Origin of the sequence: Streptantibioticus parmotrematis (assembly GCF_019890615.1) — a bacterium.
GTDB classification, from domain to species: Bacteria; Actinomycetota; Actinomycetes; order Streptomycetales; family Streptomycetaceae; genus Streptantibioticus_D; species Streptantibioticus_D parmotrematis.
This window is the reverse complement of record NZ_JAINVZ010000035.1, coordinates 1-48,676: the sequence shown is the minus strand read 5'-3', so window position 1 is coordinate 48,676 and position 48,676 is coordinate 1. Positions and strand designations below refer to the sequence as shown.

Annotated in this window: 51 protein-coding genes; 32 read left to right on the top strand and 19 right to left on the bottom strand. The window is 69.4% G+C overall.

Annotated features, from left to right (window positions below):
• Positions 1 to 621, top strand: a 621-nt coding sequence (locus tag K7472_RS30410; protein WP_222982180.1) for a hypothetical protein, incomplete at its 5' end; no start/stop codon positions are given.
• Positions 622 to 717: 96 nt separating this feature from the next.
• Here the strand turns inward: K7472_RS30410 and K7472_RS30405 are convergent.
• Positions 718 to 1,530 carry a M48 family metalloprotease gene (locus K7472_RS30405; protein ID WP_222982178.1) on the bottom strand — a complete coding sequence of 271 codons (813 nt, stop codon included), beginning with the start codon at positions 1,528 to 1,530 and terminating at the stop codon, positions 718 to 720.
• Positions 1,531 to 1,573: 43 nt separating this feature from the next.
• On the opposite strand from K7472_RS30405, the gene K7472_RS30400 reads away from it, so the two are divergent.
• Together K7472_RS30400 and K7472_RS30395 are read left to right on the top strand one after the other, a co-directional pair.
• Positions 1,574 to 1,840 carry a hypothetical protein gene (locus K7472_RS30400; protein ID WP_222982194.1) on the top strand — a complete coding sequence of 89 codons (267 nt, stop codon included), beginning with the start codon at positions 1,574 to 1,576 and terminating at the stop codon, positions 1,838 to 1,840.
• A gap of 88 nt (positions 1,841 to 1,928) precedes the next feature.
• A complete protein-coding gene (locus tag K7472_RS30395; RefSeq protein WP_252396490.1) occupies positions 1,929 to 2,303 on the top strand; it encodes a hypothetical protein in 375 nt (124 codons plus the stop codon).
• A 164-nt stretch (positions 2,304 to 2,467) separates the two neighbouring features.
• Here K7472_RS30395 and K7472_RS30390 read toward each other — a convergent pair whose 3' ends face one another.
• From K7472_RS30390 to K7472_RS30325, 15 genes are all read right to left on the bottom strand, one after another.
• Positions 2,468 to 3,721, bottom strand: a complete 1,254-nt coding sequence (locus K7472_RS30390) for a hypothetical protein (protein ID WP_222982176.1) — start codon at positions 3,719 to 3,721, stop codon at positions 2,468 to 2,470.
• A complete protein-coding gene (locus K7472_RS30385; RefSeq protein WP_222982174.1) occupies positions 3,718 to 7,935 on the bottom strand; it encodes an SNF2-related protein in 4,218 nt (1,405 codons plus the stop codon). Before K7472_RS30385 ends, K7472_RS30390 begins: the two co-directional genes overlap by 4 nt.
• Before the next feature lie 166 nt (positions 7,936 to 8,101).
• Positions 8,102 to 8,596 (bottom strand): ComF family protein, encoded by a 495-nt coding sequence (locus tag K7472_RS33060; RefSeq protein WP_252396489.1) that lies wholly within the window; start codon positions 8,594 to 8,596, stop codon positions 8,102 to 8,104.
• 245 nt (positions 8,597 to 8,841) lie between these two features.
• Entirely contained in the window at positions 8,842 to 9,807 is a 966-nt protein-coding gene (locus K7472_RS30375) for a DNA-processing protein DprA (protein WP_222982172.1), read from the bottom strand.
• A 296-nt stretch (positions 9,808 to 10,103) separates the two neighbouring features.
• Positions 10,104 to 11,435, bottom strand: a complete 1,332-nt coding sequence (locus K7472_RS30370) for a replicative DNA helicase (RefSeq protein ID WP_222982170.1) — start codon at positions 11,433 to 11,435, stop codon at positions 10,104 to 10,106.
• Positions 11,436 to 11,503: 68 nt separating this feature from the next.
• Positions 11,504 to 12,112 (bottom strand): DciA family protein, encoded by a 609-nt coding sequence (locus K7472_RS30365; RefSeq protein ID WP_222982168.1) that lies wholly within the window; start codon positions 12,110 to 12,112, stop codon positions 11,504 to 11,506.
• A gap of 61 nt (positions 12,113 to 12,173) precedes the next feature.
• Positions 12,174 to 12,902, bottom strand: a complete 729-nt coding sequence (locus K7472_RS30360) for a hypothetical protein (RefSeq protein ID WP_222982166.1) — start codon at positions 12,900 to 12,902, stop codon at positions 12,174 to 12,176.
• Between the two features lie 732 nt (positions 12,903 to 13,634).
• Positions 13,635 to 13,955 carry a hypothetical protein gene (locus K7472_RS33055; protein WP_308014157.1) on the bottom strand — a complete coding sequence of 107 codons (321 nt, stop codon included), beginning with the start codon at positions 13,953 to 13,955 and terminating at the stop codon, positions 13,635 to 13,637.
• The gene (locus tag K7472_RS30355) at positions 13,928 to 14,587 is read right to left on the bottom strand and encodes a hypothetical protein (RefSeq protein ID WP_252396488.1); all 660 of its coding nucleotides are present in this window, start codon (positions 14,585 to 14,587) and stop codon (positions 13,928 to 13,930) included. Before K7472_RS30355 ends, K7472_RS33055 begins: the two co-directional genes overlap by 28 nt.
• 103 nt (positions 14,588 to 14,690) lie before the next feature.
• Positions 14,691 to 15,200, bottom strand: coding sequence for a hypothetical protein (locus tag K7472_RS30350; protein WP_222982164.1), 510 nt, complete (start codon positions 15,198 to 15,200; stop codon positions 14,691 to 14,693).
• 581 nt (positions 15,201 to 15,781) lie between these two features.
• Positions 15,782 to 16,525, bottom strand: a complete 744-nt coding sequence (locus K7472_RS30345; protein WP_252396487.1) for a hypothetical protein — start codon at positions 16,523 to 16,525, stop codon at positions 15,782 to 15,784.
• 79 nt (positions 16,526 to 16,604) lie between these two features.
• A complete protein-coding gene (locus K7472_RS30340; protein WP_222982162.1) occupies positions 16,605 to 17,558 on the bottom strand; it encodes a hypothetical protein in 954 nt (317 codons plus the stop codon).
• Complete coding sequence (locus tag K7472_RS30335; RefSeq protein WP_222982160.1) at positions 17,552 to 18,154, bottom strand: hypothetical protein; 603 nt, start codon at positions 18,152 to 18,154, stop codon at positions 17,552 to 17,554. Before K7472_RS30335 ends, K7472_RS30340 begins: the two co-directional genes overlap by 7 nt.
• 86 nt (positions 18,155 to 18,240) lie before the next feature.
• Positions 18,241 to 20,478: a hypothetical protein gene (locus K7472_RS30330; protein WP_222982158.1), complete on the bottom strand. Its 2,238-nt coding sequence runs from the start codon at positions 20,476 to 20,478 to the stop codon at positions 18,241 to 18,243.
• Positions 20,479 to 21,661: 1,183 nt separating this feature from the next.
• Complete coding sequence (locus K7472_RS30325) at positions 21,662 to 22,450, bottom strand: GntR family transcriptional regulator (protein ID WP_222982156.1); 789 nt, start codon at positions 22,448 to 22,450, stop codon at positions 21,662 to 21,664.
• A 368-nt stretch (positions 22,451 to 22,818) separates the two neighbouring features.
• Between K7472_RS30325 and K7472_RS30320 the strand changes: the two genes are divergently transcribed.
• The 26 genes from K7472_RS30320 to K7472_RS33570 all read left to right on the top strand — a co-directional run bounded on the left by K7472_RS30320 (position 22,819) and on the right by K7472_RS33570 (position 44,102).
• Positions 22,819 to 23,607: a hypothetical protein gene (locus K7472_RS30320; RefSeq protein ID WP_222982154.1), complete on the top strand. Its 789-nt coding sequence runs from the start codon at positions 22,819 to 22,821 to the stop codon at positions 23,605 to 23,607.
• 124 nt (positions 23,608 to 23,731) lie between these two features.
• A complete protein-coding gene (locus K7472_RS30315) occupies positions 23,732 to 24,031 on the top strand; it encodes a hypothetical protein (RefSeq protein WP_222982152.1) in 300 nt (99 codons plus the stop codon).
• A gap of 139 nt (positions 24,032 to 24,170) precedes the next feature.
• The gene (locus tag K7472_RS30310; RefSeq protein WP_252396486.1) at positions 24,171 to 24,497 is read left to right on the top strand and encodes a hypothetical protein; all 327 of its coding nucleotides are present in this window, start codon (positions 24,171 to 24,173) and stop codon (positions 24,495 to 24,497) included.
• A gap of 208 nt (positions 24,498 to 24,705) precedes the next feature.
• The gene (locus tag K7472_RS33050) at positions 24,706 to 25,002 is read left to right on the top strand and encodes a WhiB family transcriptional regulator (RefSeq protein WP_308014158.1); all 297 of its coding nucleotides are present in this window, start codon (positions 24,706 to 24,708) and stop codon (positions 25,000 to 25,002) included.
• Between the two features lie 105 nt (positions 25,003 to 25,107).
• The gene (locus K7472_RS30300) at positions 25,108 to 25,299 is read left to right on the top strand and encodes a DUF5999 family protein (RefSeq protein WP_289679315.1); all 192 of its coding nucleotides are present in this window, start codon (positions 25,108 to 25,110) and stop codon (positions 25,297 to 25,299) included.
• A gap of 109 nt (positions 25,300 to 25,408) precedes the next feature.
• The gene (locus K7472_RS30295; RefSeq protein WP_222982143.1) at positions 25,409 to 25,606 is read left to right on the top strand and encodes a hypothetical protein; all 198 of its coding nucleotides are present in this window, start codon (positions 25,409 to 25,411) and stop codon (positions 25,604 to 25,606) included.
• Between the two features lie 9 nt (positions 25,607 to 25,615).
• Positions 25,616 to 26,125 (top strand): hypothetical protein, encoded by a 510-nt coding sequence (locus K7472_RS30290; protein ID WP_222982141.1) that lies wholly within the window; start codon positions 25,616 to 25,618, stop codon positions 26,123 to 26,125.
• 329 nt (positions 26,126 to 26,454) lie between these two features.
• Entirely contained in the window at positions 26,455 to 27,984 is a 1,530-nt protein-coding gene (locus tag K7472_RS33300) for a DUF2637 domain-containing protein (RefSeq protein WP_308014156.1), read from the top strand.
• Between the two features lie 119 nt (positions 27,985 to 28,103).
• Positions 28,104 to 28,586, top strand: coding sequence for a hypothetical protein (locus tag K7472_RS30280; protein ID WP_222982139.1), 483 nt, complete (start codon positions 28,104 to 28,106; stop codon positions 28,584 to 28,586).
• Positions 28,583 to 28,813 carry a hypothetical protein gene (locus K7472_RS30275; RefSeq protein WP_222982138.1) on the top strand — a complete coding sequence of 77 codons (231 nt, stop codon included), beginning with the start codon at positions 28,583 to 28,585 and terminating at the stop codon, positions 28,811 to 28,813. Before K7472_RS30280 ends, K7472_RS30275 begins: the two co-directional genes overlap by 4 nt.
• A gap of 151 nt (positions 28,814 to 28,964) precedes the next feature.
• Positions 28,965 to 31,160: an ATP/GTP-binding protein gene (locus tag K7472_RS30270; RefSeq protein ID WP_222982137.1), complete on the top strand. Its 2,196-nt coding sequence runs from the start codon at positions 28,965 to 28,967 to the stop codon at positions 31,158 to 31,160.
• A 10-nt stretch (positions 31,161 to 31,170) separates the two neighbouring features.
• The gene (locus K7472_RS30265) at positions 31,171 to 31,581 is read left to right on the top strand and encodes a conjugal transfer protein TraB (RefSeq protein ID WP_222982136.1); all 411 of its coding nucleotides are present in this window, start codon (positions 31,171 to 31,173) and stop codon (positions 31,579 to 31,581) included.
• Between the two features lie 97 nt (positions 31,582 to 31,678).
• A complete protein-coding gene (locus K7472_RS30260; protein WP_222982135.1) occupies positions 31,679 to 33,799 on the top strand; it encodes a chromosome segregation protein ParM in 2,121 nt (706 codons plus the stop codon).
• 90 nt (positions 33,800 to 33,889) lie between these two features.
• Positions 33,890 to 34,423, top strand: coding sequence for a DUF6197 family protein (locus tag K7472_RS30255; protein ID WP_222982134.1), 534 nt, complete (start codon positions 33,890 to 33,892; stop codon positions 34,421 to 34,423).
• A gap of 277 nt (positions 34,424 to 34,700) precedes the next feature.
• Positions 34,701 to 35,456, top strand: coding sequence for a Pycsar system effector family protein (locus tag K7472_RS33575; protein ID WP_308014155.1), 756 nt, complete (start codon positions 34,701 to 34,703; stop codon positions 35,454 to 35,456).
• Between the two features lie 575 nt (positions 35,457 to 36,031).
• The gene (locus K7472_RS30245; RefSeq protein ID WP_222982133.1) at positions 36,032 to 36,427 is read left to right on the top strand and encodes an RRQRL motif-containing zinc-binding protein; all 396 of its coding nucleotides are present in this window, start codon (positions 36,032 to 36,034) and stop codon (positions 36,425 to 36,427) included.
• Positions 36,428 to 36,503: 76 nt separating this feature from the next.
• On the top strand, positions 36,504 to 37,142 hold the full coding sequence (locus tag K7472_RS30240; RefSeq protein ID WP_222982131.1) for a hypothetical protein: 639 nt from the start codon (positions 36,504 to 36,506) through the stop codon (positions 37,140 to 37,142).
• A gap of 120 nt (positions 37,143 to 37,262) precedes the next feature.
• Positions 37,263 to 37,682 carry a hypothetical protein gene (locus tag K7472_RS30235; RefSeq protein ID WP_222982129.1) on the top strand — a complete coding sequence of 140 codons (420 nt, stop codon included), beginning with the start codon at positions 37,263 to 37,265 and terminating at the stop codon, positions 37,680 to 37,682.
• 148 nt (positions 37,683 to 37,830) lie between these two features.
• Positions 37,831 to 38,808: an ATP-binding protein gene (locus K7472_RS30230; protein ID WP_222982128.1), complete on the top strand. Its 978-nt coding sequence runs from the start codon at positions 37,831 to 37,833 to the stop codon at positions 38,806 to 38,808.
• Positions 38,805 to 39,071: a hypothetical protein gene (locus K7472_RS30225; protein ID WP_222982126.1), complete on the top strand. Its 267-nt coding sequence runs from the start codon at positions 38,805 to 38,807 to the stop codon at positions 39,069 to 39,071. Before K7472_RS30230 ends, K7472_RS30225 begins: the two co-directional genes overlap by 4 nt.
• On the top strand, positions 39,068 to 39,277 hold the full coding sequence (locus K7472_RS30220; protein WP_222982124.1) for a hypothetical protein: 210 nt from the start codon (positions 39,068 to 39,070) through the stop codon (positions 39,275 to 39,277). The genes K7472_RS30225 and K7472_RS30220 overlap by 4 nt, the downstream gene beginning before the upstream one ends.
• Positions 39,278 to 39,290: 13 nt before the next feature.
• Positions 39,291 to 39,596 carry a hypothetical protein gene (locus K7472_RS30215; RefSeq protein WP_222982122.1) on the top strand — a complete coding sequence of 102 codons (306 nt, stop codon included), beginning with the start codon at positions 39,291 to 39,293 and terminating at the stop codon, positions 39,594 to 39,596.
• A gap of 108 nt (positions 39,597 to 39,704) precedes the next feature.
• Positions 39,705 to 40,010, top strand: a complete 306-nt coding sequence (locus K7472_RS30210; RefSeq protein WP_222982121.1) for a hypothetical protein — start codon at positions 39,705 to 39,707, stop codon at positions 40,008 to 40,010.
• Between the two features lie 92 nt (positions 40,011 to 40,102).
• Positions 40,103 to 40,366 carry a hypothetical protein gene (locus tag K7472_RS30205; protein WP_222982120.1) on the top strand — a complete coding sequence of 88 codons (264 nt, stop codon included), beginning with the start codon at positions 40,103 to 40,105 and terminating at the stop codon, positions 40,364 to 40,366.
• 71 nt (positions 40,367 to 40,437) lie between these two features.
• Positions 40,438 to 41,691 (top strand): tyrosine-type recombinase/integrase, encoded by a 1,254-nt coding sequence (locus tag K7472_RS30200; RefSeq protein WP_222982118.1) that lies wholly within the window; start codon positions 40,438 to 40,440, stop codon positions 41,689 to 41,691.
• Positions 41,688 to 44,102: a tyrosine-type recombinase/integrase gene (locus K7472_RS33570; RefSeq protein WP_308014154.1), complete on the top strand. Its 2,415-nt coding sequence runs from the start codon at positions 41,688 to 41,690 to the stop codon at positions 44,100 to 44,102. The genes K7472_RS30200 and K7472_RS33570 overlap by 4 nt, the downstream gene beginning before the upstream one ends.
• 37 nt (positions 44,103 to 44,139) lie before the next feature.
• Here the strand turns inward: K7472_RS33570 and K7472_RS30190 are convergent, their stop codons facing one another.
• Positions 44,140 to 45,015, bottom strand: a complete 876-nt coding sequence (locus K7472_RS30190; protein WP_222982115.1) for an acyl-CoA thioester hydrolase/BAAT C-terminal domain-containing protein — start codon at positions 45,013 to 45,015, stop codon at positions 44,140 to 44,142.
• Between the two features lie 154 nt (positions 45,016 to 45,169).
• Between K7472_RS30190 and K7472_RS30185 the strand changes: the two genes are divergently transcribed.
• Both K7472_RS30185 and K7472_RS33295 read left to right on the top strand, forming a co-directional pair.
• The gene (locus K7472_RS30185) at positions 45,170 to 45,514 is read left to right on the top strand and encodes a hypothetical protein (protein WP_222982113.1); all 345 of its coding nucleotides are present in this window, start codon (positions 45,170 to 45,172) and stop codon (positions 45,512 to 45,514) included.
• Positions 45,511 to 45,633: a hypothetical protein gene (locus K7472_RS33295; RefSeq protein ID WP_289679309.1), complete on the top strand. Its 123-nt coding sequence runs from the start codon at positions 45,511 to 45,513 to the stop codon at positions 45,631 to 45,633. Before K7472_RS30185 ends, K7472_RS33295 begins: the two co-directional genes overlap by 4 nt.
• A gap of 108 nt (positions 45,634 to 45,741) precedes the next feature.
• Here K7472_RS33295 and K7472_RS30180 read toward each other — a convergent pair whose 3' ends face one another.
• Complete coding sequence (locus tag K7472_RS30180; RefSeq protein ID WP_222982111.1) at positions 45,742 to 46,749, bottom strand: ParB/RepB/Spo0J family partition protein; 1,008 nt, start codon at positions 46,747 to 46,749, stop codon at positions 45,742 to 45,744.
• Positions 46,746 to 47,978: a ParA family protein gene (locus K7472_RS30175; protein ID WP_222982109.1), complete on the bottom strand. Its 1,233-nt coding sequence runs from the start codon at positions 47,976 to 47,978 to the stop codon at positions 46,746 to 46,748. Before K7472_RS30175 ends, K7472_RS30180 begins: the two co-directional genes overlap by 4 nt.
• Positions 47,979 to 48,475: 497 nt before the next feature.
• Here K7472_RS30175 and K7472_RS30170 point away from each other — a divergent pair.
• Positions 48,476 to 48,676: DUF2637 domain-containing protein (locus tag K7472_RS30170; RefSeq protein WP_222982182.1), on the top strand; the 201-nt coding region annotated here is incomplete at its 3' end.

Sequence of the window (48,676 nt, the reverse complement as noted above, 5' to 3'; positions counted from 1 at the left end):
ACCACCGGGCTCGCACTCGCGGGCGCCTCGGTCCTGCTGGCCATCACCGGTATCGCCACGATCACCGAGGCGCTTCGCGCCCCTGTCGCGCCCGTACCGGCGACTCGCCCTGCAGCGGCAACTGCGCGGGTACCGCCCCAGCCGTCACCGAGTTCGATCCCGCACACGGTCCCCTCCGGCTCGTCAACCGTCCCACAGCCGACGGTATCCGCCGCGGCGGCCGCGGCGGCATCCGGTTCCAGCTCCGGTCCGGGACGGACGCTCCTGGACGACGGGCCCGCCGGTGACCCGGCGATCCAACGGGTCCTCGAAGCCAGCAGCCCACGCAACCTTCCCACGAGGCTCGAACAGCAGCTCACTGCGCTAGCCCGCGCCGTGTGGCTCGCCCAGACCACCGGCACCGGACGAAGCACCTGGCCCGCCTACTTCCAGGGCGCCGACACCCACTGGCTCTACACCCACGTCCGTATCCAGGCCGCCATCGCCCGCGCCACCGCACCCAGACAGGCCGAGGTCCATCTCGTGTGGACCGGCACCGACCCCACGGGCACCGAACACGACGACCAACCCGCCACCCTCCACTTCCAGGAGCTCTCGGGCTACTGGCAACCGACACGATGACGTCGGGCAAGGCTTTCCGTGAGCTTCCATTCGCCTGGGGCGCCGTCGGACCTCACGCACGGGGCTAAGACGTGCTTTGTGGGTGTGGGTCAACTCTCATGACGCAGAAATCGGCAGGTCAGGGGATTTGCGGGCCCACCACAGGCGCACGGCCGCCGGAGGGTGGGTGCACATCGCCACTGCCGAAGAGAACGCCCGCCTTAACAGCGGGAGTTGGCGCATCTGGTTCAAGTCAAGCTTCCACGCGCCGACTGCGACGTCACGGCCGCACCGCACCGCGGCCGCACGGTCACATGCCAGCTCGGTCCACCACGCGTGACCGAGGATTGACACGGCGAGGAGCCCCACAACGAGGAGCGCCGGAAGGATCGGGAGAAGGCCGAGGCACAGCACGATGCAACCGGCGCGGATCGAGGTGAGGAGCAGGTGCACTCGCGAGTCGTTTCGGCGCAGGTGCGCCAGTTCGTGTTCCACGATGTACGGCAAAGCAGCGCTGTGTTCGGGACACAGCCAGAAGTAGCCCAGAGCCACATGCCCGTTGCGGCCGGAACGCATCGAGCCCGCTTCGTGCCAGGAGCCGATCCGTCCCCCCGTGACAGCCAGCGAGACGTGCTCGAGGTCCGTCTCTCGCACGAAGCTCTCCACACGCTCTTCGACCCGGCGCATCGACCGGGCGAGGAATTGAGCGTCCTGGACCACTGGGCCACCCTCGGCCAGCTCCGCAAGCCGCAGATACGCGGACCAGGTCATCTGCCGCCCCACCAGGCCGGCCCAGACAGCGCCCTGCAAGGCCGCCACGTTCAACCCCGCCACGACCACGGCCGTGATGACCGCCGCTGCCCACACGCCCGAAGCTGGACCGTGACGCAATCGAGCGACCTCCACCGCGCACGCCATCAGCGGCACCACGGTCCGTGGCACCCACCAACCCCACGGCACTGGCTTCCCCTTCATGACCGGCGACCTTACCGGCACGGCTCCGCATCAGCCCGCGAACCACCAATCCCACACACCTGGTAACCCGCCCTGGCCGGTACGAATCTGGAGCCTGGATGCTTCACACCTGGCCAAGCGCTGCACCCCGACTGGACAAGGTCGCCGTGCTCGAGGGCAGGGCACCTTCACCCCCGTCGAGCTGGACCACCCCGATCTGTTCGGCGTCATGCTGATGGACGAGGACGGCTACCGCACCAGCCTGACGGGAGCGCTCGCCCGCTGACCCCGCAGCACAGTAATGACGACATGCCCCGCCGTATCCAGAGCACGAACGAACTGGTTCTCGCCCGCCGGCGGGGCGCCGCGCCTGGATGTCCTTGCTGGTGGAGCACACCTGGTTCGATCCTGAGCAGCGCACCGGCACCTCCGCCCAGGTCGAAGCCGGCCGCTGCCTGCGCCTGTACCCGCGCAACCGCACCCTCGCGGCCATCGCCGCCACCACCTGGCTCCCCTACGGCGACCTCCACCACTACGCCCACTCCGCCCACCCTTCCGTGCGCTGGAACTACCTCCCCGCCCTCGAAAGGCACCTCGCACCACGGCACTTCGCCCCTGACGGGCTCCTCATCGGGACAGCCACCGTCGCCCGCCGTCACCACCGGGCGCTCAACCCCACCTCCGCGGCAAAGGCACCCAGCGACCGTGTGAGCGGTGAGGGTTGTAGCGGGCGATCCGTCGTTTCCTAGTCGGCGGGTCGCCCGCACCTCGTGTCAGCGAGGTTGATCGCGCTGCTGCCACAGCTGGGATCAGTGCGTCCGCTCCTGTAATCAGCAGAAGCGGCAGCAGTGTGGCGCGCGACCTTGGCAGCGGGCGCGTGGCCACCTGGCCTGAGCTACAGGCCGCTTGGAGCTTATCGGGCAGTTCGGCCTTTTCTGGCGAGGTTGTTGCGGGCGGCGGTGCGCGCGGCGCGGTAGGCCTGGGCGGGATCGGACGAGGGGCCCGGGACGGGCCGCCAGGGGCCGTAGGGGGCGCGGTAGGGGTGCCAGCGTCCGTCGGGTCCGTAGCGCAGCTGGACGCCGGCCGCGCGGTCGGTGAGGCGGTTCTCGGCGTATTCGATGGGGGCGGTTGGGGCGGGGCGGTGCGGTTGGATGGCTGTCTGGGCGTCGGCGAGGGCGTCGTGCTCGAGGTGGAACGGTTCGAGGTAGGCGGCAGTGCCGCCGGGGCCGCCATAGGTGTAGGCGAGTTGGAGGTGGCCCATGTCGATGGCGGCCAGGCCGAGGTGGTCCATGGCCGTCTGCCGGTAATCGGCCCCGTGCGGGAGCGACGTGAAGCGGGCGAGGTCGCCGGCGGGGTCCTCGCACAATGGTGGCTCGCCCTGGTCCAGGAGTCGAGCGGCTCGGTGGGCGGTGTCAGCTGCGAGCAGGGTGAGTTGATCCAGATGCGGCAGTGGTGCAGGGGGCGGTGTGAGTTTCGCGGGCTGCAGTGCTGGCTGAGCGCTGGTCAGGTCGAGGTCGACCGGCTCGGGAATCGCAACGGTGGGCAGGGCTTCCGGTTCTGGTGGCGTGGAGGCGTGTGGGTGGCGTGTCGCCGGGATGACCGGTGCGGCGCTGTGCAGGGTGCCGGGGCCTGGTGGAGGAGGGCTGTTGCGGAGTCGATTCTTCAGGTTCTGGTGGGGGCGGCCGCGGAGGGTGAACAGGGGTGCGGGTGCGGTGCGGATCCGGTCCGCGAGGAGGAGTCCGACGGCGAGGCTGTGCGGGCAGGGCGAGGCCGCTGCAGTGGGGGTGCAGTCGCAGGTGTGGGAGATGTCGTGCGCGGTGGGGAGGATGGGGATGCCGCCGGTGGCGGCCGGGTCGGCGAATTGGTCGCTGATGGCATTGGTGCCGGCGAGTTCGGCGGCGTCGGGGCGGGCGGTGATCGCTGCTTCGACGCGGTCCCAGTCCGTGTCGGTCAGTTCGGTGACGACCAGGCGCGGGCGGCAGTGGCGGCCGTCGGGCAGGAAGAACTTCACGGTGGCGGAGCCCTTGTTGATGTTCAGTGGTCCTGCTGTGCCGTCGGCGGCCAGGTGACGTGCGGTTGTCCAGAGCGTGGTGTCGTGCACGGCCTGGCTGAGGAGGGTGGCGGCCAGGCCGTGGGCCCATCCGGCGGTGGAGGGTCGGAGGGTCATAGGCGGGCTCCCAGGGTGACAAGGTCGGCGAGTTCGCGGTCTGTCAGCTGAGTGAGGGCTCGGTCGCCGCCGGTCAGGACGGCGTCGGCGAGGGCGCGTTTGCGGGTGAGGAGTTCGTCGATGCGGTCTTCGACGGTGTGCTCGGTGATCAGGCGGTGGACGGTGACGGTGCGGTGTTGTCCGATGCGGTGCGCGCGGTCGGTCGCCTGGTCCTCGACTGCGGCGTTCCAGCTGCGGTCGTAGTGGATGACGTGGGTGGCGCGGGTGAGGGTGAGGCCGGTGCCGGCCGCTTTGAGGGAGAGGATCATCGCCGGGTGGCGACCGGTCTGGAAGGCGTCGACCATGCGCTGGCGCTCTGTCAGGGTCGTGGTGCCGTGGAGGAAAAGCGGCTGGTATCCGAGATGGGCCAGGTGTGTGGTCAACAGGTGGCCCATGGCGACGTAGCTGGTGAAGACCAGCGCGCACTCGCCGCGTTCGCGGATGATCTCCAGCAGCTCGGTGAGAGCGGTGGTTTTGGCGGATCGTGCGGTGAACGCGGGCACTTCGTCGACGGTGGGAGGTGCTTCGCGTAGGTAATGGGCTGGGTGGTTGGTGATCTGCTTGAGGGCGGTCAGCAGTTTGAACACCAGGCCGGAGCGCTCGATCCCGGCGGTTGTCCGGATCTGTTCCAGGGTCTCGCGCACCAGGGCCTCGTACAGGCCCGCTTGTTCCTTCGTCAGCTGCACGGGCCGCGGTTGGTCGATCTTCGCCGGCAGTTCGGGGGCGATACCCGGGTCGGTCTTGCGGCGGCGCAGCAGGAACGGGGCGATGAGTCGGGTGAGCTGGGCGGCCTTCTCGCCGTGCGGGTCCTTCTCCACTGCGGTGGCCCAGCGCGCCCGGAATTCCTTCTCGGTGCCGAGCAGTCCGGGGTTGGCCCAGTCCAGCAGTGCGCGCAGCTCGGACAGGTTGTTTTCTACCGGGGTGCCGGTGATCGCCAGGCGGCTGGTGGAGGACAGGGCGCGCAAAGACCGGGCCGTCGCGGACGTGCAGTTCTTCGCGTGCTGGGCCTCGTCCGCGATGACCAGGGCCCAGTGCTGATCGGCGAGCCGCTGGTGGTCGCGTCGCAGCAGGCCGTAAGTGGTGACCACCACGCTGGTGTCGTCGAGGTTGTCCAGGACACGGTGGCGTTCAGGGCCGTGGTAGGCGACGACGGGCAGGCCGGACGTGAAGCGGGTAGCCTCGCGGCACCAGGTGGCGACCAGCGAGGCGGGGCAGATCACGAGGGTGGGTCCGGGTGTGTGCTGCTGGTGGTGGCAGGTGAACGCGAGCGCGGTCAGGGTCTTGCCCAGGCCCATGTCGTCGGCCAGGAGCGCGCCGAAGCCGCAGCCGGTGGTGTGTGCCAGCCAGGTCAGGGCCCGGCGCTGGTAGTCGCGCAACGTCGCGGTGACCTGGGTTGGCACGGGTACGGGCTGCGGGTGGTGTTCGCCGTGGCGCAGCATGCTGACGAGGTCCGCGAGGGTGCCGTCGGGTCGGCAGGGCACGTCGGTGCCGTCGAGGGTGACGGTGCCGGTCAGCGCGGCGGCCAACGCCTGGGTGCCGGGCAGCTGTCCGAGCAGGCGGTGGCGAGCCCGGCGTCGCAGGACGGGATCGGCCAGCACCCATCGGCCGCGCACGCGTACCAGGGGGCGGGCGGCTTCGGCGAGCGCGTCCATCTCCTGCTCGGTCAGCTCGACGCCGTCCAGGGCGATCTGCCACCGGAAGTCCAGTAGGTCCGTCACGCTGAACCGCGGCCGCTCCCCCGGCCCGGGTGTCGTGCCGGAGGCGGTGTCGATGACCGCGGACGCTGACAACGCGGTGCGCAGGCCCTCGGGCCACACCAGTGCCACCCCGGCTTGGAGCAGGTTGTCTTCCTGCTCCAGCAGTGCCTCCACGGCTGTGGGGTGAAAGGTGCACGAGCAGGGTCGCTCTTGTTCGGCCAGCCCGGCCAGGGCCGGGCAGGTTCGGGCTGCACGCCGCAGGGCCCGGCGCACTCGTGGCCTGACCACGGCCTTCCCTTCGCCACCCAGCAACGCGCGGCCGGACCACACCTCATCGGCCGCCTTGACCGCGGACTCGTCTGCCGGGTCGGTGCCGACGGGGGCCAGGTGGAGGTGGGCGGTCAGTCGGCCGACGGCGGCCAGGTCGTCGGCCGGTGTCTGGATCCAGACGACCAGCAGAGGGGTCGGGCCGCCGTCGACGTGGTCCTCGACCTCATCAAGCCAGTCGGCAACGGACCGTTGGAGCTTCGTTGTCAGCCTGGTCGGTGCCTGCTCGGTCCAGGGTCCGGGGCCGAGCAGGAGGTCGCCAGCGGGGGTGCGCGTGAGAGCGTCGGCGATCGCGTCGCCGCATGCCACGAGAACCTCTCGGGCGTCGGCACCCGGTGGCACAGCATCCTTCGGGGCGGCGTTCGCGAGTGCTTCGAGCGCGGCTTCGGCGGCCGCGGGGACCGGGCCGAGGCGCCACACCGGAAGGTTGTCCGCGTCGAGCGCGGGGTAGAGCAGCCTGGCGCGCAGGAGCTGCAGGACCAGGTGCACGGCGCGCTGCCAGAACACCGCGGCAGGGCTGGCGCCTGCGGCCGTGCGGTGGATCGCCGGCAGAGCGACGGCCACCGGTACCCGCCACTTAGCGCCGCTGCCCGGTTCGGCGTCGGCTTCGATCGGTGGCGGCAGGTCGGCCTGGGGCAGCACGACGCGGCTGCTGCCGTGTACCGACCATCCGGCCGGCTCCTGGCGCGCTGGGGGCCGGAAGGTGACCACGGCCCCTGCCGCGATCGCTTCCCGCAGCAGCGCCTCCGCTGTCGTGCCGTGCGGTGACAGCCGCACGGGCGCCGACACCCGGGCCGGGGGCGCAAGCGGGGCCGGTGGATTGGTCGGCGCGGTGGCCGGCCGGGGCAGCGGGGGCGGCACTGCGACGGTCTGGGTGGGCACCCGCCCGGTCGGCGTCGGGCTCGGCGGCACTGCCGCGCGGAGCGCAGTACATTCGACGTCCGCGAGTTTGCGCAGCAGCTTCATGGCCGCCGCCTGGCGGGCGGTGGCCTTGTCCGCCGCGACGGCGGTCGCGCTGACCTGTGGTCCAGACTCCCGATGCTGGCAGGAGTAGGTGCACTCCACGCGCGTGCCGAGGTTGCGCATCTGCGCCTCCGGCTTGGTGATCACCTCCTTCTGGCAGTACTTGTTCAGGTACTTCACCGGATCCTGACCCGGTTCAGGCACCGCGATCCGCACTGCCTCTGCCGGCTTGTCGTCCACCTCGATCGACGGCTCGGGCAGCCCTGCTACCTGTGCGAGCAGCGCGGTGGCGGCGTAGTGGCGGGCCGCTTTACGTGCCCACGCCGACCGGGCCGGGCCCTGCCAGGTACGGCCCACCTGGAACGTTGCGCGCACGATCGTGCGGCCGCTCGGGTCGAGTTCCTCGTTGTAGGTGAGGGCCTGCTCGTTGCCGTGGTGCTCGCCGTGCCAGTGCAGCAGCCGTGCTGGCGCCGGGGGCATGGCGGCGGCTCGTTCCAGGGCGGCCTTCCGCAGTCTCGCCCAAGCCTGGCCGTGTGCGGACAGCAGCAGCAGATACATATCGCGATGCCGGAGCCGACCTGACCGAGCGCGGCCCATCGCCTCGTGCGCCAACTCGTCATCGGGATGTCGGCAGTCCGCGATCGCCCGTGCCAGTCGGTTCTCGAAGATCTCGGTCGGCATGCCGGGCAGGGCCAGCCGTTCGGCAGCCGCGCTCTCGCCGGTCCGGGGAACGCCAGCAATCCGCGCCAGCAGCGCGAGCGCGGCCCGATCCTGGGCCTCCCGGCTGGTGCGGGCCCGCACCGTCGGCCCGGTGACCGGACGGTCTAGAGGCCCGATCACCGCTCTCGCCGCGATCAACGCGCCCTCGTGCTGCGTGCGTTCGGTGCCTTCCTCGAAGCGAGGTACGGGCCACACCTCCACCTGCGCGTGTGAGACCAGGATCTGGCGGGCCACATCGAGGCGGTCTTCGAGGAAAGCGATCACCGCGTGCCGGGCTGGCTCCCACGCTGGGTCATCCGCGGTGGCGAGCAGGATCAGCCGCATGTCGCGGACCGTCAGTACCTTCGCGCGGCACCGCCGGATGGCATCGCGGACCATGGAGAGGTCGGCGGCCTCGCCAACGAGTCCCTTCAGATGCTCGTGCCACCGCTCAGCATTCAAGGCGGCGACGTCCAGGCCTGCGGCCATGCGAACTCCGGCCGTCGCAGCAGAACCCACGCCCACAGTTTTCCTTTCACGCACGGCCCTGCGGTCACTGACCGCGACGTCAGCGCCACACTAAGGCAGGTGAGCTGTGGCGGTGGGGGACGAACACGACGCGCTGCGGTTCGTGACGGCGGGAACCGCGTGCGGGCTATCCACTCCAAGGGACGCGTGCGAGGACGAGGCCGCGAACATCCGCAGCACCGTATGCCCGGAGCCGGAGCGCGACGTGCTGGAGGGTGGACCCGCTGGTGAGGATGTCGTCGACGAGGAGGATCGTGGCGCCCTTGAGGTCGTGCAGGTCGCCAGCCCAGGTGACGGCGGCGGCGTGCGCGGCTCCGGCCGCCCGCTTGGCGTCGAGGGGTTTCGTAGCAGAGCGAGGGGTTTCCGCAGCTTTCACGAGGCGGTGCCGACCCGGGGGGCTCAGTGGAAAGGTACGGGTCACGTCCTCTGCGTAGGCGGCGTCCATGATCGCCTCGATGTGCTGGAGGGGCTGACGACCGGTGTGAGTGGGGTTGCCCACAACGTGATCGACGCCCTGCATCCGCTCAGGATGTGTTTCCATCCAGCCGATGAGGAGGCGTCCGAAGATGAGCGCCCAACCACGCACACCCTCATATTTCAGTCTTTGGATCTTGTAGCGCAACGCTCCTGAGTAGACCGCTATGGCATCAACCCGGGAGAACCCGCGCTGAGCCACTGGCAGCGCACATAAGCGGTTGGCGCACGACCGGCCGGGCACGACCAGCTGCGAGCAGACGGGACAGTGGTGGTCGGCGAGGGGCTGGAGGGTGCGTCCGGCGCACTCGGAGCACAAGCGGGCTGTGCCATTAGCGAGGTAGGCGCAGACGGGGCAGTTGGGAAAACCCGCTGGTTCCGGGACGTTTGTCGTCACAGGCCGGCCAGGACGAGCTGCTGGCGCTGCTGTCCGGCGCGCTGGACGTCGGCGGCCCGGCTGAGACGTTCGGTGATATCGCTGGAACGGGTGACCAGGATCGCGCGGTTGTCGGCGAGCATCGCCGCCGCCCAGCCTTGAGTATCCGCGAGCGACTTGATCAAGAAGACGAGTTTTCCGTGCTCAGCGGCAATACGCGCCTGCATTTTGGCCCCGGAGGTGTGGGAGGCCTCGATGACGACGCTGCCCAAGGTGGTGCCGGAGGTGACGACGTTGCGGCGCGGGAAGGTGTACTTCGCTGGTCCGCTGGTGGGCCAGAACTGGCTCAGCAAGGCGCCGTCGGCGGCAAGGATGGCTTTCGCAAGCGGGCGGTTCTCGGCGGGGTAAACGGGGGCCGCGATGCCGGTGCCCATGACGGCGAAGGTCCGGCCGCCCGCGTCGAGGGTGGCTTGGTGGGCAGCGGCGTCGATGCCCTTGGCGAGACCGCTGGCGATCACGACGTCGTGGTCGATCAGCTCGCGGGCCATCCGGGCAGCCCGCCGCAGTCCGTCCTCCGTGGCCGTGCGGGTTCCGACGACGGCGATCGAGCGGGCGTCGCGGCGGTCGAGTTCACCGCGGTAGAACAGGAACGGCGGGAGGTTGCCGATCAGACGCAGGTTTGCCGGGTAGTCCTCATCGAGGACGGTCACCAGGCGGGCACCCACCTTCTCGGCTGCCGTCAATTCGTCGTCGACGCGCGCGCGAGCGGAGTCTAGGCCTTCGGAGAGGGCCCGCTGAAGCACGGGCCGGTTCTTGGAGGCGGCGCGCGAGTCCTCGCGAAGTCGGCCGTCCAGGAGGTCCGCGAGGCCGTCGGGACCCACGGCGTTGCGGGCGATCAGGCTCCAGTCGACACAAGCGTTGCCGGCGCGCAGTGCGCACAGTGTGAGCAGGTCGTGCTGACGCGTGGTGATGTCGATGGTCATCAAGGTGTCCTTCTACTCGCGGCCCCGGGATGTTCGAAGGATGCGGTGTTCATGGGCCGCTTCCATCATGACGCACAACGGCTCGTCTGTGGGCGGGAAGGCGCGGGACGAACAGGATTGCAGGTTGTCGCGGGTTGTGTCATCTGCCACGTCTGTGCCCTGGGCATTCGCGCGAGCCGTGTCACTTGCTCAGTACCCTCGTTCGATACACACCGCCGACCTGCGACATAACGTCGATATGAGGCGACGACCGAGAAGATGACACGGAATTTTAGACGCTACAGGAGTCAGATGACCTACCGCGCAATTTCCACGTACCTTGAATAGTGATTTTGTGCAGCCACGGTAATTGTTGCCGTTGGGCCGTTCCGGTGCTTTGCAACAATGAGGTCAGCCTCACCCGCTCGAGGACTTTCCTTATCATAGGCGTCCTCCCGGTGAATGAGGATAGCTAGATCTGCATTATCCTCCAGAGCACCGGAGTCTCTCAGATCTGACAGCAGGGGCTTTTTGTCCACGCGTTGTTCGGGGCCGCGGTTGAGCTGGGACGTGGCGACGACTGTGACGCCGAGTTCCTTGGCGAGCAACTTGAGGCATCGCGAGATCTCGGATACTTCTTCGTAGCGGGAGGCGAAGGGCCGAGTGCCGTAGGTGAGAGTGTGCAATCCATCGATCACGATTAGACGTACATCGCGCTGGGCGACCAGTCGCCGACACTGGGGGCGCAGGTCAACAAATGTTCCGTACGCTCCGTCCTGGATATAGAGAGGGGCTGCCGAGATGTCCGGCATTTTCCTTGCCAGTCGGGTCCAGTCATCTTCCGTCATGTTGCCGGAGCGCATGTGGTGAAGTGCGACTCGGGATTCGGCGCTGCACACCCGCATGGCGATTTCGTGCCGGTTCGATTCCAGGGTGAACAGAGCCGCCGGGAGACCGTGGGTGATGCTTGCGCTGCGCAGGAAGTCCAGAGCAAGGGTGGTCTTGCCCATGGCTGGCCGACCGGCGATGACCACGAGGTGACCGGGATGGAGCCCTCCTCCGGTGAGTGCGTCGAGATCGTCGAACCCAGTCGGTACGCCCGGGTTCGCTCCCGCAGTGCTGGCAAGGGCCTCCAGTTGATCCAGAGTGCCGTCGAGGACTTCTGCGATCGCGAGGGCTGGCGGTATGCCTGCGTGGCGGGTGGTCGCGGCGAAGATTTCTGCCTGCGCTTCGTCTGCGATGCGATCGAGGTTCTCGGTGGTCGCGTCGCTGACCATCCCCTCGATGTGGACCGCGGCAGCCTGAGTGCGCCTTACGACGGAAAGCTTCTGGATACGTTGGGCGTCCCTGCGCCAACTATGTTTACCTTTCGATGTGCTTTCGAGCAGCGAGTGGAGGTAATCGGCTCCTCCTGCGCTTTCCAGTTGCTGTTCCGTCAAGAGCGCAGTGAGGGCTGAGATGTCTCCGCGCTCGTTTCGCGCGTACAAGGCCAGGAGTGAGGTGTAAATCAGGTCGTGGGCAGGACGGTAGAAATCAGAGCCGTGCAAGATTTCCACAACATCAGCGACAACCGCCGGTGAAAGCAGCATGGCGCGCAAGACGTTCTTCTCTGCCGAGATATCGTGGAGTGACTGGCCGTCATCAGCCACATGAGCCTCCTATGTCGTGTGCGGTCTCGGTCGGCGGCCTACGGCGTAGCAAAGGCGCGGTCAACGCGTCACCACGGCCTATGGCCTCGTCCAGAAGCCAGAAGGCTTCGGGCCTGGGCGAACTCCCGGACTGGCTCGCGGATTGCCGAGTGCGCTTGCCGTGCACGGGCTGCTTCGATGGCGGCGTCCACCGGAGGCTCAGCCACGGCCCGCCGCTCGGGTGCGCGGGCGCCCGACGGAAGTTGCGGCAGCACTTGCTGATATGTGCCGCGTTTCGGACCGTAGATGGTGATGGTGCGCACGGAGGATCCGCCTGGCGGGGTTGTGAGGCGTTCGACGAGTTGGGGGGCCAGCAGGCGCAGCTGGGTGGCCCAGGCGATTGAGTCTGCGCGCACCACGAGATTGCCAGCCACCGGATCGAACGCCGTTGGTTCGGCGTGCTCAGCGATTACGTGATCGACGGCTGTACGCCACCAGGCGGTCAGCGGATCTGCGCTCGCCCATCCGCGGCTTTCGATCATCTCGCAGATGAGCTGGCCGATCAGCTGAGGATTGCTGCGGCTGAACAGCGGCCGGTTGTCAACCGGCGCTCGGCCGGGGTGGACCGCTCTGCGACCAGCGCTCTCGCGTGCTGCGCGCAACGCGATCAGCGCAAGGTCGCGCCCCTTCGGGGGCATTGGACTCACCATACGTCTCCAGGGCGGTGCGGCATCGGGGCCAGCGTCGGCGCTGACGAGATCATGAGCCGTCAAGCGGGCGGCGGCGCTCCCGGCGTGCACGTTGCAGTGCGGCGGCCCACACAGGGTCTGCCTGCTCTTCCGCGATGCTGATTTCGGGCCGGCGCTCGGTCGCCTTCCGGGTCCGCTTCTGCTCTATCAAGGCGTGAACGCGTCGCACGCGGACGTCCGCGTCCTCGGTGGAATCGGCCGGAACATACTCTCCTGGCGTGGTGGCCGACTTGGCCGCGCGCGCCGCCTGGCGGGCCGTGGCGGCCATGTCGGCAGCAGTCTCGCTGCGCTCGACGATGGGCCGGTGCGGTGTACGGGGCTGGCAGGTGGCGCAGGGCCGGTCCGGGTTGCTGGGATCCCAGCCGTCTTCGCACCCGCCCCGGCAGGCGGTGGGAGCGACGAGCCACAGGGCAACGTCGGCCGGTTCGTAGGCGGTTGTCTCCTCGTCGGCTTCCCGCCTCAAGGGCCGGTGGGCCCATCCCAGGGACCAGCGGCGTTCGACCCGGTCGACCAGCCGGTGGACCTTCACGCCGCTGGAGAGCTGACGGCGCACCTCGTAGACCGCGTGAGGGGGGTGACCGCCGCAGGCCCGCAGCAGCTTCGCGGGAAATGCGGCAAGGACTTGCTCCTCCTCGTTACGGAACCCCTGCAGGCACCGGTCACACAGGGTCCGCGACCAGGTCGCGGAAAACCGGAGCCGGGTTCGGGAACTACCGGGTCGTGGTGCGACGGTCTCCACCTCGGCTTCACGCTCAGGCACCGTGCCCCCGCAACGCCGGCACTGACGCGAGCAGTCCCGGCAAACACCGCTCTTCCCGGGCCCGTTGGGCGCGTGGCAGACCGGGCACTCGCTCCGGCATACCCCGCACAGGTGATCGCTCGGATGAGGTTCAGACAGCCAGCGGTGATCGCCCTGGCAGCGGATGCACTTGCGGGTATCAGTGTCCTCGGGCGCGTTGAGCACAGGGTGATCAGGACAGCTCGGACAACGGACCCTCACGTCGGCCAACGAACACCTCCTCCTGTCAAGGCCGGGCGCGTATCACGTCCGCCCCGCCCGAAGAACTTGTTGGATAGACGGTGATTCTCCCACCGACCGAGCCTCATCGACCGGCACCTCCTCACCCGGTGGAGCGCCAGCACCCCGACAGCGGCCGACACGTCAAACCCGCACCCCACCACATCACCGCCCTCGTCGACCACCTACGCACCGACCACAGCACAGCAGCCACCACCGCCAACCTCCTCCGCACCTGGCCCACCTAACTGTGGAAGACAGCCACAGAACCGGGCCAGAGCGCCCCCAGCACCCGCGATGGCGATCCGTAGCCGTCCCGAGGCGGCCAGAACCACGACGTGCAGGTGCGCCTGCGCGAAGCCCTCGCAGGCATCGGCGAGCGTCTGGGCACCGGCCGCTCGGGCGACTGGACAGTGATTCGCCCCCAAGACGCGGAGGCCACCGCAGCCGCTTTTACCAACGGCGCAGGCCTGCGGTGAGTTCTCTATACCACTGGGTGCGACGCGGTACGTCCCCGTCGGGAGCGAGATCAAGCGCGACGACCTGGTCGGTGATCTGGTAGGTGATCCGGTAGGCCAGGATCTCGGTGGCGAGATCGATCCACTCTTGCGTTTTGTGTGCTGGCGGCACGGGGCCGAGCACGGTGACAAACCACATGGGCAGCAGGGCGCGGTCGCGGATCACCTCGGCCAGACGGCTGCGCAGGTGCCAGGTCCGTTTCTTCTGCGCCTTGTCGCCTTGTTCGATCAGCGATGCTTTCGCCTGGCGCAGCACGTCGTCCTGGTCGAGGACCTTCTGGGCGGTCGCGGCGCGGTCGGCCAGTTGGTGGGCGCGTTGCTCGTTGTGCTCCGCCAGGCTGCGGGAGGTGGCGAAATCCGTGAAGCCTGTTGGAACTCGCGTGACGTAGGCGGTTGGCTGGCCAGGGTCCGGGCGGCTTCCACTGCCTTCACCCGGTGCTCGTCACGCTGTTGGAGTGCGTGGTTGTGCTCCCGGATGTGGCTGTGGTGTATGTCGCGTTGGTGAGGACTGAGCAGGCCGGAGCGCACGTGCCAGCCGTGGTTGGCGGTTCTGGCAAGTTTCTTCCATTGGGGGTCGAGGGTGTCGAGGTCGGCGTGGGGCGCGCCGCCCGCGGCGAGGAGATGGGCCTCGAGGGCCTGGACGCGGCCGGTCAGCCGTTTCAGGGCCTGCCCGGTGTCCCGGATGTGGTTGCGTAAGTCGTCGTCGAGTTCGCTGAGGTTGCTGCTGACGCTGCTGAGATCGTCCTCGACGCTGCGGATGTCGCCGCGGATGTCGTGCAGCTCGTAGTCGAGGTCTTCGACGTCTCCCAGCTTCGAGCGCAGCTCGTGCTCTATCTCGTCGTTCTGGCTCTCCAGGCGGTGAACCTGGTAGCTGTAGTCGCCGCTCATCGCCGTGCCCCCCTCTCACCCGTGTCCGCACCCTCCCCGTTGCAACCGGCGACGAACAACCAGAGGACGGCGACGGCGAACAGGAACCACCGGCTGATCAGGCTCAGGCTGATGAGTGCCACCAGGAGCGCGGCCACGTGCAGGGCGATGGCTCCGGCCCGGCGGTCGCGGTGGTTTTCCGCGTCGACCTTTTGGAAGCAGCCGGCCACGGTTCCGCGAAGTGCGGGAGCAGCAGGATCAGCCACCACCACGACCGGTCGAGGATGAAGACGAGCGCGATCAGCACCGCTGCGACGACGGCCTGGGCACGCCAGGACCACATCACGATGCGTTCGCTGCGCTGGCGATCGGGAGCGGCCAGACGCTCAGGGATCGTCGCCTCGAACTCCACCAGTTCGCCAGTGACGTTCATCAGCTGGTCGTACGCCACCGCGAACTGGTCGTCGTCGACGTCGTGCTTGAGTACCTCGGCATGGCGAGCTTTACCTTCTGCCGAAGCTGCGCGAACTGCTTCTCGATTTCCTGCTCGGTTCTGCCCATCGAACCACCCCCCACCGCGATGCGATGACACGCCGACCGGCACTTCCCGTCGGCTGCCGCCGTCAGCCGTCAAACTGATCGACCGTACTCGCAGCTGTCCCAGACCTGCCGGGCAATTTACGAACAGTGGCTGAATCCATGCCGTTCAGCTTCCCGCTGACCTGTCTCACTGGGAGGTCGACGTCGTCCTACCAGACGGGGCGGTCTGGAGACCGGTGACGGCAGGAGCGAGGGGCGGCCCCGGTCGTACTCCTGCCCCGCTTGCGGGGGCACCGGGACTTGTCTCGCGCGCACCTCGCGCACACCATGTCGGCGAACCGCAGAGCTGCCGTGATCGGGAGCGGCGCTGAACGGACGGCGGCTTCTGCGACGGGTACAGCGCCATCCGTAGCCGGATCGCGTCAACGATCTGCTCCAGGCGCTCGCGCTGCTCCGGCAAGGGGTGCGGGGTCGGGCGGACCATCGGGGCCTCCGTGCCTGGGTGGATCGCTTCCCCTGCACCCTCACTGTCTCCGTCGTCTCCGGGGACCCGGGCGGGCCACGTCCCCGGAGACGGCCCCGGTGACTTCGCCCGTCGTCCCGTGGGAGACGGCACAATCTCCGGTCCGAACGTGCCGACGCCCACGGGCATCAGGTCAGTGGGCGTCGGCACGGTCAGCGGTCTTGAGGCCAGCTCGCCATCATGGCCTCGAGGTCGCTGAGGGACAGTTCGTTCGTGCCACGGTCCGCCGCGCTGCTCTGCGTCCACGCGAGGATCGCCGGGTGCGCGTCCTCGTACTGGGCGCCGGCGGTCGTGTTCTGCCCGTCGGTGGTGGCGACCTGGGTGAGGTAGGCGGCCAGAGCGTGCGGGCCGCCGCCGTTGTACCCGAGGTTGTAACCCAGGGCGCGGCGCTGCGGAAGTATCGAAAGGTCGCCCTTTTCCGTCCGGGCCCAGAACAGGCCGCGGCCGGTGTGAAAGCGGCTGAAGCTGTCGTCGGGGCGCAGTTCGAGCGGAGCGTAAGTCTGGTAGCTCCATTGATCCGTGCCGCCGGTACCCGTGTGTTTGAAGTGTTCGGCGACGACGGGCAGCCCGAACTGGGGGTCATAGAAGGTCTTGCGGCACGTGCAGCCAGCTTCGGCGGCCGACGGGTTTCCCTTGTCCTGCGTGGCGCATGGGAGGAACAGGGTCGGGATGTCCATCGGTGTCACGAGGGTGCAGTGCATCGCGTTCGGCTCGCAAGGCACCAGCCTGCTCAGCCACTCCTGGAAGTGAGGTGTCACGGTCTGCTGCGCCTCGATGTCCAGCTCGGCGTTCAGCGACGACGTGGCGACGCCGAGGCGTGCCTCGGTGTACAGGACGAAGTGCAGGTAACCCTTCGTCGGATCGGTCAGGTTCAGATCGCGGGCCTCGTAGGGCAACGGGCGCTCCAATGCGGGTGCCCAGCGGCCGGGCGCGGCCGCAGGGAACGGTGAGTCAGTTGCGGGTGCAGAAGCTCTTTCAAGAGCCGAGGACCTGAGCTTCGCCGATCGCGATGTCCACAGCTGCGGGGCCGCGGGTGACGGTGAGGTCGCCTTCCTGACCGGCACCGGCCCAGTGGACGTTCCAGGTCGTGGTGGCGGTGACGTGGTACTTGCCGCCGGGCTGATCGGCGCTGGTCTGCTGGTACATGTACCCGCAGGTCGGCGACATCGCCTTACCATACGAAGCCTGGTAGGGCTCACCGGGGCTCGTGCACACCACGGTCTTACCGTCGCCCATCGACCACGTCACGTTCGCGACCGTGGCGGTCGCGGTGACCGTCACCCCTCCCGCCGACGCACTCGCCGACGCCGGGCCGGTCGTGGTCGCCCCGGGCTTGTTCCACATCCACACCGGCATCCCCACCAGCCCCATCCCGGACGGCTGCGGATCGATACCGATGGCCGGCGGCGCGAGCCGCATCCTGCTCACCGCCTGCCGCGCCAGGGCGGCCAGGTCCGGCCCGGCCTGCGCAGGCGGCCTCGCCGACCAGAACGTCCCACCATCAACCTCGCGCCCGGCCCCAGGGCACACCACGTTGTACAACTCGCCCTGGTTCGGGCCGGGCTTCCAGTCCGCGGGCAGGCCGGTGGCGAGGCGCCACAGGGGGTCACCGGCCGGAGGCTGCGGCGACAGCGGAGCCCAGTAGCAGGCGTCAGAGGGGTTGAAGTCGCCGATGTCGTCGCGGTGGCACGGGACGGCGGCGCCTTCGATTTTGCACGCCGGAACGGACCCGCCTCGACTGGAACTACCGCTGTGCCCGGCGGACCCTGATGAGGAGGTGCCAGGGCCGGTGGCGGTCACTCGGCAGTCGAGTTTCTCCGGCGGACAGACGACACTGCCGCCGCCCCCGGAGTCGGCGTAAGCGCCTGGAGCGGTGGTGAGGAGCAAGCCCACGACGGTCGCGGCGACGGCCAGCGGCGCGGTCAGCATGTCCGCTTCCGGTCGATGACGGAGCTGAGGATCATCCAGACGCCGCCGACGGTACGGGCCGTGGAGGTGACCACGTGTCGGTGGGATCCGCCCGTGACTGGAACGGGCTTGCCAGTCTTGGCGTTGACCTCGATGTAGTGGCTGCTGTCCACGCAGTCGGTGATCGTCGCGGTGTACGGATCGGTCTTCGTCTGGATCGTGGTGACGCGCGGCGACAGTACAGGCTCGCCCTTCATGACCGACCCGTAGTCCTGGTAGTAGATCACCGTCAGTTTGATGTCGGTCAACGCCTTGTCGGTGGCGTATTTCTGCACGTCAGCGTTCATCTGGCCGGTTGCGTAGGCGCGGTCTTCCGCGTCCCACATGTCGCGGTAGACCTGTAGGACGGCCGCCTTCGCGCTCGCTTCCGGGTCGGCCGAGGTGGTGGTGGCTGCCGGGCTGGGTGGCGGCGCGCTCGCTGTGTGCGTACCGCAGGCGGTGAGCACGCCGGCCAGGACGACGGTCAGGGCCGCCATCCGGTTGCCGGTTCGCAGTTGTAACATCATCGGTTTCCCTCCATGATCTTGGTCTCGGGTGGTGGCCGTGACGGTGATCACCGTATGCCGAGGATCGGCTCAAGTCCCGTGTGTCCGGGTAACTCGGGGGGTGCCGGGGCACGTCGAGCTGGCCGGTCGGCGCGGCTTCACGCTGGAGCTCCTTGGCTGGTCGGGGTGTTGTGGTGGGTGAGTTCGCAGCTGAGGCATCGTCCGGACTGCGGCGGTGTGCGCTGTGAGGTCCGGCCGCAGTCGCTGCACGTCCAGGAGCCGGGCCGGATGCCGATGAGCTCCTGGCGTGTGGAGCGGGCAGCGAGGATCTCGGTGATGCGCCGGTCCAGCAGGTGTCGGGCGGTGCGTTGGCGCGCTTGTTCCGCCGCCTCGGCCGCGGCGTCGCTCGCGGCGGCCCGGGTGGGGTAGCGGTGGGCCGAGCGCATCGTTGCCTCGTACGCGAGGGCCGCTTCGGTCTCGGCTTCCGGGCTGCGCGCCAAGCTCGACACAGCGGAGCGCTCGCAGTCGTCGGCGGCGTTCTGAGCGGCCAGGCGGCCGGCAACGGCGAGGACGTGCTCGCTCACCGGCTCTCCCGCGCAGCTCAACTGCGCCTGCGCTTCGGCGATTCCTGCGCGGACCGTGGCCTCGGCTTCGCGGATGACCGCATCGATGTCGTGCCGGTCGGTGGCGTCGGACCAGCCTGCGGCCGCCACCACCGAGGCTTGGCGGATGGTCGTCTCGGTGGTGCGCTTCTCTCCGCACGTGGGGCACAACCCTGCCGCCCCGGGCATGCCGCAGTCGGCGCACGGTCGCGCGCGTCGAACTCGTTCGGCGTCCTCGGCGTCGGCTCGGAGCTGCGCGGTGGCCGTCTTGGCACGGGACTGTTCGACAGCGGCCTGCGCCTTGCGCCGGGCGAGGTCCTCGGCCTCCTGCGCCGTCCTGCGGCGCAGCCGTTCCTCGGCGATCTGTCGGCGCTGGTGAGGATTCAGCCCCGGGAAGTCTCGGTCGACCTGCGCGGTGATCGCCGCGCGACCGGCGCGTCGCAGGTGGATGACGTTGGCGCACATCTCGCAGTCCCTACGGGTGTCCAGCCGGATGCCGTCGTCGCAGCGTACGTCGGTGCAGGCGGACCGGCGTGGTAGACCGCGGTGGGTGAGCCAGCCGTAGGGGCTGCGTACCAGTACTTCGCCGCCGGCCTCGTTCAGTCGGTCGGCGAGCCGGTCGGCCAGTAGCTGCGCCGCGAAGTCCGGTTGCGGCAGCACAGCGGCCAGCCGTACGAGTTCCGCCTTCGCCGCCGACTCGACCTGGTCCTGCTGCCAGCCCGACAACCGCCCCCACAGCCCCGCGACCGGAGCCAGAGCCACCCGAAGACGAACATCATCGGGGAACGTCGCGCTCCGATGGTGGTGCCCCGCGGTTGATGGCCGGGCAACAACCTCCTTGCCGCCGCGTCGATTACCCCGCTGCTGCTCGGCGGAGGACTCCTTTTGCTGTTCCCCACGCAGCGGGCTCACCGTCACCAATGGCTCACGCGAGCTGGCGCCGGCACGGTGCTGCTCCTCGCGCGAGCCCGCGCGCTCACGCGCTACGGACCTTTCCGCTTCGCGGGAACAGCAACCCCCTGCCACCTGCCTATTCACAAGATCCTGATCAAGGTTGCCTGTTTGTGCGACCAGATCAAGGGGGGGTGCTGTCACCGAATCCAAGGGGGTAGCTGTCACCAGCTCGAGGGGGGTCAACGCCGGATCGACCAGCGCCAGTTGCCCCGAGCAGAACCCCGCCTCGACCTCGCTCCTGTCGCTCCCGGTCCCGGTCTCCTCGTCCGCGGGCCGGGCCGACTGCTGCGGCTGCGGGAACAACGACAACTGCGTCGCCACCCCCGCCACCGGCACGGCGTGCACGACGTACTGGAACGCCCCGCCACCCTTCCCCTGGCGCTCCACCCAGCCGTCCGCGACCAGCTCAGCCGCGACCACCCGCGCTGTCTCCACAGTGATCCCGCACATCCGCGACAACTGCGCCAACGAAGTCGGTTCCCCCAGGTGCTCCCGGACCGACAAGGCCGAGTAGACCTTGAAACGGGTCCCCGCCAAGTCGGCGCGCGCCCGCGCCGACACGCACACCGCGAGTTCATCCTCGCGGAGGGGCCTCACCTGCCGCGAACGCGTACCCGTTCGCGGGTAGTACGACGAGCCCACGAGCCCTAACGCCTCCGCCTTGCGGATCATGCGGTTCACACCACCGCGCGACAGGCCCAGCCGGTCGGCGATCGTCTGGTCCGAGGCCCAGCACTCCCCCGACTTGCGGCCGTAGTCCCGCACCGTGGTCACCACCCGGATGCAGTCCCCTGTCAGCGAGGCGAGCCACGCCGCCGGAAACCGGGTCACGATCGGCACCGCACCCCGCTCCGCGGTCTCACGGGCGCGAACAACGGCGTGGCCCTCCGCTTCTCGGCCACGGCGCGGCCCGGGCACGCGCCTCTCGACAGCGGCCGGCGCCGCCGCGCCGTTCACCGGGCCACCCGAAGACGGCTCAATGTCGTGTTCATGGCCTGACCTTGAGCCCGATCTCCTGTGGACAGAGCGCGGGACGTCGCGGCTCCCGCCCGGGGGGCAGAAACCTCGCATCGTCTCCCGGCACACGGGATCGGCCCGCTCCGGCCGACGTCTCCTGTGGACAACTCGATCGGCATCAGTGCTCTCACGAACGGATCAAGCACATCGCGGCCGCTGTTCGTGACGGATCCCGAAACATTGCCTCGGAAATCCCGAGTTCCCGGCGCACGGCCGTACCCGAACGGAGTAGCGCCGTCCTGGTGCTGTTGAACGATAAACAGGCCCGACGCCCGGCACTGTGGCGGACGAGACAGGCCAATACGCGTCAATCGGGCATGCCGAGACTGGCGGCCCGGAAAAACGTCATGCACAATGACTCCAGTCGTGAGGGCCTCGTGCCTGACGGCTGAGGCCCTCTATGGACCTCGCGGTTCTGGCGAACCAAGAACGGACCGTTCAGCCGGCTCCCAACCGGACGAACAATCCCTTCGGGGGGCTCTCCCAAGCCCTCCCGGTGGCAGACGGGCGCCAGCCCAGGTGTTTCGCAGGCACCTGACAGCTGAGCGACCCGGGGCGGCACGAAGACCCGCGTGCGGGCGCCGCCCCAGACGGCTACGTCATCCCGACCCCCTCACCCAAGGTGCGGTTCGGGACGCCTTCAGACAGCACGAACACCCCGCCGTGGGCCCAGCAGCGACTGCTGGACCTACGGCGGGGTGCGGTGTGTGTGCACCCGGGAACGGGTACTCTGATCAACGTCGCGCACCTTCCTTTCCGGTAAAAGGGTGCTCGGCACCGGCCTCAGGACCCGAAGTGCGAATGGTCCGTTGGCCCCGCCCCCCCCGACTTGCCTAAGGTCGCGGGGGCATTCTCTTTTTGATCAACGCTGGGGGTCACTGTACCGCTCCACCAACCCCCGAGGCTTCCTGTGCTTGACGTGTCGTCACCAGCCCGGATTCCATCCAGACGCCACCTTCGTGCGCCCCTAAACCGCTTCAACGTAGCTCTGCATGGTCCTGCTTGCTCAGGGCTGGTCTGCTCCGTCTTCTGTATCGGACAGCCGTGCGCTTGGACTGCGCCTGATGTCGTAGCCGATCTCGAAACGCTCTGCGGACATGCGGGTGTCGTTCACTTCCACGACCCGACCGGTAGGCGAGGTGGTGGTTCGGAGTAGTCGCAGCAGTGGAACACCGATGTCGGCCGGCAGACCGAGCGCTTCGGCTTCTTCGGGTGAGGGCATGCAAGCGGTGACGGACTCGGACCATCTCAGTGGGCGGTGCCCCATCTCCTCCAGCCGGTCGTAGATTCCGCCGGGGCCGGTATCAGCTTCTGCCAGTTGGGTCCCGCGGACGAGATCGCCGGGCAGGTAGCTCGTCGCCAACTGCATAGCCTGTCGTGACTCCTGATCGCCCATCACACGATGACGAATCAAGACCTCGTCGCCGACCTCGACGTCAAGAGCCGATGCCAGGTCTGCGGGGACGGTGCCCCAGCGGATTGTGGGCTGCTGGATGGCGACCCAGGGCTGAGCCGTCGGGTCAAAGAAGTAGCCAAGGTCGTCACGGAACACCTGCCGCGATCGGACGATGCGTCTCTTCTCCGGGCGCTCGCGAACGATCGTCCCTCGGCGGCGCACCGCGATCACGAGACCCTCCTGCTCCAGAAGGTTGATGGCCGACCGCACCGTCTGGTAGCCGGCACCGTACTTGGCCTGAAGCTCCGTGAGCATCGGCAACTTATCGCCGGGCAAGAGCCGCCCCTCGCTGATCTGCTGCCGCAGGTCAGCGGCGATGTCGCGGTACGACACGGGCATCGAAGGCACCTTTCAAAAGCATCCCTCACTCAGGAGTGTAGGGCTAGCTCTATCAGGGGTCGGCGCCCCCGTACAACCACCGGACACGACTAGAGCTATCGGTATTGACTCCGCGGCCCACATGGTCTCTACTAGTCGATAACGATAGCTCTAACGCTCTGTCGATCAAGGGCTACGTATCTGTACTGCTCGAAGAGTCGCCGTCCCGTCTTCGGGGCGCCTGGGGTCGATAGCTCGACCAAATCCCCCGGGGCGACTTGGCAGCGATGTGCTGCCCGACCGTCAGGATGCGCGCCGGACCTCCGGCGGCCTGGCGGACGGAGAGGACACCGCGACGCCCGCTGTTCTCCCGCACGAAGGAGTTCCTCGTGACCCCGACCGAGACGCCGGTAGCCCGCAAGCGGCGACGCAAGACGCGCACCGGGAACATCAACCCCCGGCCGCCGATCACCATTTCCACCCTCAAGATCACCCAGATCGACCTGTGCCCGGGCAAGGAGCACCTGGTCTGCCCGGATTGCAAGACCTGGTGCCCCATCACCAACGTGCAGAGCACCGCCAAGCTGGTCCCGCACCACGACCGGAGGGCTGGCACCGCCAACCCGCGCCGCTGCTCGGCCGGTAGCAACCGCCGGGTCGTCATCGATATCGCGCCCGGCCGATGGCGCACCGAGCTGCTGGAGTCCGTGCCGAGTACGGCGCGCCGCGCGACGAAGGTGCTGCGGAAGCCGAAGACGCCGAGGCCGCCCGCCGTCAGCCAGATCGAGGCGGCCGTTCGGACGGCGAGGACGGCCGAGCAGGCGCTCCACGTCCACCGTCAGCGGTGCGCGGCCTGCTCCGGCGAGGCCACCAGTCGCAGCGGCGAGCGACTGCGCTGCCCCGACGGCGAGCGTCTCGCCACCCTCTACCTGCGGCTTCGGGAGCAGGAAGCCGATCCTCGCCGTCAGCGCGCGCGGCAGCTGCTCGCCGAGATCCAGGACGATCCCGAGCGCGAGCGGGACGAGGCGCGGCAGCGGACCCGTCAGCGGCGGGCCGACTGGCAGAAGGTGCTCCCAAAGGTGATGACCGCTGACGCCCGCCGGGCTGAGCGGCCGGACGGCGGCGCACCGTCGGAGAGCCCCGCGGTCCCCCTCTCCCCTCTGCGACCTCGTCGTTGACCCGAAACTCGCTGAACCGCCCCGCATCCAGGGGTCCCGACCTGGGAGTGTGCCCGACACCGTGTGGGCACGCTCCTTCTTTTACCGGAGGAATTCAGTGCGTTCCATCTCGCCCGCTGTGGCCATGACCGGCGCTTTCGTAACCGGCGTACTGGGGGCTGCGAACGGCTGGGGGCTGAGTGCCGCTCACGTTCCGCTGCCCACTGCGGCCGTGTACGGCTCCGCGGTCTGCTCGGTCCTGCTGACCGGCTGGCACTCCGTGGTCCGCTACTCCCGTACTCACCGCTACCGCTGCCCGGACCCGGCCTGCCCCGTGAAGGTGGAGGTCGGCGAACACCTCACCGAGGCCGAGGACCGCCGATGGACGTTGTTCGCCGACGACCACCCCCGGCACGCCTACCGGCCCAGCACCCGGGACGCCTGACCGGCACCTCGCACGAAGAGCCGCGGCGGTTGCTCGTCTGGACAGCCCGCTCCCACAGCAGAGTTCACATACGACAGCCCCGGCGACTTGAGACCCTCCGGGGCTGTCCAGGACCGTAGGAGGACCTGTGCCCGCCAGCATGACATACCCGGCCCCGCCCCCCGAGGCCGTACCCGACGCCGTCACCTCCGAGGCGCTGCGGCGCGTGATCGAGGAGCAGATCGGCCCCCGGGAGCCGGGGGCGATCTACCAGAACACGGACGGCGCGTTCGAGGTCCTGGCCGTGGTGCGCGACCCGCAGCGGGCCCGCGAACTCCTGGGCCGCCGCTGCGCCCAGTGGGCCGTGATCATCCGGGATGTGTTCCAGGCCAACGGGCAGCCGTTCGCCGTCGGCAGCGTGTGGACCTCTTCCGACCGCCTCGTCCGTCCGGCCGACCAGGCGCACCGCAGCGCCGTCCGGAGGTGATGGTCGTGCTGACGACCCGCCTGACCGACGAGGAACGCGCGGAGCTGTCGCGCAAGGTCCGGGAGGCCAATGGCCGCTCGGAGGATCGACGCGGACGCTGACTCCGCGCCCCACCACCCGCAGCCCCGAGGAGATCCCGCTCCTCGGGGCTGCCCTCTTCGCAGTGGAGGACCCGATGCCACCCCGCACAGTTGCCCGCGCCACCTACATCTCGTCCACGCACGCTCCGTCGACCGCCGCGCGCCCCCGCGACTGGCGGGACTCGGCTGGCTGTCGTGACGAGGACCCCGAGTTGTTCTTCCCGATCGGCAACGCCGGCCCCGCGCTGCTGCAGATCGACGAGGCGAAGGCCGTCTGCCGCCGCTGCCCTGTCATGGAGCGCTGCCTGCAGTGGGCCCTGGACACAGGCGAGACCAGCGGGGTGTGGGGCGGCCTGGCGGAGGCCGAGCGTCGCTCGATGCGGCGTCGCGCCTCCCGCGACCGCGCCCGCGCCGTCTCCCAGTGACGCAGTTCGCCATCACCCAGCCGGGTCGCGCCCTGCGGCCCGGCACCTTCTCTTCTGCCGGGAGTGCCCATGGCATCAACGACCACCGCCCGTTTGTCCACTTCGCTGTGCCGGCACGAGCCGCGATGCCCGGCCGCAGACAGTCCGGATCGCGACGCCGCCCGCGTCATCGCCGCGGTGCCGGAGCAGGGCTGGAGCCTGCTGTGCAACGCGGTCCTGCTCTTCGAGGACACCGGTGAACTGCTGCCCGACGGGCAGGTCATCGCCCCGCACCGGACCGTCGTCACGGCGGCCTGAACGGTCTGGCGGTTGCCTGAGCCGCCCGCACCGACCGCCTTTCGCCACGGCGGGCCGGGTCGGGCGGCGACGGGGAGCCGGACAGCCCGGCCGCCGAGAGGAGTTCCCCATGGCCCTGCCCGCCTGGCTTACCAGCCAGATCGCCGCCGCCCAGGCCGAAGCCGACGCGCATGCGCAGTGGTCCGCGTTCGCGCTGACCGACGACGGCCTTGCCCAGCTCGTCAGCGCGCACGACCGCGCCGACGCCCAGCGCTGGCTCGAGGAGTCCGGACGGACCGGCATCGTCGCGCCCAGCCGCGCCAACTAGAGGAGCAGCATGTTCCGCATCATCCGCACGGCCCGCCTCCTGGCCCTGCACACCGAACTGAGCATGACGCAGGCCTGTATTGAGACGCTGACCGCCGAAGCCGAGCGGTACAACGAAGCCCGGCTCCAGGCGGAGGAGAAGGCGCGCGTCGCCGAAGAGTTCTCCCACGCGCGGGAGCGCCGCGACGACCTGGCCATCGAGCGTCTGGTCGCCGACCTTGCCGAGGCCCGCGCCGACGCCGACCACTACCGTGCCGACGCGCAGCGCCTGGCGGACGAGCTTCGTGCCTCCGTCTACTTCGTGTTGCTGTGCGACGGGCGCTATCACAGCGCGCACCTGACCCATGGTGCGGCGCGGGCCGCGGCTGAGCGTGAGGGTGCGGACCCGGACGGCTGGTCCGGCTACGGCCCGGTCTCCTCTGACGTGCCACCGGTCGCCCTGTCCGGGTGGCACATCGTCAGGCTGTCGCGCGCGGCCGACCGGGCCGTGCCGGTTCCGGCACCGCGCGCGTCCGTCTGACGGGCTCGTTTCGTGTCCGCCGCTCCCGGTTCCGGGAGTACCGGCCGTCGTTTCGGCGGCCCGGGGTTCCGTTTCGGGCGCACCGGGTTTCGTTCCGCGCCCGTCCTCAACCGTCCTCGTGGAGACTCGTGATGACGATCACTGATCTGCCCCGTCCGGCCTCGCCTGACCGCCCCGTTTCGGAGGCACCGCCCACTGTTTCGGGATCACCGGAGCGCGTTTCGGATGCACCGGACGCGGTTTCGCAGACGCCTAAGCGGAACCAGGACGATGAGCCGGTTCCGGGATCTGCTGGGACCGGAGCTGCTGCGCGGCTGACCCTCTCGCAGGTGCGGACCGCCGTCCTGATCGTGCTCGCGGCGCTCGCTCTCGCGGGCATCGGCCTGTACTTGTCGTTCGAGCACGTCGCCGTGTTCGCCTCCCGCCAGCTGCGGTTCTCCTCGCTGTGGCAGGGGCGCCTGTTCGCGGTCGGCGTCGACGTCGGCATCATGGTCATGATCGCGGTCGACCTCCTGATGGCGTGGCTCAAGCGCCCCATCGGCTGGATCCGCTATCCGGTCTGGCTGTTGACCGCCACCACCGTCGTGGTCAACGCGGCGTCCGGAGCCCCGGCGGGGTCCTGGCGGCTGCTGGACTACGTCGCCGCCGGCGCCCACGGCGTCGTGCCGGTGCTGTTCATCGTGGTGGTCGAGCTGGGGCGTACCGCGATCGACCGCGTGGTACGGCCTGACCAGCCCGAACGCGAGGCGATTCCGTGGCTGCGGTGGATCCTCGCCCCGGTCGCCACAGGCAGGATCTTCCGCCGGATGCGCCTGTGGGGCGTCACCTCCTACCCGGAGATGATCCGCCGGGACCAGGAGCTGATCGCCTACGAGCTGTGGCTCAAGCGCAAGCACGACGGCGATCTGTCGGAGGCCGACGAGGACGAGCTGCTGCCGATGACGATGGCCCCCTACGGCTACACCGTCGCCCAGGCCCTGGCCATGCCCGATGAGCAGGAGCGAGCAGCCCAGGAGCGGCAGGAGGAAGCCGAGCGGCGCCGCCTGGACGCGGAGACGCGCAGCGAGATCGCCAAGTCCCAGGCCGAGGCCGAGCGGCTGCGCGCCAAGGGCGAGGTGGAGACGGTCCGCGCGCAGATCGACGGGCAGACCGGCCAGGCCCGAGCCCACGCCCGTGCCCGGGTCAGCGCTGCGGAGCGGGCTGCTGAGCTGGAGCAGCAGGCCCTGGACAACGCGGTGGTCGCCGAAGCCCGCGCCCGCGAGGCCGAGGCGGAGCGCAAGGAGGCCCAGGAGCGCGAGGCCAGGGCTGCGGCGGACGTTCGCGCGGCGGAACTGGAGCGCCAGGCGGCCGAGAAGCGGAGGCTCGCGGCGGAGGCCGACCGGGTCGCGGCGGCGGAGGCTCAAGCCATCGAGACGGCGGAGATCGCGGAGGCCCGGCAGCGTGCTGCCGAAGCCGACCGCGCTGCCGCCGAAACGGAGCGGGCTGCTGCCGAAACCCGTCGCCGCGCTGCCGAAGCCGACCGGCTCGCGGCGCAGGAGAACGAGCGCAAGGCGACCGCCGACGCGACCACGCAGGCGGCCCGCAAGCGTGAAGCCGAAACCGAGTACGCCGCTGCCGAAACCCGGCTCGCCGCCGCCGAAGTAGAGCGGCGCGCGGTCGAAATCGAGGACGTGGCGAAGCTCAAGCCGCGCGAGCGGGCGGTCCGCCGGGTCGCCCGGATGATCCTCGGGGTCGGCGGCGACGCCGACCGGCTGCCGCTGGCCGACATTCAGGCCGAGCTGGCGGTCGCGTCGCCCGGCACGGCCTCGGAGTACCGCCAGGAGGCCGCCATCCTGCTCGCCGACGGCTACCGCCCCTGACCTGCCCCTCGTCCGGCACACACCAGTGAGGGCCAGCCCGACCGAACCGGGCTGGCCCCCGCTGCGACTGCCGGAAGCAGTCCACAGCAATCCCCAGTACACCAGGAGGAGTTCCCGCCGTGAACACCAACGACCCGAACGGGGCTGCGCCGTTGCGCGACGTGGCGCAGAACCCCGACGCCTACGCCCGCTACCTCGCCGACATCCAGCGGGTGCTGCTGGACGTGCGCGGGCACCTGGAGACGCTCCGGGACGAGACCCGCGTGCACTGCCGCGGCGTCCACGTGGACGGTGACCGCTGGTACCACGCCCGCATGCGGGCCCTGCCGGTAGAGAAGTCCCTGAATGCCGTCCTGCGGGATCTGAATTCCCTCACCGAAGGGCTGGAGAAATCCGCGTACAAGCGGCGCGCCCACGACGAGACGGTCGTGAATACCGGAAAGGCCAGGAAGGAAAAGCGCTTGGAGAATCAGCGAAAGAAGGCACTCAAAGCGGGCGGCGCGCCGCATTCGGTGCCGCAGCAAGGTTCCGTCGGTCAGAAATCCGGGTATGGTGGTCCCAGGTCGATTTACGACCTCGAGGACCGCCGGGAGTCCGCGTGACAGGCCGCCCGCTCACCCGGGTTGAGCGCAAGCAGTTCAACCGGGCCCAGCATGAGCAGAAAATCAGAACCGAAATGGTGACTGCTCACGGCGAGGAACTCGGAATGTTCTACTACTGGCTTCGGCTGATGAATATCCGGGGCACGCAGGCATTCCGTTCCGGTGAACTCGGGTTCATCCGGGATGTGGCCCTGGCGCTGGAGAACGTCTACCGCCGCCACAACTGACCACGACGCACGAAGGGCCGTCCTCGACGCGAGGGCGGCCCTTCGGCGTCTCCCAACGCGTGCCGCGCGAGACGCGTACCGCGCGTGCCGCGCACGCGTGTACGCGAGGCGGCGATCCCTTGTCAAGCTCCACGGAAGGAGGGAGGCGGACATGGCAGACGATGAAAACGGCGAAGGCAACGTCGTTCATCTCGCCAGGCGTCCCAACTCCGGGACTGTTCCCAACGCCCCTGATATCAGCGGCATGTTCTACACCCCGCCCGCTGATACGGATTCCGGCGACACTCCGCCGGAATCCGATACGGAAACCACTATGGAATTGCCGAGGATTCCGGGCGCGCCGGATCCGGCGGACGCATTGCGCTCCGAGGGGATACCGGAAGAACCGGATTCTGAGGATGAATTCGAAAGTGACGGCGAGTATGTGAACCACCGGTCTCTCGCGGATCGTCTCGGGGACTGGATCGAGCACCGTATTGGTATCCGCCAGTCGCTGCATGATGCGGAAATGCCGCTGCGTGAGGCGGAGATCGCCCGGAAAGCGGCGCTTTTGCAGACGCGTACCGAGCACCACACCGCGATGGCGAAGCACAATGCGAAACTGCGCCAGGCCAAGGCGGCGGCGGGTTCGGGTGCGGTGCCGGACAAGGGCGGCGTCAAGCCGTCCCGCACTGGCAGCGGTGGCGGCTCGCGCGGCTCGGGTGGCCGTAGCGGCGCCACTGGTGGCGGCCGCGGTGGAGGCGGCCGTGGTCCCGCAGGAGGCGCCAAGCCCACCTCGGGAAGCGGCAGCCGTGGCAGCGGCGGCGGTGCGCGTGGGACCGGTGGCGGCCGTAGCGGCGGCGCCGGTGGTGGCCGCGGTTCCGGTGGCGGCACCAAGCCCGCCTCAGGTGCCGGCGGCGGTCGTGGCAACGGTTCTGGTGGCGGTCGTGGTGCCGGTGGTGGTGGCCGTGGTCCCGGTACGGGTGGCGGCCGCGGCGCGGGAGGCGGGAGCAGGAACGGCAACGGCCGTGGTTCCGGCGGTGGTCGGGGCTCGGGTGCCGGTGGTGGTGGCCGTGGTGCCGGCGGTGGTGGGACCAGTCCGCGGGTGGAGCGGGCGCGGGGTCGTCAGGAGCGGGCGGCGGCGCGGCAGGCCGCGCGTCTGGAGCGGCGGGGTGCCACGCATGAGGCCCGGCTCGGTGACCGCGTGGCGGGCTGGGACCGCAAGCGGACCCGCAAGGATGCCGCCCGGGACGAGCGGGACGCGGCCCGTAAGGCGCGACGCCAGGAGCGGCGCCAGGAGCGCGATGCGGCGCGCCGGGCGAAGCGCGAGAAGGTGCGCGCCCGCAAGGAAGCCGAGGACCGGACCACGCTCGGGGAGGCGATCGCGGAAGAAGCGCAGCGGCGGTGGGACAAGCGGCGCGCGGACGCGGCCGACAAGGACGGTCCGGAGAAGGTCGACCTCGGCAAGGACAAACCCGAGCCGGGGGATGGCAAGGGCGGGGAGGCCGGCAAGGAGCAGTCTGGCGGCGCGTCTGACGCTCCCGCAGGAGGGGGCGGCCCGGATACTCCGGGCGAGTCTCCGCCGGGCGGCAGCGGCGCGTCCAGCGGCTCGGGCAAGAGCAAGCGGCGGCGGGTCCGCCGCCCGCGTGGCAGCCGCCGCACGAAGGCTGACGCACCGCCCGGCGACCCGTTCGGTCCGGACGATTCCGGTCCGACGGTGGAGTGGCCCGACCGCCCCACCCACCCCTCGCCCTCCGGTGGGGGCGGGGAGGACATCGAGGACGCGGTGATCATCCCCGATGATCCCGCCGCCGTGACAACCGGCGTCAAGGGCCTGCCGCCCGCACCGGAGTCACACACCCAACGGCCCGGCACCAGCCGGGAACCGGAGCCCGACGCCCCGGAGAGGCAGCCCGGTGCCAGCCGGGAGCCCGGCCGAGGCAGCGACCGGCAGACCAGCACAGAAGGGAGCAGTGTGAGCATGCAAGCGCAGCACCAGACGGACATCACGTTCGACGGCTACCTGGTGGAGATGTCGAACATCGCCCTGAAGGCGATCGCCGATCAGGACCAGGCCGAGACCATGGCTGAGCAACTTGGCCAGATCGGCGCCGCGTTGAAGGAGATGGCCGACGACCTGGCCGACGACCACAACGTCACCGCGGCGGTGACCGAGCAGATCGCGGAGCTGTCCGAGGCCGCGGGCCGCATGCAGAAGCAGGCGCGGCGCTGCGCGGAGGAGTGCGAGGCAGCGCGAGAGGCGGCCAAGGTGGCGGCCACGATGGTCGCCCGCGTCTACGGCGAGGACATGAACGCCAAGGAGGAGGCCGGGCTGAAGACCGTCTCCGCCGCCGCCCACCACGACTGAGGAGCCCCTGATGAGCAGTGACATCGTTCCCTACACCGGTGGTGCGGCCGCGGCCGGTGACAACCGCTACAAGGCCGTCCAGGCGAAGCTGTCCCGGCTCGGGCAGCGCCTGGACGAGGCCGCCGACGACCTCGAGGCGCTCAGGAAGCGGATGAAGGCCACCGCGGACCACACCACGAGCGTGGGCGACGACATCGAGCACGCTGGCCTCGACGGCAAGTTCGTCGTCCTGACGGAGCACGTCGCCGAGGCCCTCGGCGGCGCCGCCGCCCAGGTCGGCCGCCTGCGGGCCATCACACAGGACACCGCAGGCCACACCTTCCAGGTCAAGGGCTCGCACGCGAAGCTCTACGGGCGGCTGGACGAGATCCGCTCCAACCGGCGGGAGAAGACGCCCAAGCCCGGCTTCTTCATCCGCTGACCTCGCCCGCACCCCGGCACAACCCCTCGATCCGCCCCGGGCGGCCCGCGTGGATCGCGGGCCGCCCGTCCCGTTCCCGTTCCTGAAGGAGCAGCTGGTGTCTGTCACACCGCGCGGTGTCGTGCTGGAGCGCGCCGCCTACACGCTCGCCGCGCCGGTGCTGGCCGTGGCCCCGAACCTGTACCCCAACAGTCCCGTCAACACCGTCATCGAACTGGCCGGCGCCGCGGGCACCGTGGGCATGGTGCTCGCCGCACGCGCCAACGAACTCGGTGCTGGGCCGCGCATCCTGCGCTGGTGTCCGCTGGTGCTGGCGGCCGCGGTGGAAGTCGTCGCCCGCAACACGCCCGGCTGGGGCCCGTGGTGGCTCGACGGGCTGCTCGCCGCAGGATGGGCGGGCGCCGGCCTCCTGGTGCTGCCGTTCTCCCGCCTGGCCCGCCGCCACCGACCCGCCCACGGCCCGCTCCCCCAGCTCGAGGCCGCCCCCGAACCGGTAGCGCCGGTGCGGCCGGACGACGGCGCGGACCAGCTCACCCGCGACACGCGCACCCTGTGGGAGCGCGCCGGAGCACCCGCTCGCACCCACATCGTCAAGGCCTCCCGGCACGAGGGCATGCGGCATGATCTGACGCTGCTGCTGTGCTCGGCCGAGACCGGACGGCCCATCAGCGGCCTGACCCAGGCGCACGTCGCTGCCGCGTTCGATATCCCGGAGACCGACGTCGCCCTGGCCCCCGTTGCCGCTCAGCCCGGTCGGCAGGGCGGCCCGGGCTGGCTGGAGGCCCACCTCACCCCCGACGCGGGCGCCCGCCGCCGCAGGAAGCCGACCGATGAGCAGCGGTGGGCGGACCGGGTCGGCGCGCCGAAGGGCGGCGCCCCCGGCTCGGTGCTGGTGGGCAAGTCCCGCGACAACGACCGCAAGGTGTCGTTCTACCGGGCGCGGATGGCCGACCCGACCGAGACGCCGCGCGTCGACCTGGCGAAAGTCTGCCGCGCCCTGGAGCTGCCCGAGGACGACTCGTGCGTGTTCGTCCTCATCGACGGCTCGGAGTTCCTGATCAGCGTCTTCGACACCCCGCCGCTGAGCGCGGTCTTCCCCGCGACCCGGGAGCTGCTCACCCCGGACGCGAAGGGCATGTACGTGTGCGGGTTCACCATCACCGGCCAGCCGGTGCGCAACTTCGTCCACCAGCACGACAAGAACGCCGCATGCCACGGCCTGATCCTCGGAGTCAGCCGGTCGGGCAAGACCCAGTTCTTTGCGATCAACATGGCCGCGCAGTCTTTGGCCGGCCATGTGGTGTGGCTGTCGACCGTCCGCAAGGACGAGAAGACCACCGTGCTGAGCCGGTTCATCGACCGGCAGGGCTCGAACGCGCTGTGGATGGCCCGCCAGTTGCGGGCGGCGAAGGCGCTGTGCGAGATCCGCGCGGAAATGCCCTGGCCGCACGACGGGCAGCCGCACGACTACAAGCCGGGTGATCCGCGCTGCCCGTACCGGCAGCTGAACGTCTACGCCGACGAGTACATGACCGCTGCCAAGGACCCCCAGTTCGGCACGGTCATCCAGGAGACCGGCGATGACCTGACCGTCACCGGGCTCAAGTATGGCGTTGGCTTCAACCCCGCTGGTCAGTCGCCGTTCGCGGACGACGGGTTCTCCACCGAGATGAAGAACAACATGCGGCAGAACTCACGGCCCGTGATCTTCAACATGGGCAATCCCGGTGCCACCCGCAAGGCCGCCGAGGGCACCATGGAGAACCCGTATGAGGTGCCGACGATCCCGGCCCGCTACTCCCGCAGCGAGGGCTCGGTCATTGAGCGGGCCATGCGCGGCGAGGCCGACCCGGAGAACGGTGTCAGCACGGGCGGCGTCGCGATCATCGTCCTCGACAACGGTCGCGCGGTGCTGATGCGGTCGCTATACGCGGACTTCGACACCGACCTCGCTGACCTCTTCCCCGAGCAGGTCAACCGGCTCACCGACTACGAGATCGCGGAGCTGGACAAGCGCGGCCTGTGGTTCGACTGGAACGAGCCCATGCGTCCCGGCGAGTTCTGGCCCGAGCCCGACGACGACGGCGATGGCGACGGACGCCGCCGCCGCAGCGGAAAGGGCAACAAGGGCGGGGGCCAGCACGGCGGCCGCGGTACGCAGAAGGTCACCTCCGCCCGCCAGGCCCTGGAAGCCATCAAGTCCCTCAACAACGCCTGAACCACGCGCTGCACGACGTCCTGTCGACGCCGAAGGGCGCCGCCGGACACCTGACCGGCGGCGCCCTTCCCCATACCCACGGAGCCCCCGATGCCGCAGCCCTCCCCCAGCCCACCCGCCAACACCACCACGACACCACCGCCGACAGATCTGTCCCTCGAGGAGCGCATGGCGTTCACCACCGTCGCGATGACGATGCGGCTGGATGAAGCCGCCGTCGCCTACGAGGTCAACACCGCCCACCTGGCGACCCCGCCCGTCGTCCTGGCCGACGTGGTCACCGCCCCACTCCCCCACCCGCCCGCCCTGCTCCCGGCCCCGTACCGCACACCGGTCGCCGCGCTGCTGCAACGCGCCCACCAGCGGCTGCTGACCGGCGGCTGGTGCACCGGCGCCCTGGTCGACGACCAGGGCGCCGTCTGCCTGCTCGGCGCGATCCGCACCGAGGCCGGCGGCGACGCCGGGCTGGAGCGCGACGCGGTCAGCGTGCTCCTGGACGCGATCCGCCGTCATTGCGGCGCCGTCGACTCCGTGCCCAGCTTCAACGACGCGTTCAGCAGCAGCCGGGTGCCGGTCCGCATGGTCGACCAGGCCGCCTGCCTCGCCGACGCCCGCGGTCTGTAACCCCACCCCGTCACCACACCACCACCCGCCTTCGCGAAGGAGACGCCTGACCGTGCCCGCCAACGACAAGCCCATCAACGACCACCCCCAGCACGACCGGCACCGGCGCTCTTGACACCCGGCCTGGCCGGTCCCGCCCGCGAGGCGGCCGCCGCCACCTACGCCATGCGGGAAGCGTCCGACCTGCCCCCTCGAAGCAGCCCGCACGGAGGCGCACCGCGCTGCCGACGCCCTCGTTGACACAGCCAACCAGTACTTCAGCTGAAGGAGATACTCCGTGCCCACTGCGACCCCGTTATCCGAAGAAGCCGCCGTCCGTGCCCACCGGCGCCGCGTCGGCCCCCGCCAGCCCGGCGCCGTCTACCAGGACGCCCGCGGGCACATCTACCGCGTGGACGCGATCCACTTCGGACAGGCCGCCCGCACCGCACTCGGCCACCCAATGTCCTGGGCCATCACCGTCACCGGCGCCGACCGCCGCCAGCTCACCCACTGCACCCCCTGGGACCCACGCCGCAACCGGATCCGCACCGACCTGTGCAGCGTGTGCCTAACACCCTGCCACCACCACGGCGACACCTCGCCCGCGCCGCCCGCCAGCGCACCGGACAACACCGTGCTGGACAGCGAGTTGACCAACGTAGCCGCCGAGATCGGGCGCACCGACGGCAAAGCCTCGATGCTGCTGGCGTTCGTCGGCGCTGGGCTGGCAGGCCTCGCTCAGATCACCGTCCACGACGGCGTCCCGGCACTGGCGTGCGCCGCGCTCGCCGCCCTCGACCTGGCCGCCGCTGCCGTCGTCCTGCTGCTCGCCGTCCGGCCCCGTCTCGGGGGCGGCGTCGACCGGGCATTCCCACACTGGGCTCGCCTGTCCCCCGCCGAGGTGCGTGCCGCCCTCGCCACGGACGACCGCGCCGCGCGCATCGTCACCCTGTCGCGCATCGCACTCCGCAAGTACCGCTACTTGAGGGCGGCCGTGCAGCTGTGCATCGCGGCCGTACCGCTCGCCGCACTCGCCGTCGCACTGCACTGACAGCACATTGCCGGGTGGCGCCAACGCCCGCCGGACAAGCCATCGTCGTACGCGGCAGCTACCACCCCCGGCATGGGCCCCGAAGCCGGAAGGCAACCCGTCGCCGGTTGCACGCGACTCACTCGGATCGGTGACATTCGGGAGCGCAAGCGGTTGATCTGCATCGATGCGCATTTGAGCAAGCAGTTGAGCAAGGGGCCACGTCGAAGGTCGCTGGCAGGTCACCAGAAAGGGACTGCCGTGTCCTCTACCGAGAAGCTCACCGCTCTTCACCCGACCGCTCACCGGTCTTTACGCCGCAAAGCCGAGCTACGGCACGGTCGGCGACTCGCCAAGTCCCGGCCGACACCACGGAATCTGGCCAACCTCGCCCAGCGCCCCGCAGACGCCCCGGCGGGGCGTTGGGCGCCCCTACTTCTCAGCCTGGAGGAACTCGTGATCGTTCCGCGCCCGCGCCGCCGCATTGGTCGTCCGCGCCCGCGTCACCCGGGCCCCCGGCCCCGCTACCGGCACCGTCCCGGTCGACTGCCTTCCGCCTGGAGCCAGTGATGGACCGCCAGGACGCGGACTAGGGAGTGCTCGGCACTGACCTGTACGACGACGGAACCTTCCCGGAGTTCACGTGGAAGCAGGCGCCCACAGGCCTGGCCACCCGTCGTCAGTTACGCGCCATGGGACTACGTCCCGGAGGCCACGAGCCCGTCGGCCGGATCACCTGCCGGGGCGGGACCCGCTGGGCGTGGCTGTATCGCGTCGACCTGGCGGTGCCGAAGTTGCCGATGAGCTACGCGAAGGAAGCGGCGCTCGACCGCGCCATGGAAGCCCGGCAGCGGTGCCCCGTCTGCTCGCGGCGCTACCACCAGTGCCTCCCGCTCCGAACCCTGGGCGCTTGCCTCGAGTGCTACGACGGCACGCCAGCGGACCCCGACAGCTACACCGCTCCCCCGGCCGAGCATCACCTGGCCGCCTGACCCACCGCCACCAAGCCCCGGGCTCCCGGTCTCCTTCGGCCGGGCGCCCGCCCCTCGAAACCCACGGAGGTCCCACATGCGATCTTCTGTCCGTCACACGCTGATCAGCCTGTTCGACTCCCTCGACACGGGAATCAGCATCTGCGCGGCGTTGGCCGGCGGCGCCTTCGGAGCCTGCCTGGCCAACGTCGACCTCCCCACCACATGGTCCAGCCATGTCCGTATCGGCGCTATCGGGGCGCTCGCCTTGATGAGCGCGCTCGCCGTCGAAGCCGCGGTCAGCTCCCTTCTCGTTCCGATCCGTAAGCGCGTCAGCGCCGCCCGCTACTCCCACCCCGACCGCCTCCACATCGCGCCAGCGGCACCCGGCTCCACAGCAGAGGGACTGGCGCAGCTCACCGACGCTGTTGTGGCCGACGCGGCTTTCCGAGCCGCATGCAGGTCCTACGGCATCGACTACGGCGAGAGCTACCTGCGCGATGCGCAGCGCTGGACCGGTTACGAAGATGGCACTGCGGCCTTCTACATCGCCCCCGGGGTGATGCTCCACCACCGCTGTGGACACGACACCTACGGCATCACGTCGCGGTTCACGCTGGCGGCAGCGAACGGCGATCTGGTCGACATCGCCACCCTCGACCAGATCCGCCAGTACCTCACCCAGCACTCCGCCGCTGACCGCAGGAACCACACGCTCTTGGCGCTGGAGGCCTGACGAACGTGCTCGCCCCGGCTCAACCCCCGCAGCGGGCTTGAGACGACCTCCTCACCCGACAGACAACAGGGCCCGGATGAACACCGGGCCCGGATCCCCAGACCCCCACCAGGAGGAAACATGGCCGTCGACTTCAGCATCGAGGGAACCGTCGAGCTGTGCCCACCCGTCCCGCTCGCGCTGCTGTGGGAGCTGACCGAAGACGGAGATTTCCACGTCGCCCCTCACGGCATTTCGGAGGGCGAGCTGACGGCCCTGGCCGAACGCGAGGCGTGGGTGTTCGTGCCCGATCCCGACAGCGGAACCGACGAGCAGGGGCGCCCGAAGACGATCAAGCACTTGCGGGTGAACGACCCTGAGATCTACTCGTTCTCGATCAACGACCGACTCGTGGCCCTGTCCGCGTGGATGAGCGAAGCCCACGACTTCGACGGGGAGCTGCACTACCAGGACGGCGACGTCGGCACGAAAGGCGTGGTCAAGCCGGTCGGCAACGGCGCGGAACCCGAGTGGCACGAGACCTCCGGGCGCCTGTGGTGACACCACCGGCGCCCGGGCCCCGCACACCGCGGAGGCCCGGGCGCCCCGGCCCACCCCCCCCACCCCGCGATACGGAAGCGACCCCTGTCATGAACCCCGGCCGCCTGACCTGGGCTGCCCGCTCCCTCGACCCGCAAGGAGATCTCGTATGACCTCGGTGCTATACCCGGACCTGCCCGAGAACGGGCTGATCGTGCTGATCGGGGCCTCCGGCTCGGGCAAGTCCACGCTGGCCCGCACCTGGCCGGCCTCCCAGGTCCTCTCCCTCGACGGCCTGCGCGGCACGGTCAGCGACGACCCCGGCGACCAGGGCGCCACCGGCGACGCCACCGACGCCCTCAAGCTGATCCTGGAGCGCCGGATGGCCCGCAAGCTCAACACGGTCATCGACGCCTCCAACGTCGAACGGTCCGTGCGGGTGGAACTGGTGACGGCCGCCAAGCGGCACGGCATGCCGACCGTCGCGGTCATCGTCGCCACACCGCTGCCGGTCTGCCTGGAGCGCCAGGGCATGCGGTCGGCCAACCGGCGCATACCCGAGGACGTCGTCCGCTCCCAGCATCAGGCCATGGTCGCTTCCCATCAGCGGCTCGCGGCCGAAGGCTTCAACACGGTGGTCTTCGCTGACGCCCTGTACCGCCTGGAGCCGTTCCTGAAGCGGCTCTCGCAGGAGCGGGAGGCCGACCTCGGGCGCGACGGCAGCAGCTTGGGCGACCTGTGGCTGGCCCGCCGCTTCTTCGGCCCGGAGATCCTGCCGTTGTGGCGGTGGCGGCCGGGCTCGGACCTGGTGACCGGCCGGGACCGCGTCGCGGAGATCCGCCTCGGACAGCAGTACCTCACCCTCGCGCTGCGCGAAGACGTCGACGGCGAGGGCGACTTCGGCTTCGACATCTTGCTGCCGTGCCCCTTCGACCCGGAGTGCGACGGGCAGGCGTGGGCGCCGGCCTACAGCGTCAGCTGCCTGTTCCGGGCGCTGACCGGCGCCATGGACAACGACCCGGACATCGTCTGCACCGTCCACGGCGACGGCGTCGACCTTGAGGCCGACGACCACGCCCTCCAGGACGACGACCCCGAGGGCCGCGCCGACCTCGAGGCGCAGGCCCTGGAGGCGATCAGCGAATGAGCGCCAAGTCCCCTGTGCGCGGCTGGGACCAGGCCGACTTCCGGTGCGGGCGGTGCGGCGCCCAGCACACCGCCCACACCGAGGCCGACTACCTCAAGGTTGTCGGCGCCCACGGTGACGCCCACGCCGTGTGGGACCGGCTGAACCCCATCGAGCGCGACGGGATCACCTCGATCCTGCGCACCGTCCTGTCCGCGCCGGAACTCGCCGTGGAGCTCCTGGCGCTCGCCGACCGGCAACCGGCCGGGGGCGAGGGCCGGTGAGCCGGACCGCCGACGGTCCGCACCCCCATCCGCTCACCCCGGCCGACCTCCCGCCCGGCGATGAATGGTTCAGCGGCTGCCCGGACTGCCACCTCCCGATCCAGAGCGGGGGCTCAGGCCTGGCAGCGCACCGCCGGACCGTCCACAACCCCCGCCGTGACTACGGCGACCGCCGCACCCCCATCACGATCCGGCTCGACTTCTGACAGGAGCCCCCTCATGGCCGTCCAGACCAGGACCGACACCTTCGCCGCGCTCCGCGACTGCTTCGCCACCGACCTCGCCGCCCTCATCGGCGACCAGGCGCAGCGCGATGACACCCCGAACGCCTTCATCGACCTGGTCGAAGAGGTCCGCGACGTCCTCGGCTCCTCCAGTATCCGCGCCTGGCAGGACGCCAGCGAGGACCTGGACCGCGCGGCCAGCTACCTCAACGACGCCTTGACCGGCGTGGACGGCGACCAGCGCTCGCTGCTGGCCCAGGCGCGCGCCCACCTGCGCGACGGCATCGAGACGGCCAGCTGATCCCGCGCCTGAGTTGAGCGCACTCTGTGCCGCCCCCGCCCCGCACCCGCGGGCCGGGGCGGTCGCAGTGGCCCCTCAACGCACGGACAGCGAGAGGAGATGGACGTCATGCCCCTGCCCTACTTCGAGGTCGACGTCCCGATACACCGCACCGGTCAGCCCGGCCTGAACGGCGTGCACATCTTCACCGGCCGCGCCGACAGCCGAAGCGCCGCCGTACGGATCGCACACGAGGTCTACGACGCGGCACGCGCCGCGGCGGCGGCCGGACGGGAGATCCCCCACGGGCGGCCGGATGGCTGGGGAGCCTGCGGCTACCGGCCCGGCTGGGAGCTCGACTGGCCCGCCGCGACGGCCGACCGCTGGAACAACCCCAGCTGGACCCGCACCGACGACGGCGACTTCGAGATGTAGTTCTGCCCCGGGACGGTCGCCATCGGCCTGGTAACCACGTCGACCGCCCCGGGCCCACCCAACCCGTACGAGACGAGAGGGAGACCCTCAGTATGGACTCCGTCCTGCACCCCCGGGGCCGAATCGGCCCGCGCACCCTCCTGGTGACGACCGCCGCCTTACCGCTCACCGGCTGGGCGGTGCACGCCGTCACGCTCCACAAGCATCTCGCCGTCACGCGGAAGGACCCGCTGACCGGACTGCTGCGCCGCGACGCCTACACCGCCCGCGCCCGCGGCATCCTCGCCCGGCACGGCGACCACACGGTGCTGGTCATGGTCGACGCCGACCATGTTGACCGGACTAGCGGTGAGTAACTCGGTGTGTCGGAAGTGGAGTTGATGGGGGCGACGGTACGAGTCATACAGCCATTTGGAGGAGGAGCTGTATGCCGTCGTTCGGAGGGGTCCACCGTGACCTCCAGTCGATTCGTCTTGCCCGGTGGGGTCGTGTCGTGCCCACCGGTGAAGTGATTCCGTACGTGGTCGTGGACCATGAAGGCCGTCCGGTGGAGCCGATCCAGCGCTTCCTGCGCGACTTCATGGGCCGAGGCCATTCCGCAGGCAGTGTCCGCAGTTACGCGTTTGACCTGCACCGATGGTGGCGTTTCCTCGTTGCGATCGATGTCTCGTGGGACCGAGCCACGTCGGACGACGTGCGTGATTTCGTGCTGTGGATGGGCCAGGCCGACAAGCAGCGGCGTGCGCCGAGGACGAAGTCCGCGGGGTTGGCGGGGCAGGTCAACCCGATCACGCGCAAGGCCTATCCCGGAGACCGGTACAGCGCCCGGACGATCCGGCACAGCAACGCGGTGCTGCGGTGTTTCTATGAATACGTGATCGATGTCGGGCAGGGCCCGCTGATCAACCCGGTGCGGCGGGACCGTGTCCGGGGCCGGCGGGCGAACGCACATCACAATCCCCTTGAGCCGTTCCGGCCGGAGGGCCGCCTTCGTTACAACCCGAAGCTGCCCCGGCAGAAACCGCGGGCGATGCCCGATGAGCGGTGGAACGACCTGTTCGCGGCGATGAACTCGAACCGGGACCGGGCGATCCTCGCCCTGGCGGTCAGCACGGCCGCCCGCGCCAGCGAGCTGCTCGGCATCCGGGGTGTCGATCTGGACTGGGGCGACCAACTGGTTCAGGTCCGGCGCAAGGGCTCAGGGGCGATGCAGTGGCTGCCAGCCAGCGCTGAGGCCTTCGTCTGGCTGCGGCTCTATCTCGACGAGCTGGGCAAGCTGAGCCCTGGCGATCCGATCTGGTTGACCCTGCGGCGCCGCGAGCGCACACCGGACGGGCTGGCCCACCGCCCATTGACCTACGACGCCCTGCGGGCAGTGCTGCGAAGGGCGAACGACGCCTTGGGCACCAACTGGACCATGCACGACCTGCGGCACACGAGTGCCTTGCGGATGATCCGCTCGCACAAGCTGTCTCTGCGAGACGTCCAGGTCATCCTCGGACACGCCCATCTCACCACGACACAGATCTACCTCGTCGAAGACGATCACGAGGTTCTCCGCAAGGTCCGCCGCTACCTCGCGGACCGCGCTGAACCCGCTGCGGCACCCCAGCCGGAACCTGGTGGCGTCGGCTACGACGCCGCCGACCTGGCCGTGCTGCTGGGAGGAGACCTGAAGTGACCGCCACTTCGACCGCTTTGCCGGTCCCCGGCCCCCAGACGGTCACGGAACACGCTGAGCCCGAACGAGAGCCGACCCGCGCTGGGCGCGCGGACCACCTGTCCTTGGACGAGGTGGTCACCTTGATCGCCGACCACGCGCAAGATATGGGCTACCCCGCAGCCCGATGCCGCGACCGGATCGCCGGGACACGCAACATCCTGGAATGGCTGGAGTCCCACCCAGGCGAAGGGTGGCAAGAACGGTGGATCGCCGCCGACGCAAACGCCGGACTGGCCTGGGCGGATGTCCTGCCTCCGGGGTCGGACGCCGCGAGGGACCGTCGGCGGGCCGTCAACACTGCCGGTCTGGGGAGCCTGCTCGTGAACCGGGTGGTCCTGCCCAGTCACGACCTTCTGGCCGTGGTTAACTCGCGCACCCTCTTCCGGGACACCCGCCAGACGGTTCAGCCCGAGCTGTTCGCCCGGGTCGTTGAGCAGGAGATCGCTCGGCGGATGCCCGAGCGCCGCCGGGAGCAGGGTTTGAACGTGCTCGCGAAGCTGGTCCTGCACACCGGCCGCGACCTGGACCAGATCACCGGCCGGGACTTCGAGGATTTCCGCTCATGGGGCCTGGCCAAGAACGGACTCGTCCCGCACGGCATTGTCCCGGCCTGGGACCTGATGCGGGGCATCGGGGTCCTGCCGCAGAACACCACCTACAAGCAGTTCCTGCATCGCGGGCAGAGGCCGACGGCCGAACTCGTCGACAGCTACCACCTTCGCTGTCGGCCGGTTCGTGACGCTCTTGTCCGCTATCTCGACGAGCGCCGGCCCAGCCTGGACTACGCCTCGTTCCTTGCCCTGCTCGGCATGCTCGCCAGCACGTTCTGGGCGGACATCGAGCAGCATCACCCCGAGGTCGACAGCCTGCACCTTCCCGAAGACGTTGCAACGGCATGGAAGGAACGCGCGAAGTACGTCACCAAGCGCCGAACCGCGCCGCGGCCGCGCAAGACCTACCTGCTTCTGCTGGTCCAGGTCCGCAGTTTCTACCTGGACATCCAGGAGTGGGCGCTGGAGGACCCGACCTGGGCGCCGCACGCGGTCCCCAGCCCGATTCGCCGCGGAGAGACCGACGGCCTGCAAAAGCACCGCCGCAAGACCGTCGCCAGGATGCACCAGAGGGTCCGCGAGCGGCTGCCGCACCTGCTGGTCCTGGTCGAGACGGCCGAGCGTCACCGCCACGATCAGGAAGAGCTGCTGGCTCTGGCACGGTCAGTGCCCGTCGGCGAAGAGTTCGAGCACGAGGGCACCCGTTACCGGCGCTTCGTATTCCAGACCTACCTGAAATACGCGCCCCGGGCCCGCGGAGAAGCGGTGCTGGTCGAGAGCCTGTCGACCGGGGAGACCGTCGACCTGTTCCAGAGCGAGGACGAGGCGTTCTGGGCCTGGGCGGTGATCGAGACCCTGCGACACACCGGCATTCGCCGGGAGGAACTGCTGGAGATCACGCACCTGGCCCTGGTCTCCTACCGCCTTGCCGACACCGGTGAACTGGTTCCTCTCCTTCAGATCGTGCCGTCGAAGAATGACCAGGAGCGGCTGCTGCTGGTCAGCCCCGAGCTGGCGAGCGTGCTGGCCACGATCATCACCCGGCTCCGCAATGCCAACGGCGGCGCGATCCCGAAGGTGAGCTACTACGACGCTCATGAGCGGGAGTTCGGGCCCCAGCTTCCCCACCTGTTCCAGCGCCGGACACGGGGGCACCGCAGCGAAGTCATGTCCCCCACGACAGTGCAGAACCTGCTGGACAGCACCCTGGCCCGCACCGGCCTGCGGGACGCCGCCGGCGAGCCGTTGAAGTACACCGCTCACGACTTCCGCCGAATGTTCGCCACCGAGGCAGTCACCGGAGGCCTGCCCGTGCACATCGCGGCCAGGCTCCTCGGCCACGAAGACCTGAACACCACCCAGGCCTACCTGGCCGTCTTCCAGGAGGACCTCATCCGCTCCTACCGATCCTTCCTCGCTCAGCGACGTGCACTTCGCCCCGAAACCGAGTACCGCGAGCCGACGGACGAGGAATGGCATGAATTCCAGCGCCACTTCGCACTTCGGAAGGTCGAGCTGGGCACCTGCGGGCGCCCCTACGGGACGCCCTGCAAACACGAACACGCCTGCGTCCGCTGTCCCATGCTGCGGATCGACCCCTCCCAGCGCAGCCGTCTCATCGAGATCATCCGCAGCCTCTCCGACCGCATCGACGAGGCCAAGGACCACGGCTGGCTCGGCGAGGCAGAAGGACTCCGGGTCAGTCTCGATGCCGCGCGCAACAAACTCGCGGCCCTCGACCGGGCGGTCAAACGCTCGGACACCCGCGTTGCCGATCTCGGGATTCCGCAGATCAGGAACCGAGAGGGGACCTCTTGATCACCGATACGAATCTGTCCTTCGGCCTGGTTCGAGATCAACCGGCAGGAGCCAGTGAGCCTTCGCCGCCGAGCAAGTCGAGGATGTGGGGCCACGCAGCCTTGCCCAGGAGCGCGTCAGCTTCAGGTGTGCCCCCGTACTTGAAGTGGTGGGACTCCGATGCCGGGCTCTCGCCAGGAAGGCGTGGTCGGTGGCCGGCGTCGTCGCGGGCGATTAGACGCACGGTCGCCCCGGCAGAGCGTCGACGCTGAGCGATCTGTTCAGCGAAGGTAAGCGACGGCCACATCGCGTCGTCGCCGCCCGCGACCAAGACCAGATCGGCTCTGGCTGCTTCCACGGGGATCTCCGCCAGCGAAAGCGAGTGGGCGAAGGTCCGCTCACTCAGTTCGTACCATCCGCGGATGGCGACGGGGCCGCTGTCCGGCTCCGTGGGAGTCCAGGAATCGTCCATCGGGACAAAAGGCAGGGGCCGCTCCCGCCAGGTCCAGGACGAGCGATACGGGTGGTGCTCTCCGTCGCGGCCTGGGCCGACGTTGCACCAGACCCGCGAGGTGGGCGACAGCGCGATGGCCACGTCCACGCGCGGGTCGTACACCGCTGTGAGCAAGGCGGCTTCAGCTCCCTTGGAGGTGCCGAGAATTCCGATGCGGTGCGCACCGCCCAGTCGGAGGAAGTCGACGGCGGCGGTGAAGGTCTCCAGGGGAACCTCGCAGATTCCTGGGGACTGACCGGGCCCGCCGAACCAGCGCATCGCCAAAGCTGTGAAGCCTTGCTGAGCGAGGATGCGCGCTCGCTCACGTTCGATGCGCCCGCTGGATCCTGCCAGGACCAGAACGCCGACATCACTGCCGCGAGCGGGAGCGAACAGAACGCCTTCCCAAGGATCAGTCAGCTCGCGCTCAGTGATGTCCACCCGCTCCCCCTGTCGTCACAACTCAGAAATCCCTGTCCAGAACGCGGGGTGCGGCCCATCTACCACAGCAAAGCCGCACCCCGCCTCCATCCACATGGAGGTCTCCATCATGACGGCCTACACACCACCTGAGTTAGTCCGGGAAAACCGCTTCATGGCCGTGAACGACACGATGGGCCACCCGGCCGGCGACGCCGTCCTCGGCCTGAACCCAGCTGAGGAGGGCTCCCCCATGAGCCGCACCAGCCAAACCCCCTTCCCGCCCGCGTTCGTCGACGACCTGCCCGCCCCCGCCCGCGACGGGCACAGCAGCCGCCAGGAGGCGCTCGCCCGCCTGGAGCTGGAACTGATCCCCATCCGGCCCACCCCCTACCACCGCCCCGGCCACCCGCACGTCATCGCGGCGGGCCAGCGGGAACCGGTCACGGCGGAGCAGGCCGCCACCAACCGCGCCCGCTTGCGCGCCGCCCTCAACACCCCCAGGAGGCGAGCCGCATGAGTACCGCCACTCCCCCACCGCTGGACCTGCTCATCGGCGTGCAACAGGCCGCAGCCTTCATCCGCCGTACCGCCGAACACCTCGCCGACCAGGACCTTCTCGCGAAGACAGTGAATTGAGGGGAGGGAGCATGCAGAGCCGAGCCAGATGAGAGGGGTGGGGTACCAGTACGCGATCCGTACCGGAACCCCACCCCAAGGGCCCCTGGCGGTATGTGGGGGAGCGGTTCAGCCAGTGGGAGCCAGCAAGAGTTCGATGAGACGCTCTCGGTTCTCTGGCGACATGCGCTTGTGGACCTGGTCCGCCACCCAAGAGGGGTCATGCCACGCGTTGTCCTGGACGGGAATGCCGGGAGCGGCGTTAACCGGGTTAAGGGTCTCGGGCGCCGGTGCCTGCGCTGGGACACCCGGATCAGTCAAGGCGACGGTGGGGGAGTGGCGTTCCCCGGCTGCGTGTTCGGTCGTTGTCCCGTCGGCTCCCGGCGAGACGCCGCTGGCGGGCTCCGGCGCCGCCTTGCGCGGGGCACGCGGGGCCTTAACCCGGTTAAGGACTCGCTCGGCCTCGGCGTGCTGTTGGTCTGCCGGGAGACGGCCGATCCGACGGCCGTCGCGTACCTTCAGCTCGCCTGCCTCGACCTTCTCCTGCAGATCCTCCGGCAGCTCGAGCAGCGCCAGTCTTTGCGAGACCCACGCGCCGGACTTGCCCAGGCGCTGTGCCACTTTCTCCTGGCTGCCGTGTGTGGCGAGGAGGCTTTGCACTGCGCGGGCCTGGTCCAGAGGGGCGACATCCACGCGGTGAATGTTCGCGATCAGTGCCGCCTCGAGGATGTCCTCGCTGGAAGCAGCGAGCTGGTCGTTGATGTAGATCTGCAGTCGCTCGATCCCTGCCAAGTCGGCCGCGCCCAAGCGCCGGTTGCCGTCGATGACAACGTACTGGGCTGAGCCGATCGCCTCCTCTTGGCCCGGGTGCACTGCGAGGAAGGCGCCGCGGGTGACGACTGCCAGTGGCTGCAGCTGCCCTTTCTCCTTCAGCGACGCGGCCGTCTCCTCCAGGTCGGTCAACTGCTCGCGCACGTTGAACGGGTTGTGTGCCAGGGCCGAACGCGGCACCTGGGTGGGCGGTGCCACACCGTCGGTGGCCACCCCCGTGGCTGCTGCGATCGCCGCGCGCCTGGAGCTGACGGGCTGGGCCCGAGCGAAGGAAGCCGAGGCGCGGAGCTTGTCTGCCTTGCTCATGAGATCTCCCGGGCGAGGGCGCGCAGTGCGACCGCCTGGTCGCAGCGGGGGGCATACGACAGCAGCGGTCGCTTCAGCCGGACCGCTTCCTTTTGTTCCTTCAGGTCGCCGATCACGGCGACCACGCGGGGATCCCTTATGTCGATCCAGGCCTGGAGAGAGGAGGTGGCGATGTATCCGCGGCGGCCGTCGTAGAGGTTGACGACGATGCCGAGGTAGTCGATGTCCAGGCCCAAGTCGTCGCGGAGGTCGGTGATCTGGCGGGTCAGCAGGTCGTAGGCGTCGGCGGAGGAGTCCTCGGCCTGGACGACGATCAGCGCGCCTGATGCGCCAGGTTCTTCGCCGTCGCGTCGTCGCCCGTAGAAGACGGCCGCGTCCATGCTGAGTCCCAGGCTCGGCGGGCAGTCGATGAGGATGACGTCGTAGTCCTCCTCTAGGGGTGCTAGTGCGCGCTCCAGGGCGCCTTCCCGGGCCCTTACGGTCGACAGGCGCACATCGAGCAGGAATGCGTCTGTGCATGCCGGCAGCAGGTGCAGGCGGTCGCCGAAGCGTTCATCCTCGATCGGCACGACCAAGTCGCGGATGGGTCCCTTGCCTTCACCGGCCATGTGGGCGGTCAGGCTGTCTTCGCCCATAGCCAGGGGTTGCTGGCCCAGCTGCTTGGTCAGGTGCCCTTGAGGGTCGAAGTCGACGAGCAGTACGCGCAGCCCGGGGCCAGGCAGCTCCTCACGCTCGCCCGCCGCGGCATCGGCGGACAACACCGCCAATGCGCGCGCCGTCTGCACTGGATACAGGGTCCGGTCGTCCTCGGCCAGCGCCTCGCCGGTGCCAGCGGTGATGGCGGTCTTGCCAACGCCGCCCTTCTGGTTGCACACGATGATCCGCCGTACCACTGACGGGCGCCGGACCTCGGGAGCCGGGTGCTTGTCGAGCCACAACTGCACGGCCTGGCCCAGACCTTGGGTCAATGAAACCCCGCGGGTCTTGCAGTCGGCCTTGAAGCCTTCCCACTGGCCGACGGGCAGCCAGGTGGAGAAGGAGTCCGCTCCCGATGTGTCGACAGATGCAGGGGCGGAGGCCAGCCCGCACCAGGCCGCGATACCTGCCTCGACCGCGTCCTGGATGTCGATGCGCAACTGCGCTGTACGGACCTTGAGTTCCTGGCGAAGCCAGGACGGTAGCTTGGAGACGACCTTCTCGCGGTCGCCCTGGGTCGAAGGCGAAGTCATGCAAGGGACTTTACTAACGTTCTGAGAGAAGTGAAGTACCGGTGCGTGACTTTGGTAACGATCACCGCAATGGTCTACAGTGGTGCGAACTCAAGCGCAGTCGGCGTCCGAGCGCCCGGGGTCCTGCCTCCTTCCTTCGGCTGCGGGTAGTCGGGGGAGTCTCACGAAGCGACGCCCGACTACCCGCCGTTCACCCAGCGGCTCATAAGCCCGACGGCTAACTACATACATGACCAAGGGGCCGCTGGCGGGGCTCTCCATCTAAGTGAATGGGTTGTTGTCCGCGGACAACAACCACCAGGACGACGTCCAGGCGCGCGTCCAGCTCAGGGCCTGGGGGAACACTCTGACGCCGATGAGGTCCCAGGCGCTCGGTTGGGCACTTCACAGAACCGAACTCCACGAAACTGCCCGTCATCCCGTCACGACGCCGCCTCGACGCTCGAACAGCGGTCGCCCCATGAGATTCTGTGGTCCCTGTGGCTGATGAGGAGGGAATGGCCTCGATGCGACCGGGTCGTGCGCAGCGAATGCTGATCGGGGTGGTCGTCGCGGGTGCGCTGGTCATCGCCGGCATCGGCTTCGCCGGCTCCTACGCGGCCGTCCGCGCGCTGGCCATCAGGAAGGGATTCGGCGACTTCGCCTACTTCTTTCCGATCGGCATCGACGCGGGCATCTGCGTCCTGCTCGCGCTGGAC

Coding starts and splice junctions, on each gene's coding strand:
- K7472_RS30255 (WP_222982134.1), top strand. CDS start 33,890: ATGCCGCAGCCCTCCCCCAGCCCACCCGCCAACACCACCACGACACCA.
- K7472_RS30290 (WP_222982141.1), top strand. CDS start 25,616: ATGTTCCGCATCATCCGCACGGCCCGCCTCCTGGCCCTGCACACCGAA.
- K7472_RS30385 (WP_222982174.1), bottom strand. CDS start 7,935: ATGGCCGCAGGCCTGGACGTCGCCGCCTTGAATGCTGAGCGGTGGCAC.
- K7472_RS30315 (WP_222982152.1), top strand. CDS start 23,732: ATGACCGGCGCTTTCGTAACCGGCGTACTGGGGGCTGCGAACGGCTGG.
- K7472_RS30340 (WP_222982162.1), bottom strand. CDS start 17,558: ATGCTGACCGCGCCGCTGGCCGTCGCCGCGACCGTCGTGGGCTTGCTC.
- K7472_RS30205 (WP_222982120.1), top strand. CDS start 40,103: ATGGACTCCGTCCTGCACCCCCGGGGCCGAATCGGCCCGCGCACCCTC.
- K7472_RS30325 (WP_222982156.1), bottom strand. CDS start 22,450: ATGCCCGTGTCGTACCGCGACATCGCCGCTGACCTGCGGCAGCAGATC.
- K7472_RS30200 (WP_222982118.1), top strand. CDS start 40,438: ATGCCGTCGTTCGGAGGGGTCCACCGTGACCTCCAGTCGATTCGTCTT.
- K7472_RS30365 (WP_222982168.1), bottom strand. CDS start 12,112: ATGCCCCCGAAGGGGCGCGACCTTGCGCTGATCGCGTTGCGCGCAGCA.
- K7472_RS30175 (WP_222982109.1), bottom strand. CDS start 47,978: ATGACTTCGCCTTCGACCCAGGGCGACCGCGAGAAGGTCGTCTCCAAG.
- K7472_RS30215 (WP_222982122.1), top strand. CDS start 39,291: ATGGCCGTCCAGACCAGGACCGACACCTTCGCCGCGCTCCGCGACTGC.
- K7472_RS30180 (WP_222982111.1), bottom strand. CDS start 46,749: ATGAGCAAGGCAGACAAGCTCCGCGCCTCGGCTTCCTTCGCTCGGGCC.
- K7472_RS30390 (WP_222982176.1), bottom strand. CDS start 3,721: ATGACCCTCCGACCCTCCACCGCCGGATGGGCCCACGGCCTGGCCGCC.
- K7472_RS30395 (WP_252396490.1), top strand. CDS start 1,929: ATGTCCTTGCTGGTGGAGCACACCTGGTTCGATCCTGAGCAGCGCACC.
- K7472_RS30225 (WP_222982126.1), top strand. CDS start 38,805: ATGAGCGCCAAGTCCCCTGTGCGCGGCTGGGACCAGGCCGACTTCCGG.
- K7472_RS30210 (WP_222982121.1), top strand. CDS start 39,705: ATGCCCCTGCCCTACTTCGAGGTCGACGTCCCGATACACCGCACCGGT.
- K7472_RS30295 (WP_222982143.1), top strand. CDS start 25,409: ATGGCCCTGCCCGCCTGGCTTACCAGCCAGATCGCCGCCGCCCAGGCC.
- K7472_RS30265 (WP_222982136.1), top strand. CDS start 31,171: ATGAGCAGTGACATCGTTCCCTACACCGGTGGTGCGGCCGCGGCCGGT.
- K7472_RS30375 (WP_222982172.1), bottom strand. CDS start 9,807: ATGACCATCGACATCACCACGCGTCAGCACGACCTGCTCACACTGTGC.
- K7472_RS30240 (WP_222982131.1), top strand. CDS start 36,504: ATGCGATCTTCTGTCCGTCACACGCTGATCAGCCTGTTCGACTCCCTC.
- K7472_RS30230 (WP_222982128.1), top strand. CDS start 37,831: ATGACCTCGGTGCTATACCCGGACCTGCCCGAGAACGGGCTGATCGTG.
- K7472_RS30270 (WP_222982137.1), top strand. CDS start 28,965: ATGGCAGACGATGAAAACGGCGAAGGCAACGTCGTTCATCTCGCCAGG.
- K7472_RS33295 (WP_289679309.1), top strand. CDS start 45,511: ATGAGTACCGCCACTCCCCCACCGCTGGACCTGCTCATCGGCGTGCAA.
- K7472_RS30400 (WP_222982194.1), top strand. CDS start 1,574: ATGACCGGCGACCTTACCGGCACGGCTCCGCATCAGCCCGCGAACCAC.
- K7472_RS30235 (WP_222982129.1), top strand. CDS start 37,263: ATGGCCGTCGACTTCAGCATCGAGGGAACCGTCGAGCTGTGCCCACCC.
- K7472_RS30310 (WP_252396486.1), top strand. CDS start 24,171: ATGACATACCCGGCCCCGCCCCCCGAGGCCGTACCCGACGCCGTCACC.
- K7472_RS30185 (WP_222982113.1), top strand. CDS start 45,170: ATGGCCGTGAACGACACGATGGGCCACCCGGCCGGCGACGCCGTCCTC.
- K7472_RS30355 (WP_252396488.1), bottom strand. CDS start 14,587: ATGAGCGGCGACTACAGCTACCAGGTTCACCGCCTGGAGAGCCAGAAC.